We start from the raw sequence: 56,972 nt of genomic DNA, 5'->3' as shown, positions 1-56,972 counted from the left end.
ATCGCCCGCGTCTTCGCCCGTGTCACCTTCCTGTCCGACAACCGGGCCGACCTCGACGCGGTAGCGGTCCCGGCGCTGATCGCCCAGGACGCCCAGGACACGATCGCCCCGCGCGAGGTCGGCGAGTTCGTGCACGCGCGCATCCCGGGCAGCCGGCTGGTCACCCTGCCGGCCACCGGACACTGCCCCCAGCTCAGTGCCCCGGAGGCCACGGCCGCGGCGATCGCGGAGTTCGCGGCCGGAGTGGCCGGGTGATGTGCGGGGCCGGACCCGGTCGGCGACGACCGGAGAGCGAGCCGGAGGCCGGGCCCGAGATGGAGCCGGGGCCCGAGATGGAGCCGGAGGCCGAGAGCGCGCGCTTCTCCTCGCTGCTGGAGGAGAGCGCCGAAGACCTGTACGAGAACGCACCCTGCGGCTATCTCTCCACCCTGCTGGACGGACGGATCGCGAAGGTCAACCACACCCTGCTGAGCTGGCTCGGCTACCGCCGCGAGGACCTGGTCGGCCGCCGCCGGTTCGCCGACCTGCTCACCGTCGGCGGCAAGCTCTACCACGAGACCCACTTCGCCCCCCTGCTGCGCATGCAGGGCGAGATCAGCAGTATCGCGCTGGAGCTGACGGCGGCGGACGGCAGCCGGCTGCCGGTCCTGGTCACCGCCACGCTGCAAAGGAGCGACGACGGGGAGCCGCTGCTGATCCGCACCACGGTCTTCGACGCCCGCGACCGGCGTGCCTACGAGAACGAACTGCTGCGCGCCCGGCAGGAAGCCGACCGGGAACGTGAACGCCTCCAGCGCCTGGCCGCCACGCTCCAGAAGACGCTGATGCCCCCCGTACTGGAAGACGTCCCCGGGCTTGAGGTGTCCGCGCACTACCACATCGCCTCGGTCGATGAGGTGGGCGGAGACTTCTACGACCTCTTCCCGCTGGCCACCGGCGCCTGGGGGCTGTTCCTCGGCGACGTACGCGGCAAGGGCGCGGGCGCAGCCGCCATCACCTCGCTGGTCCGCTACACCCTGCGCGCGACCGCCGTCTACGAACCCGACCCGGCCGCCGTGCTCGGCCATCTCAACACCGTGCTGAACCGCGAGGCCGAGAACGTCGATCCGGACAGCGCCGACCCCCGGTTCTGCACCGTCCTCTTCGGCCGGCTCACCCCGGACGGCCGCGGCGGCTTCCGCGTCGCGCTGGCCTCCGGCGGCCACCCGCCGGCCGTCCTGCTGCGCGCGGACGGCAGCGCCGACTACCTGCCCACCCCCGGAGGGCAGATGGTGGGCGCCCTCCCGACCGCCGACATCGCCACCACCACCATCCGGCTGACCCCCGGCGACACCCTCCTGCTCTACACCGACGGCCTCACCGAGGCCCGCACCGCGCTGAACGGCGAACGCTATGGCGACGACGCCCTGTTGGCGCTGGCCCGCTCCCTCTCCCCCACGACCGCCCGGTCCCTGGTGACCGCGCTCAAGGACCTCCTGGAATCCCTCGGCGCCGGCGTCGATGACGACACCGCCCTCCTGGCCATCACCGTGCCCGTATCCGCGCGACCGGCCCGGAACTGCGCGGCGTAATTCCGCCAGCGCCACCCTCTTGAGGCGCAGAGACTGCGGGTATGACCGACTTCAGCATTCGTCCCATTCCAGCGGCCACGCTCAAGGAACTGCGGACGACGGACGATTCGGGGCACCCTCTTCAGCCCTTCACCGCGGGCGCCGGACAGGCCCCGCTCGACTGCGTGGGCAGTCCGCTGCGCTGCTGTCTGCGCAGCATCGAAGCGGACGAGGCTGTCGCGCTCGTCTCCTACGCTCCGCTGCGCCGCTGGGCAGCCGCCACCGGTGCGGAGCCGGGCGCCTACGACGAGGCGGGGCCGGTTTTCATCCACGCGGAGGACTGCGGCGGCCCGGCGGAGACCCCCGGCTATCCCTTCGCCCGCCCCGGGGCGCTGCGCACGCTGCGCCGCTACAGCGCCCAGGGTCACATCCTCGGCGGGCGCCTCCTCGAACTCCCCGAGGAGCCCACCGTCGGCTTCGACGCGGCCTTGGAGGAAGCCTTCGCCGACCCGGAGGTCGCGCTGGTGCACGTGCGGGCCGTCGAGTACGGCTGCTTCCATTTCGAGGTGCGTCCGGCGGCTCCGCCGACCACAGCGGACGGAGCCTGACCCGCCTTCGGACAGCCACCGGCCGCCGGGGGCCGGACCTGCCGGGCGCCGCCTTGGCGGCCGTCGGCGGCGGGCTCGGCGGTAGCACGGGCCGCGGCCCGGCACGGGTCCGCTCTCGCGGTACCGGCCGCTCAGACCGTCACCGGTTCAACCGGTGACGATGTCACGGCGGTGCCGACCGCCCGCCGGGCCGTCCCCCTCAAGACCGCACTCCGCCCCGCCCGGCGCGCGGATGTCCTCACGGGGTGGAACGCGCCGGGACCGGCTCTCCCCTTCGGCAGAGTGCGGTCTCCTCCCCAGGTCGCACCGGAGGCACCTCACCCCCGCGACAATTGACCGATGGCCTCCACTTCCCCCTCCGCCTCCCCCGCCTCACGCAGCCCCTTCGCGGGCCCTGGTGAACAGGGCCGGGGGCTGTGGCGCGCGGGCGCGGAGGTGGCCGGCGGCGCGCTGCTGATGCTCGTCTCCCACCTGGCCGTACAGAACCTGGGCGACACATATCCCGAGCCGCTGTTCCTGCTGTTCGGCGTCGGCGTCCTCTCCCTGCTCGCCGTCCGCCGCCGCCTGCCCGCCGTGAGCCTGCTGGGCGTGTCCGTTCTGCTGGGTCTGCTGCCGGCGGCCGGGCTGCCGGCCGCCGCGATCGCGTACACCTCGGCCAGGCAGCTCACGGGCCCCCGGCGGCGGAACGCGGTGCTGAGCGCCGCGACCGTGCTGGCGGTGCTGACCTGTGCCCTCTTCGCGCCGGGCGTGGGGCTCGGCGGTCATGGGTTCGGGCTGATGCTCGGCGCCGTACTGGCGGCCACCGCGCTGCTGGTGCCGGGACTCGTCGGCGCCTCCGGCGGGCAGCAGGACCGGCTGCTGCGGGCGCTGCGGGAGCGGGCCGCCGCGGCGGAGGTGGCCCGCAAGCTGGCCGACAGCGAGTCGCGCACGCATGAGCGCTCCCGGATCGCCGCCGAGATGCACGACCTGGTCGGCCACCGGCTCAGCCTGATCTCGCTGCACACGGGCGGCCTGGAGATGGCGCTCCAGAAGCAGTCGCCCGAGCTGCGCGACGAGGCGGCGCTGGTCCGCCGGGCCACCGGGGACGCGATGCGGGAGCTGCGCGAAGTGCTGGGCGTCCTGGGCCCGTTGGGCCAGGACACCGGTACCGGGGCGCTTACCGGCACCACGGGCACCCGGGCGGATGTCGAGGCGCTGGCGGAGGAGTCGCGCGGCGGGGGCATCCCCGTCGATCTCACCTGGGAGGGGCCCGATCTGGACGGCCGCCCGGCCCAGGTGCGGCGCGCGGTGCACCGGGTGGTGCGGGAGGCACTGACCAACGTGCACCGGTACGCCACCGGGGCGCATGTCGCCGTGTCGGTCACGCACACCGATGGCCAGGTGGAGGTGCTCGTACGCAACGGGCGTCCGCCCGCGCCGCCGCAGGCGTCCACCGGCCTGGGCTCGGGGCGCGGCCTCGTCGGGCTGCGGGAGCGCGTGGCGCTGCTCGGCGGCGCTCTGGAGGCGGAGCCGACACCGGCAGGCGGCTTCGCCGTGACAGCCCGCATCCCGACGCAGCCGGACCCGGCGGCGATCCTCGCGAACACGGAGGCACCGGCGCCCGGCTCACCGGCCGAGCCGCGCTCCGACCATGCGGCCGGCGGTTTCCAGCGCCGGGTCGTCAGCGCCCTCACCGGGCTGCTGGGGCTCGCGGGTGTCGGCGTGATGATGATGCTCGGGCTCCTCCTCGTCACCGAGGCGGCGCCGCAGCCCGAGCCGCCCACGCCGCCGGAGCCCCGGATCGGGATGGCCCGGGAGCAGGTGGAGGAAGCCGGGGCGTGGGACGACGTCGCGGCGCGCGCGGCGGCCACGGGGCACGAGCCGCCCCGTCCGAAGTCGGCGACGAGCTGCGTGTATCCGGCGGTGCCCTCGGACGATTTCGTGCCGCGGGAGGCGGGCGACGGCGCCCGGCCCACCGGGGTACCGCAGCGGCGGGGGACGAACTCCGGTTACTGGGATGACGGCCCCGGCACACTCTTGATCACCCGGTACTGTTTCCGTGCCGACAAGCTGACCGCGATCGACCGTTTCACCGTTCCGGTGGTCTCGCAGATGCCGCCGTGGGAGACCCCGTGACCGACCCGTCCGACCCGTCCGACCCGTCCGCCCCGCCCGCGCCGTCCGCGCCGTCCGCGCCGTCCGCCGGGGTGCCCGCATCCGACGACCGTCCGGTCCGGGTCCTCCTCGCCGACGACGAGGAGATGATCCGGCACGGCGTCCGGCTGATCCTGCGGCACGCGGAGGGCATCGAGGTGGTCGGGGAGGCCGCGAACGGCGAGGAGGCCGTACGGGTCGCCGCCGAGACCCGTCCCGACGTGGCGCTGATCGACGTCCGGATGCCCGTCCTGGACGGGCTCGCCGCCATCGGGCGGCTCCTCGCGCTCCAGCCCCGGCCGCAGGTCGTCATGCTCACCACGTTCGGCGACGAGGAGAACGTGACGCACGCGCTGCGCTCCGGCGCCACCGGCTTTCTCCTCAAGGACGAGGGCCCGCAGGAGCTGATCAGCGCGGTACGGGCCGCCGCCACGGGCGACGCGGTCCTCTCCCCCGGCGTCACCGGTACGGTCATCGCGCGCATGCTGGGCGGCGGCGCCGGGCCACAGGCCCCCGCACCGGACGCCGGCACGACGGCAGGCCGGCCGCTGGCGGCGCTCACCGGCCGGGAGCGGGACGTCCTCGTGCTGCTCGGCCGCGGCCTCGCGAACGTCGATATCGGCCGTCAACTGGGCATCGGCGTAGGCACGGTGAAGACCCACGTCAGCGCCATCCTGGAGAAGACGGGCACGGACAGCCGGGTCCAGGCGGCGGTACTGGCGTACCGGGCGGGACTGCTCTCCTGAGAACTCCCGGGACGGCAACCGCTGTCCCCTCCCCGGCCTCTGCCCAACGGCAGAGGCGTGGCGTCCGACCGGAGGACTACACAGGTACCTGGGACCGACCTTCGACAGGTGCCTGATCCACGTCCTGAGACCGACGCTTCACGGGCACGGCGCGGCAAGGATTGAGGGGCAGTTGCACGTTCTCCCCCCTCGTCTCCCCCCTTGATCCACGTCTCGATCCCGTACCTCTGGAGCACCCATGTCGATGCAGGCCGCCGCCCCCGCACCCGCCCACTCGCCGACGGCTTCCGCCGCCGCCCGGGCCACCGGCCTGAGCAAGGTCTACGGCGAGGGCGACACCCGCGTCGTCGCCCTGGATTCGGTCTCCGTGGAGTTCGGCCGCGGCCGGTTCACCGCGATCATGGGTCCTTCCGGTTCGGGCAAGTCCACCCTGATGCACTGCATGGCGGGCCTCGACTCGGTCTCCGCCGGCTCCGCGCGCATCGGTGAGACCGAGCTGACCGCCCTGAAGGACCGGCAGCTCACCCGGCTGCGCCGGGACAGCGTCGGCTTCGTCTTCCAGTCCTTCAACCTGCTGCCCACCCTGACGGCGCTGGAGAACATCACGCTGCCGACGGCCATCGCCGGCCGCAAGCCCGACCAGCAGTGGCTGGACACGATCGTGGCGACCGTCGGCCTCTCCGGGCGGCTGAACCACCGTCCCTCACAGCTGTCCGGCGGCCAGCAACAGCGCGTCGCCGTGGCCCGCGCCCTCGCGTCCCGCCCTGAGATCGTCTTCGCGGACGAGCCGACCGGCAACCTGGACTCCCGCTCCGGCGCCGAAGTCCTGGGCTTCCTGCGGGATTCCGTACGGGAGCTGGGCCAGACCGTCGTGATGGTCACCCACGACCCGGTGGCCGCCGCCTACGCCGACCGCGTCGTCTTCCTCGCCGACGGCCGGCTCACCGACGAGCTGCTCTCCCCCACCGCCGAGGGCGTACTGGACCGGATGCGGCGCTTCGACGCCGAGAACCGCACCAGCTGACCCGACCGCCCAGCTGACCCGGCTGCCCAGCTGATCGGCTGCCGCACGCGCACTCCGCCCGCCCGTACGTCCGTCACGCACCTCCGTCACGCACGTACGTCACACACCCTTCCCTGAACGGGACCACCATGCTCCGTACAGCCCTGCGCAACGTCTTCGCGCACAAAGCCCGCCTGATCATGACGGCTCTCGCGGTCATGCTCGGCGTCGCCTTCGTCTCCGGCACCCTCGTCTTCGGCGACAGCGTCGCCCAGGCCCTGCGCGGCGCCTCCGCCAAGAACCTCGACGATGTCGCCGTCTCCGTACAGGCCGACTCCGAGCAGACCGAGGGCACCGACGGTGCGGAGGACGGCGGCCGGTCCACCGCCCTCACCGCCGCCCTCGCCGCCAAGGTCCGCGCCCTGCCGGGCGTCACGTCCGTACACCCCACCGTCAACGGCAACGCCACCTTGGCCACCAAGGACGGCGAGCCGCTGAACGCCGACAACAGCTGGCAGAACCTGGCGCTCAACTACGCGCCGGACACGAAGAACGGCGACCGGGACAGCCGCTTCCCCCTCGCCGCCGGACGCGGCCCCGCCTCCGGCGGGGAGATGGCGCTGGATCGCCGTACGGCCGAGAAGGCCGGCTACCGCGTCGGCGACACGGTCCGCTTCGCCACCGAAGGACCGGCGCTCACCAAGAAGCTGGTCGGCACCGTCAACACCGACGACCCGCGGGTGACGGCCGGCGGCAGCCTGGCGCTCTTCGACACCCGCACCGCACAGCGGCTCTTCCTCCAGGCGGGCCAGTTCGACGAGCTGACCGTCGCCTCGGCACCCGGCACCGACGACGAGAAGCTCACCCGCGAGATCCGCGAGCTGCTGCCCACCAAGGGCCTCACGGTCACCAGCGGCGCCAAGCTCGCGGACGAACAGGCCAAGGAGATCGCCGACAGCACCAAGTGGCTCACCCGCATGCTCCTGGTCTTCGCGGGGATCGCCCTGTTCGTCGGCGTCTTCATCATCGCCAACACCTTCACCATGCTGATCGCCCAGCGCAGCCGGGAGACCGCGCTGCTGCGCGCGGTGGGGGCCTCCCGCCGCCAGGTCGTCCGGGCGGTCCTCGCCGAGGCGGGACTCCTCGGACTCCTCGCCTCCGCCGCCGGATTCGCCCTCGGCCTGGGCATCGCGACCGGCTTGCGCCCGCTGCTGAACGCCAGCGGCGCGGGCCTGCCCGACGGCCCCCTGGTGATCTCCCCCAGCACTCTGATCTGGTCCCTCCTCGTCGGCGTCGGCGTGACGGTCCTCGCCGCCTGGCTGCCGTCCCGCAAGGCCGCCAAGATCGCCCCCGTCGAGGCCCTGAGCAGCGTGGACCAGGCACCCCCGAAGCGCGGCATGGTGCTCCGCAACACCCTCGGCGGGCTCCTCGCCGGCCTGGGCATCCTCGTCATGCTGTACGTCTCCACACAGAAGGACGGCGCCGAGACCAACCTCATGATCGCCATGCTGGGCGCGGTACTCACCCTGACGGGCATGATCGTGCTGGCCCCGCTGCTGTCCCGGCCGCTGGTCTCCCTCGCGGGCGCGCTCACCACCCGGTTCTTCGGCATCAGCGGCAAGCTCGCCAAGGAGAACGCGCTGCGCAACCCGCGCCGCACCGCCGCCACCGCCTCGGCCCTGATGATCGGGCTCACCCTGATCACCGCCATGACCGTGGCCGGCAACTCCACGGAAACCGCCCTCAAGAACGAGGCGGTGCGCGGCCTGACCGCCGACTACAAGGTCTCCAACGCCGGTTGGGAGGGCCTCGACCCCACACTCGCGAAGAAGGTCGCCAAGGCCCCGGACGCGGCGGACACGACGCCCGTCGCCACCGCGTCGCTGACGGCGCGCGGCGCGTTCACCACGCTCACCGGCGCGGACCCGCGCCAGCTCGGCAAGGTCTCCGACCTGGAGTTCAGCAGCGGCTCGCTCGACGACCTCGGCCCCGGGAAGATCGCCCTCTCCTCCGAACTGGCCAAGAAGACCGGCCTGTCGGCGGGCGACACCTTCCAGGGCAAGCTCGGCCTGGACGACGTCAAGAAGAAGCTGAAGGTCGTCGCCGTCTACAAGCCCACCCGCGCCGTCGAGGATGCCATCGGCACCATGCCCGACACGCTGCCGTACGCCGAGGGCAAGAAGCTCGACAGCATCCTGGTCAAAGCCGCGCCCGGCGCGGACCTGAACACCCTCGAACACGACATCCGCCAGGCCCTCGGCAACAGCCCGCTCCTCCAGGTCCAGAACCAGGAGCAGTTGACCAAGGCGGAGTCCGGTGAGATCGACACGATGCTGAACATGATGTACGGCCTTCTCGGCATGGCCGTCGTCATCGCGGTCCTCGGGGTGATCAACACCCTGGCCATGTCGGTCTTCGAACGCACCCGCGAGATCGGCCTGCTGCGCGCGATCGGCCTCGACGACAAGGGCGTCAAGAAGATGGTGCGCCTGGAGTCCGTGGTGATCTCCCTGTTCGGCGCGGTCCTCGGCATAGGCACCGGCATCTTCCTCGCCTGGTCCTGCGGCAGCCTGACCGGCTCGTCCCTGGCCACCTACGAGACGGTGCTCCCCTGGGACCGCCTGGGCCTCTTCCTCCTGCTGGGCCTCGCCATCGGCATCCTGGCAGCGGTCTGGCCGGCCCGCCGCGCCGCCCGCCTCAACGTGCTGCGCTCGATCAGCGCGCAGTAGCGGGCGTCCGCCCGCCCGATGACGGACGACGGCCTCGCGAGCGGTGTGCGCCGCTCGCGAGGCCGTGGGCGTTTCGAGGTTCAGACCCCAACTGCCCGCCCCGCACGGCCCCGACGAAGGCCGACCTGCCGCCGACGGGGAATACGAGCGCGGGGCCGTGCGGGGTTTTGCTGTCACGGACGGGGACGACGGCGGCAAAACCGTCGGCGACCTCAAGACACGCGCCGCCGTCCTGATTGCTGTAGCTGCTCTTGCGCCAAGCTGCGGCACTCAGGTCGATGGATCGCATGTCACTTCCTCCAACATCCGCAGGATGAGTTCGCCCCCGGTACCCGTTCTCGGTATAGGCGACGGTCCTGCCATCGGGAAGGGGCAAGTACCACATGTCGGTGCTCATCAGACCGTGCACCCCCGCGCTTTGCAGGAGCACGTGGACCGCCACGTTCAGCCGCTCCATAGCGTCCAACAGGTATTGCAGCTGTTCCCGCCACTCCTCCTTGTCCCTCAACGGCGTCCGCAGCACCGCCTCGGAGATGATCGTCCGGAACAGCGGTGCATCGTCCCCCTCCAACAACTCCCGCCGTCCCATCCGGGCTTCGACCTGCTGGTCCAGCTCCTTCCCCCGGAGGCCGCCCGCAGCGAGCACCTCCCGGGCGTACGCGGGAGTCTGCAACAACCCCGGCAGCGGGCGGCGCGGTCCCGGACATCGGCGAGGCCGTGCACGACACCGCCCGTAACCGCTGCGGCCGGGTGACGGGGCACGAGGGCCCCTACCTCCGGCTCCGCCCGTTCGCCGGAGGCCGCGAATGGGACGCGGATCCGGCGCGGGTCCGCGTCCTGTCCCAGGACGAACTGCTGCGCGTCCTGGTCGCGGAGGCCAACGCCCGCAGCAGGGACCGCGTTTGACGAGGCCCGCACGACGGCACCCGCACACCGGCACAAGCAAAGCACCACGACACCGCGGAGGGCGCGGTGGCCGTCAAGCGTGGCTGCGCGACCCCCTCCGCACCTCACCGGCATAGTTCACCCAGCGACTAGATTCTCCCCACAGCATTCTCCCCACGACGTCGCAGAAGGAGCCACCATGTCCAAGCCGCCCCTGCCCCCCGAGGCCCAGGAAATGCTGCGCCGCGCCAACCCCTGCGTCATGGCCACCGTGCGCGCGGACGGCGCCCCCGTCTCCACTCCCACCTGGTACCTGTGGGAGGACGGCCGGGCACTGGTCAACCTGGACGAGGGCCGCGTACGCCTGAAGCACCTGCGCAACGACCCCCGGGTGACCCTCACCGTGCTCGACGAGAGCAACTGGTACACCCACGTCACCCTCATCGGCCGGGTGGCGGCCCTGCACGACGACGAGAACCTGACCGACATCGACCGCATCGCCACCCACTACATCAACAGCCCCTACCCCGACCGGGTCCGTCCCCGGGTGAGCGCCTGGATCGAGATCGAGCGCTGGCACGGCTGGGGTTCGATGAAGGACAACGACCAGGCATCGACGTAGGGGCAGGCCCGTCCGGCCGGTGCCCGGTCCTCTCATCGTCGAACGTCAGGAAACGGGTAACCAGGCCGACAGTCGCTAGGCAATGGCCGGTACATCGATGTTGTCCTGCGCGACTTCCTCGACGAGCGGACCGGCGACGGAGACGTGCGGCGGGGCGATGGCGCGCTGACGCCGTTGAACCGCAGGAAGACGCGTGTGGCGAGCCAGGCAGTGCGCTTGTTGCCGTCGATCAGCGCGCGATTGCGGGCAACGGAGTGCAGCAGGGCCGCCGCCTTCTCGTGCGGCGTGGGATACAGCTCGGCCCCGAACACGTTGGTCCGGGGCCGCTCGATCGCTGAGACCAGAAGTCCCATGTCACGCACGCTGTGCTCGGTGCCGTTGACCGCGCGGGCGATGGCCGGGGTCTCGTCGAGCTGGATGTAGCGGACTTCGGTCACTTCAGGTAGTCCAGGATCTCCGCGTCGCTGTCCATCAGCTCGGCCAGGACATCATCCACCTTCAGCTCGGCCCGGTCCTGAGCGTCACGGATGGCCTCGATGGCGAGTTCCTGCTTGCTGCGGCCCTCGCGACGGGCACGCTCGGTGAGCTTCACGTCAAGGTCGTCAGGGAGTCGCGGTGTCATCGCCATGCGGCGATGACACCGGGCTGGTATCCGGGCAGCGAGGCTTACCAATGGCTGGAAACCTCGTAGCAGCACACCGGCGACCCGGCGACCCCTTCCGTACCGCCCGGAGGCGAGCTGCCGGACGGCTGGGACGTCAAGTGCGCGTCACACCCTTCAGCAGCCTTCGGCCGTCGCCGGTGGGGCGAGCCGAGGGGTTGCCGGACCGGTCGAGGACCAGGGCGCCGTCACGCATCACGCGTCCCGCATCACGCGTCCCGCATCACGCATCACGCATCAGGACCCCGGCGCGGTTCTCGTGCGTGGCCCAGCCGCCGGTCGAGTGCGGCACCGGCGTCGGGGCAGTTTCTGCGGACGGTGTCGAGGAAGGCGTCCAGCGCCGGGGAGCGGTCCCGGTCGGCGAAGGACAGGACCAGGTCGGGCAGTGCCGTCTTCGGGGTCACCTCGCAGAACCGGATTCCCGGTCGCGGGGCCGACCGCATACGAGAGGGGCCGAGGCCCACGCCGACCCCGCAGGCCGCCAGGCCCATGATCGTGTGCACGTCCCTGGCCACGGTGGCGCCGTCCAGCGCGGCGGCGCCCTCGCCCAGCAGGACGCGCAGCCCGGTGGCGATGGCGGGCTCGTCCTCCCCGGCGGCCACGATCAGCGGCTGCCGTCGCAGTTGGTCCACGCTCACCGACGCCTGGCCCGCATAGGGGTGGGCGCTGCCGACCACGGCGATCAAGTGGTCGTGCCCGACCGGGACGGACACCAGATGCTCGGCCCCGGCGCCCCGAGGCGGTCCGAGGGTGACGGCCATGTCCAGTTCTCCCGCGAGGAGAGCGGCGGTGCTGCGGCGAGATGCCATCTCGTGCAGTTCCAGCCGTACGTCGGGCCGCTCGCGGCCGAATCGGCCCAGGACGTCGGGGAGGGGGTCGAGCAGCGCCGAGGCGATGAACCCCAGCCGCAGTCGCCCCGTCTCGCCACGTGCCGCCCGGTCGGCGTCCACCGAGGCCGCCGCCATCTCCTCCAGTGCCCGCCGCGCCCGGGCGAGGAACGCCTCGCCGGCGGCGGTCGGGAACACGCCCTGCCGCGTCCGGTCGAACAGCCGCGCCCCGGTCTCGCGCTCCAGGTCGGCGATCTGTTTGGACAGCGGGGGCTGCGCGATGCCCAGCGCGCGGGCTGCCCGGCCGAAGTGTCCGTGCTCGGCGAGGGCGAGCGCGTATCTCAGATGCCGTGCTTCCACCGTCGCTCCGTCCGTACCCGCGAAGTTCCGCCCATACATGCAAGGTATCGCCACCCACTGTTCCATATCTTGCTCTGGATCGTTCGGTCGTCACCGGCTGGGATGGGAGTCATGCAGCCCCCACTGAACAGTGCGAACACCGAACACACCGCGAGGAACGGATCCATCGCAAGCTCCGAAACCGCCGCGAGGACCGAACCCGTCGCGAGCACCGAAGACGCCGCGAGCACCGACAGCGCCGCGGGCATCGACGTCGCCGCCGACCGCGCGGACACCGAGCTGACCGGCACCGTCTTCGTCCTGGTCCACGGTGCCTGGCACGGCTCATGGCAGTGGGCGGCGACGCAGCGGGCGCTCGCCGGTCTCGGTGCCGCGAGCGTTGCCGTGGACCTGCCCGGGCACGGCTTCGGCGCTCCCCTGCCCAGCGGGTACCTGCTGCCCGACCGTTCCGGTCTGCTGACCGAGCGGTCGCAGCTCGCCGACGTGACGATGGACGACTGCGCCGATGCCGTCCTGGACACGCTGCGCCGGGTCCGCCGCTACGGCCGTGTCGTGCTCGTCGCGCACAGCGCGGGCGGCGGCCCCGCGTCGCTGGCCGCGGAGCGCGCGCCCGAACTGGTGGACCGCGTCGTCTACCTCTCCGCGTTCGTCCCCGCCGGCCGTCCCCGGTTCTTCGACTACCTGAGCGCGCCCGAGAATGCCACCGCACGAGGACAGGGCCTCAATCTCGGTGATCCCGGGGAGCTGGGCGCGGTACGGATCGACCCGCTCTCGCCGGACCCCGCCTACGTCGAGGAGCTGCGGCAGACCCACTACCACGACACGCGCGCCGACCGCTTCGACCGCTGGCGTATCGCGCTGAGCCCCGATCTGCCGCTGGCGATACCGGCGACCCCGGTGGACCTGACCCCGGCACGGTGGGGCCGCATCCCCCGGACCTTCGTACGCTGCGCGGATGACCGGGCGCTGCCGACGGCCGCGCAGGACCTGATGATCGCGGAGGCGGACCGGGCCATGCCGGGCGAGCCGTTCACCGTCCGTACCCTGCCGGGCAGCCACAGCCCGTTCGCCGCCCGCCCGCAGGAACTCGCCGAGGCCCTGGTCCGGTGAGCGGCCGCCGCTTCCTGCTGCCGGTGGTGCTGAGCGCGACCTTCGTGCAGCTGCTCAACGTCACGGTCGCGCAGATCGCCGCTCCGGCCCTCCAGGCGGGTCTGGGCGCGGGCCCCGGCGCGGTGCAGCTCGTACTGGCCGGGTACACCCTGGCGTACGCGTGCCTGCTCATCACCGCCGCCCGGCTCGGTGACCGCTACGGCTACCGGCGGCTTTTCGTGCTGGGCACCGCGCTCTTCACTGTCGGCTCGGTGGCCTGCGCCGCCGCGCCCGGCGCCGGATGGCTGATCGCGGCCCGGCTGGTGCAGGGTGCGGGCAGTGGCCTGGTCGCCCCGCAGGTGCTCTCCCTCATCCGTACCGGCGTTTGTGCGGAACGCCGCCCGCGAGCCCTCGCCCTGTACGGCGCCACGATGGGCGTGGCCTCACTGGCCGGGCCGCTCATCGGCGGGCTGCTCGTGGGCGCCGACCTCTTCGGCCTCGGCTGGCGCGCGATCTTCCTGGTCACGGTCCCGGTGGCACTCGTCTCGCTGGCCGGGGCGGCCCTGCTGCCTCCCTCGCACGGTACGGGCGGACAGCGGGTGGACGGGGTCGGGGCGGCGCTGGCCACCACCGGCTTCGCCACGCTGGTCCTGCCGTGCGCGCTGGGCCGGGAGGCGGGCTGGCCCTGGTGGACGTGGGTCTCCTTCGCCGTGGCCGCGGCGGCCCTCACCTGCTTCGTCCTCACCCTCCGGCACCGGCCGGACCCCCTGGTCCACCCGTCGGTCCTGCGGGACGGGACCGCGCGGTGGGGCGTACTGCTGGTGTTCGTCTTCAACGCCGGGGTCCCGTCGTTCACGTATCTGCTGTTCCTGCATCTGCAGTCCGCTCTCGGGTATTCGGCGCTGTCCGCCGCGCTGGTGTCGGCGCCGTTCGCCGCCGCGGCCGTGGTGGGCAGCCGTGCCGCCCCGGGCCTCTCCCGCCGGCTGGGCCCGACCGCGCTGACTGCACCCGCGCTCGTCCTCGCGGGCACGGCCGTGGCGCTCGCGACGCTCATCGGCACAGGGCCCGGGCGCCGGGCGGCCTTGCCGGTACTGGCGGCCGGAGGCGCCGCGTTCGGCCTCTTCACGGCCGCGGTGTTCACCCTGGTACTGGCGGGCGTGCGGGGCACCGCCGCGAGTTCGGTGTCCGGGCTGCTGCCTACGGCCCAGCAGCTCGGCGGCTCGATCGGGGTGACGCTGGCGGGGCTGGTCTACTTCGCGCCGGCCGACCGTGCGGACTCGGCGTTCGCCCACGCCATGGCTTACGAGGCCGCGGTCTTCCTGCTCACGGCGCTGATCGCCCTCCGGCTGCGGCGGACCGGTCCCGGGCCGGAGCGATCCGGGCCGGGCCCCACCTCCCGAACGCACGGGCAGACCGCTCGACACGGCACCCTGCGCCGCTGACAGTGCTGACAGCGAGCATGCTCATGAGCGTCTCCCGGCGCGATCCGCTCCGCTCACCCGGGCGATGGCTGCCGCCCCCGACCGCTCGGCAGAAGAGGACGGGGCGGCGCAGCCCGCACGGCCGCCACTCGATCGGAACTCGCGTACGGCAGCCCTCCGACGCAGGTGTGGCTCCCGAGGTGTGCGGGCCGAGGAGCGGCACGCGGGCTGCCCGTGTCCGGCAGGGGGCGGGTCCGGTCAGGCTCCCAGGAAGGCTTCCAGGCGGGTGAGTACCTGGTCCGGCTGCTCCTCCATCGGGAAGTGGCCGCACTCGCCGACAGCCTCCCCGGTCACGTCCTCGGCGTAGGTGCGCCAGATGTCCAGTACCGGAAGTGTCCCGGCGAGTCCGTCTGCTCCCCAGAGGACCAGAGTCGGCATGGTCAGCCGCCGGCCGGCCTCCGCGTCGGCGTCGTCGGCGGCCAGATCCGTGGTGAACGCGGCTCGGTAATCGTCGAATCCGGCACGCATGGCGCCTGCGCGACGGTAACTCTCGGCGTAGTGCTCGATGTCCGCGGGGCCAAGGGCGTGACGCTGGACGAGACCGCGGTCGAGCATGAACCGGACATACTCTGCCTCTTTGCCCTCCGTCAGGAACTCGGGCAGATCCGGTACGAGGTGGAAGAGCCAGTGCCAGTACGTGGCAGCCGTCCGGGCATCCATCCGGCGCCACATCTCGCGTGTCGGGATGATGCTGAGCAGCGCGAGCCGGCGGACCTCCGCAGGCCGGTCCAGGGCCCAACGATGGGCCACCCGGGCTCCCCGGTCGTGCCCGACCACGCTCGCCTGGTCGAAGCCCAGCCGGTTCATCAGGAGGCTCATGTCGCGTGCCATGGTGCGCTTGTCATAGCCGTCCCGGGGGCGGCCGGACTGTCCGTATCCCCGCAGGTCAGGGGCGACGACCGTGTACCGGCGGGCCAGCGCGGGCAGCACATGCCGCCAGCAGTGCCCCGTCTCCGGCCAGCCGTGCAGCAGCAGGACCAACGGCCCCTCGCCGGCGCGGCGCAGATGGATCCGGACACCGTCCACCAGCACGGAGTCCTCGTGGACGGGAACAGGGGTGGGGATGGGCACAGTGGGGCTCCTTCGTACCACTCAGCGCGCGAGGACCAGTACGGCGTTCTGACCGCCGAAGCCGAACGAGTTGCTCACCGCAAGCTCCATCGGGTGCGGCAGCGGTCGCCCGGCCACGACATTTGCCCTGATCGCCGGATCGGGGGTGGTCAGATTCGCCGTGGCGGGGATCTTCTGTTCGCGTAGCGTCCGCAGGGTGAGGATGGCCTCCATCGCCCCGGCGGCGCCCAGGAGATGGCCCATCACCCCCTTGGCGGAGGTGACCGGAGGATCTCCGGGCAGCACGCGCCGGAGCATCTCTGTCTCCAACCGGTCGTTCTGCGGCGTGGACGTGCCGTGCGCGTTGACGTGATCCACGTCCCCGGGCGCGGCGTCCGCGTCGGCCAGCGCCTGGCGCAGGGCGCCCTCCATGCCCTGGCCCTGGGGGTCGGGGGCTGTCACGTGATGGGCGTCGGCGGTGCTGCCGCAGCCCACGATCCGGCCGTGGACCCGGGCCCCGCGCGCCGCGGCGTCGGAGAGCCGTTCGAGGACGAGAACCCCGGCGCCTTCCCCTGCCACGAACCCGTCCCGGTGCAGGTCGAAGGGGCGGGAGGCGGTCGCCGGGTCGGTGTGCCGGGACAGCGCGCCCATCTGCGCGAACGCGGCCATGGTGACGGAGGTGAGAAGGGCGTCGCTGCCGCCGGTCACGACAACGTCGCACCGCCCGAGTTGCAGGAGATCGCAGGCCGTCTGGATGGCGGTCGCCGCGGAGGCGCACGCGGTGGACACCGTGAGGTTCGGGCCCCGGGCACCGAGGTCGATTCCGAGCTGGCCGGCGACCATGTTGGGCAGGTGCATCGGCAGGGTCAACGGCGAGACCCGGTGCGGCCCCTCATCGAGCAGCGTCCGGTGCTGCGCCTCGAACGTGCCTGCTCCACCGCCTGCCGTGCCGAACGCCACACCCGTGCGGGCACCGTCCCAGGTGCCGGGGTCAAGGCCCGCGTCGGCCACTGCCTCCCGGGCGGCGAGCAGGGCGAACTGCGAACTCCGGTCGAGCCGGTGGGCCTGCCGTGCCCCGAGGGCGCGGTCGGCGTCGAAGGCGGGCACCCGGCAGGAGATCCGTACCGGAAGGCCCGCCAGCGCCTCGTCCTGCGCGGCCGTTGCCGTGCCGGCCAGCGCCGCCTGCCAGTTCGCCTCCACACCGATGCCCCCGGGCCCCACCAGACCCATGCCGGTCACCGCGATCGCGGAGCGCGTCACCGGCCGGCCCCGGTGCGCTGCTCGACGAGGGTGACCAGTCCGGCAATGTTCTCCGAGGCCAGTATCTCCTCGTCCCTGAACGTCTCGCCGTAGATCTGCTCCAGTTCCATGGAGAGTTCGACGGCGCTCAGCGAGTCGAGTTCGATCTGGTTCAAGGTGGCCTTCTCCGTGATGACATCGGCCGGGATCTTGATCCGGTCGATGAGGATGCCCCTGATCGTCTCGTAGGTGTTCATGAGGTCGCTCCTTGAGGTGTTGATGGCCAGATGAGGGTGGTGGCGCCCCAGGTGAGACCGCCGCCGAAGGCGGCCACCAGCACTTTGTGGCCTGCGGTGAGGGTTCCGTCAGCGACGGCGTCGGCCAGCAGCAGGGGAATGGAGGACGCCCCGGTGTTGCCGCAGTGGCCGATGTTCGTGAGCATGCGCTCGTCCGGCAGTTCCAGCTCGTAGGACATGGCTTTGAGAATGCGGTCGTTGGCCTGGTGGGCAGCGACCCGGTCGAGATCCGACAGCGTCCAGCCCGCGGAAGCGGTTGCCGACCGGGCGGCGTCGGCCATCCGCCGCACCGCGTGCCGAAACGTCTCGCGGCCCCGCATGCGGAAGTGGGCTTCGGGAGCGGGGACCTGGATGAGATCGCTCAGGCTGCCATCGCTGCCGAGCACCACCGGGCCGAGCGCGCCCGCCTCGTCCGGTTCACCCGCCCGCAGCACGCAGGCTCCGGCGCCATCGCCGAAGATCACGGCTGTGTCGCGGTCGTACGGGTCGATGATCGAGGAGTACCGTTCAGCGGCGATCACCAGGACACGGCGGGCGCTGCGAGCGGCTATCAGTCCTGCCGCGGTGGCCAGGGCGTAGACAAAGCCGCTGCAGACAGCCGCCACGTCGAAGGCGGCCACTTCCCCGAGACCAAGGCGGTGCGCCACCTCGGGGGCGGCGGCCGGCAAGGGCCGGTCCGCGGTGCTCGTCGCCAGTACGACCGCGTCCACCGAGTCGTGGCGCGCACCCTCCAGCGCCCGTCGGCCGGCCTGTACCGCCAGCTCCGTCGTCCCTGTGCCCGCGGGGGCGTGGCGGCGGCTGCCGATGCCCGTCCGGGTACGGATCCACCCCTCGTCGATGCCCAGGCGAGCGGCGAGTTCGCCGTTGGTCACCGTGACTTCGGGGTGTACCGCCGCGATGTTCTCCAGGACGGCGGAGCGGCCGGCGGTCACCGGACCACCGCGGATCCGGGTGATATCCCGGGGGTGCTGTCGTGCGCCGGGAGGCTGCCCCAGGCGTAGGTGTCCGCGGCCAGGTCGAGGGTGCGTGCCTCATAGTCGGGGTGGGCGATCGGCACGTCGAGCAGCGGCTCGGGCACGTCGAGGGCTGCGAGCAGCAGCTCGGGATCCGCCCCGAGGCGACCGCACAGGTCGGCCCGTTCCCGCATCAAGCCGGCTACGGCGGCCTGGTCGAGCAGCCCGTGCGCGAGGGCAGGGCCGACGAGTTGCAGCACGCTGTCGATGCCGTAGAGGTCGCGCAACTGCGCCTCGACGCCATGCGCGTCCGATGGCCGCCAGCGTGCGAGTACGGCCGCCGCGGTGGCGGCCTGCACGTGGGGGACGCACAGGGCGTACCGGCCGGTGTCGCGCCATTCGTCGAGCAGGCCGTGGGCGAGCGCGGCAAGGAGCACGCCCGTTCGCTCGGCCGGACACAGGGCTGATTCCGCCGGAGGACCCGGGGGTGCGCTGCGGGGCTCGCGGGCGGTGACGCGAACGCTCTCGTAGCACAGGATGGTGTTGTCGCCCGCGAAGGTGGTGTTGATCTCGAAGTCGTTGCGCATGCTCACGATTTCGTTGAAGGCGTGGAAGCCATGGCCTCCGCACAGCTCGCGCAGCTGGCCCAAAGCGGTGTTCGCCTGCCAGGTGGCCGCGGCTTTGAACCCGGAGGTGCGGCCGTAGAGGCGGCTTCGCCCCTCGACCGTGCCGTAGTCGGCGCTCGCGTCCTGGATGAGGAGTTCCATCGCCTCGCGCAGGGCGAGGGCGCGGGCCACGATCGGTGTCAGACGTTCTTGGTAGTGGGCATGCCCGATGAGGGGGCGGCGGTATGCGGTGCGGCTGGTGCTGTAGCGCACCGCGATGGCGGCGGCCCTGCGCACGGCCTGGGCTGCCGCCGCCACGGGAAAGATCCGCTCCTGGATGAACGTCTCCATACAGCGGCTGAACCGTTCATGGGGTCCGATGTCCGACTGGTAGCGGCCCTCCGGGGAGATGCGCGCCCAGGAACTCATCAGGGCGTCGGCCGGAATGCGGTAGTCCTCGAATCGGATCATGCCTGTCTGGTTGGCGACGATGCCGCCCTTCGGGTCCGCTCGCTGGATGCGGATCCCGTCGTACGGCAGGGCGCCCTCCTTCTCCCGCAGGGGGACGCGGATCCAGTGGTGTCCCTCATCGACGCCGTCCACGATCAGCCGGGCCAAGGTCATGGCCACCTCGGCGGAGAAGAGGCTGTTGCCGATCCAGCACTTGGTGGCCGCGTCATCGGGGGTGCGCAGCGTCAGAGTGCGATCGGTGTGGCTGTAGTGCGCCTCGGTGCCCAGGCGGCGCAGATCGCTGCCCCGGCCGAGTTCGGTGGCGGCGAAGGCGTAGACGGTGTCGAAGCGGTCTATCTCTTCCCGGTGCGCCGCTACTTGAGCAGGTGAGCCATGTGAGAGCAGCGCGTTCCCGGCGATCTGGTGGTCCACGATGACGGAGAGCAGCGCGAAGTCATACGCTCCGATCCACCCGAGATCCCGTACGAACTCCGCGAAGCGGTCTGCTTCCGGGCCTCCGCACCACATGCTGTTGGCCACCAGGCCACGCCGGTGCAGCAGTCGCGCACGTCGCACGGCCAATGCCATGGCCTCATCCAGCCCGAGCTCGTACCGGAGTCTGGGCTGGAAGATGTCCTCCTGCACAATCCTGGAAAAGCGCGGTTCGCTCCTCACGGATCTCTCCTTTGCTGAGCGTGGCTGGTCAGGGAAGGGTGTGCGGGTGCTGTGGATTGATGAGAACCACCTGGTGCGAACCGTGACCGGTGGTGAGCTGACTCATGACGGTGTTGACGGAGTCGTCCAGCGGGACAACCGTGGTGATGATGTCCGCCACGGGGATGCTGCGGGCCGCCAGCAAAGACAGCGCCCGTTCGAACGCGGGGCGGTTTTGTGCATAGCTGCCGATGACCGTGACTTCCTTGGTGACCAGCGGCACGGACTCCAGGCGCAGCGGATGCTCGCTCACCCCCATGGCCAGCACACGGCCGCCCGGCCGTACCAGGCGGACAGCTTCGGCCAGCGCGGTCGGCGATCCGACGCATTCGATGGCCACCGTCGGCTCGCTTCCCAACTCGGCGGTCAACTGCGCCGGATCCTCGGGCACATCGACTGCCGTGATCCCCGTACGTCGCAGCCGCTCCCGCCGCAGGGCGAGCGGTTCGGTGACAATGTGCCGGGAGTTGCCAAGGCTTTTCAAAGCATGCGCCGTCAGGTATCCGATAACGCCGCCACCGACCACCACGACTGTGTCGTCCGGACCGATGTCCGCCCGTTCGATGGCATGCAGGCAACAGGAGAGCGGCTCGGTGAGACACGCCTCCCGCAACGGAAGCGTGTCCGGCACCGGGTACACCGCATGGGCGGGCGCCAGCACTTCCTCCGCGTAGGCGCCGGGACGGGTACCGAGCCCCATGGAGGTTTCATTCCACGGTTCCACCTGGCACATCTGGTTGTCGCCGGCCTGACAGACCGCGCATTCCCCGCAGCCGTCCTTGGGCCACACCACGACCCGGTCGCCCGGTTCCCATTTCCCCTCGAGATCCGAACCTACTTCCCGGATCACACCGGAAATCTCGTGCCCCAGGACAGCGCCTTCTCCCGCGACTCCCGGCATTTCACGAAGGTGCAGATCGGAACCGCAGATCGCGCAGTACGCGACTGCGACGCGCAACCAGCCGGGTGGGAGCTCCTGCTGCGGCGATTCCGCGATATGCAAACGGCGATTCTCGTCAATTTTAAGCGCGCGCACGGCACTTTCCTCCCGCGAGAAGGACTGAGCATCGGATAACAGTTGACACACACAGGCAACTCAAGCCGTTAACCACGTTGAGCCGTACATACCTGCCCCTACATGTTCAGGGTCTGGGTTTTCCGCAAGAACGTCCCGCCACAGATGGCGCAAGTTGCGGCTGTGAGCGAAATCCTCTCGATTCGTGGACATGGCGCGTTTCCACAAAGGGATCGTGCCAGTTGAGCAGGGTTCACCCAGCGTTCCGTTCACTCGTGGTGAGGGGAATACTGGGCACCACAAGGCACACAGTTCGGGCGGACCGGTGGAAGAAATCGACGCCGAGAGGCGCGAAAGCTTCTGAGGCAGCAGTCATGATCGCTGTCCGGAAAAAATAGCAGGGCTGCGAACCAGCCACAAGAGTGTGTGATCACCAAGCAGTTGTTCGGCAGGCGCCGCAACTCTTCGCCACAGCACGCCAGCACTCGGCCGACCCGGCAAGGGCGGGGCAATTGGCGTTCGAGATTTCGTGGGAGGCGGTCTCCGTGACAGCCCGCGTTCACAGGCCGTTTGGGACGGTTGCCGCCGGGCGGAATCAACACCCTGTTGAAACCCGGTTGTGATCACCTCTGAAACGAGGTTTTCGTCGCATTGCGGGCGCCCGTTCGGCTTCTGAGCCAGTTGGCGGCTTTCCGTCACAACGTGCCGTATCCGTCCGACGGCGGCGAAGAAAGAGCCGACCAGTCCTGCCGCCTCCAGGACTTCAGGCGGCACCTCGGCCGCCCTGAAGCACGAACCGCGCCGCACCCTCACCCAGGGAAGCGGCGCCGTCGTCAACTGTTCCAGCCCCGGCATCCTCGCCGACAACCCCGGCCGCGCCGCCTGCCCTCGTTTGACGACAGGAGCGGCTCGGTGGACGGCGACCGGCTCAGGTCGAGCGCAGACAGAAAGGGTGTCCGGCCGGGCTTGCGTAGACGCGACTGCCGGTGCGGGATTCCGCGGTGACCTTGCCGGTGGGACGCAGTCGGGTGGCGCCGGCTTCGGTGGCCGTGCGGTCGGCGGTTGTGAGGTCGTCGACGCCGAAGTCGAGGTGTGTCTGCTGGGAGACCGGTCTTCGACGACGCACGCACCCGTATGGCCAACGCCCTCTCCTTGCTGCTCGACGCCGGCAGCGCGGCAGGCACCGTCCGCCACGACGTCACCGGCTCCACCCTGTTGCGCGCCCTGGGCGGCGTCTGCGGAATGCGTGCCACGGAGGGCTGGCTGGTCGAGGCCCGGCAGATCACCGCCCTCCTCTTCGACGGCCTGCGACACGGCGCCCCGCAGTCACCCTGAGCCGGGGGGCCGCGCATCGCGCGCCGCCGGCCAGGTCCTGCGATCTCCCACGCGGGCTCGTACGCCGTCTTCGGCCGCTCGGTGCACCGCTTCGCCACCGACGGGTCCTCGATGCCGAGTTGCCCGGCCAGGTGCTCGACCACTGGCCACGGCGTCTCCAGCGGGCCGTCCAGGAGGAACCGGCCGATGTAGCGCGCCGTGTGCACCTGGAGCGCGAAGCCGAGTTGGTGGTGAGAGGAGCGTCGCAGTGCGATCAGATCGCGATCGACGCCGTCCAGGAAGAATAACCGCTCCCGCTCGGGGCGGGTCGGCTCCTCGGCGAACTCCCCGTACGCCTTGACCCGCTCATCAGTCGAAAACTCCCCCGGCACGCGCGGACCGTGGCCGGCCCCGGCACCCACGCGGCGATCTTCCCGCGAACCCCGGCGGAGCCTTGAGTCGGTGCGCTGACCGACCATGATCAATCTCAGCGCCAACGGCTGTACCGATGTTCCTACCGACGCCAATTGCATCGGATGCGCATACGGCGACTTCCACCCCGGCAGCGGCGTATGACGAGCGAACAGTGGCCTGACCTGGGCCCGATACACCCCAGGCGACCACACACGGTGACACCAGGATCGGCCTCACCGAGAAATACGCGACACCTCGACTCGCGAGCCCACCAGTCCCGAGGCCGTACCACGGAGGTGCGGTAGAGACTTCCGGAACGAGCGTCACCCGAGCGTCAGGAACCTCCGAAAGAGCCTCCGAAGGCGTCGCCGACGCTGGCACCTCGCTTACGAACCCGCAGGTCAGCAAGCTACGCCGATCGATCCGCCGCGCGTACCGCTGCATGGAGGGAAACGAGTCAAGCCACCCACCCGAATAACAAAACCGCAGTTCAGGAGCCCTTCGCGACCGGTTCGAGGATCGCCACACACTCCAGATGCTGCGTCATCGGGAACAGGTCGAAAGCCCGCAGGAAGCGGGGCCGGTAGCCCGCGGCGGCGAAGTACGTGAGGTCGCGGGCGAGGGCCGCCGGGTCGCAGGCGACGTAGGCGACGCGGCGGGGGCCCAGTGCCGCGATGGACTCCACGATGCGCTTGCCCGCGCCGGTCCTGGGCGGGTCGAGGACGACGAGGTCGGCCTCGGTGATGCCGGTGCGGGGCAGCACCTGCTCGACCTTGCCGTGTTCGATCCGTACCCGGGGGAAGTCCTCCAGGTTCTTGCGGGCGTCGGCCGCCGCCCGCTTGCCGGACTCGATGCCCAGCACCGCGCCCTTCTCCCCGATCCGGTCGGCCAGCGCACCCGCGAACAGGCCGACGCCGCAGTACAGGTCGAGGGCCATCTCGCCCTTGCGCGGGGTGAGTCCGCGCATCACGGCATCCACCAGGACCTCCGCGGCACGCGGGTGGACCTGCCAGAAGCCGCCCTCGCCGACGCGCCAGGTGCGGTCGTCGGCCCGTTCGCGCACGAAGTCGCGGCCGTGCACGCGGTGTACGGCCCCGTCCTTCTCCCCGACGCGCAGCACGGACACCTCGCGGTCCAGCTCCACGATGGGCAGCCGGCCGCCGGGGCGGGGGGTGAGGATGACCTGGCGGTCGGCCGACCCGGTGGCGGCGATCGCGTCCACGGCGGCGATCTGCGGCCACTCCCGGGCCTCGATGCCCAGTTCCTCGACGCCCGGCGCGGCGATCAGGCAGCGGTCCACCGGCTCCACCTCGTGGGAGCGGTGCCGGCGCAGTCCGACCCGTCCCTCGGGATCGACAGCGAAGCCGACCCGGGTGCGCCAGGCGGGCACCTCTCCGGGGGCGACCTTGTCGCCGGGTGCGGGCTCGACGGTGCCGTCCCAGGCGACGTCCTCGGGGGTGAGCCCGGCCAGCCGGCTCAGCTGTTCGCGGAGTACGTCGCCCTTCAGCCTGCGCTGCGCTCCCGGCTTGACGTGCTGCCAGTCGCAGCCGCCGCAGCGCCCGGGGCCGGAGAAGGGGCAGGGGGCCTCGATGCGGTCCTTGGCCGGGTCCAGCACCTGTACGGCGTCGGCCCGCAGGAAGCGGGAGTCGGCGCGGCCCTCGGTCACCCGGGCGACCACCCGCTCGCCGGGCAGCGTGTGCCGGACGAACAGCACCCGGCCCTCGTCCGTACGCGCGACACAGTGGCCGCCGTGCGCGACGGGGCCGATCTCGACCTCGTACTCCTCCCCCACGAGGGAGGGGGCGAGCTGTCCTGACGCGCTGGCTTCGGGCATGACGGAGTGACTCCAGGAACGGGGGCGGCGCGGGCCCGTGCGGGCCCGGAGCGGAGGTGCGGGGTGAACCGCGGCGGGAGCCGCCGCGAACCGCAGCCGCCGAGTCTACTTCCCGCACCGGCCCTCCCCCGCCCGGCCGCCCAGCCCGGTGCGGCCGGGGCGGTCGCCGTCCGGGCCAGACCCTAGTTCTTCCGTCCCCGCGTCAGGTCCTCCGACGAGTCGCCCGCTCCCGGGGAGCGGCCGGGGGACGGGGAGCCCGGCCCCGCGCCGGTGCCCGGCTCCGTCCCCTTGCCGCTCTTGCCGTCCTTGCGGGGCGCGAGCACCGGTCCGCGGCGTACCGAGCCGGGGGCGTTCCACTGCTCGCGGCGGCGGGCCCGCTTCCTCGCCAGTTCCGAGGACTCCAGCTGGTAGGGCACGGAGGAGACCATGACGCCCGGGGTGTAGAGCAGGCGGCCCTTGAGCCGCAGCGCGCTCTGGTTGTGCAGCAGGTGCTCGTACCAGTGACCGACCACGTACTCGGGGATGAAGACGCTGACCAGGTCGCGCGGCTGTTCCTTGCGCAGCCGCTTGACGTAGTCGATGACGGGGCGGGAGATCTCGCGGTAGGGCGAGTCGAGGATGGTGAGCGGGATGTCTATGCCGCTCTCCTCCCACTCCCTGCGCAGCTGGTCGGTCTCGGCCTGGTCCACGTTGACGGTGACGGCCTCCAGGGTGTCGGAGCGCATCAGGCGGGCGTAGCGCAGGGCCCGCAGCGTGGGCTTGTGCATCTTGGAGACGAGGACGAAGGAGTGCACCCGCGAGGGGCGCACCTTGGTCCCGCCCGGGTCGTCGGAGGCCAGTTCCTCGGTGACACCGTCGTAGTGCCGGCGGATCGAGGTCATCACGGCGTAGAAGAGGGCCATGCCCACGAGGGAGACCCACGCGCCGTGAGTGAACTTCGTCACCAGGACCACCACGAGCACCAGCCCGGTGAAGAAGGCGCCGAAGGTGTTGATGGCCCGGGAGCGGATCATGTGCCGGCGGCGTGCGGGGTCGCTCTCGTCGGTCAGCAGCCGGTTCCAGTGCCGCACCATGCCGGTCTGGCTGAGCGTGAAGGACACGAAGACGCCCACGATGTACAGCTGGATCAGGCGCGTGGAGTCGGCCCCGTAGACCACCACGAGTATCGCGGCGGCCCCGGCCAGCAGCACGATGCCGTTGGAGAAGGCCAGCCGGTCGCCGCGGGTGTGCAGCTGGCGGGGCAGGTAGCGGTCCTGGGCCAGGATCGAGCCGAGCAGCGGGAAGCCGTTGTAGGCGGTGTTGGCCGCCAGGAACAGCACGAGCGCCGTCGCCGCCGCGAGGAAGACGAACGGGAAGGTGCCGTCGCCGAACACCGCTGCCGCCACCTGGGAGATGACCGGGTTCTGGGTGTAGCCGGAGCCGACCGGCTTGCCGTCCACCAGCAGGTCTCTGGCCGGGTTCTCGGCCATCTTCACGTCGGTGACGAGGGCGAGCGCGATGATGCCGCAGAACATGGTGACGGCGAGCACGCCCATCATCGCCAACGTGGTCGCCGCGTTGCGGGACTTGGGCTTGCGGAAGGCGGGCACGCCGTTGCTGATCGCCTCGACGCCGGTGAGCGCCGCGCAGCCCGAGGAGAAGGCCCGCAGCAGCAGGAAGGACAGGGCGAAGCCGGTCAGCCCGGACTGCTCGGTGTGGATGTGGTAGTCGGCGGTGGGCGCGCGCATGTGGTCGCCCAGGAGGACCCCGCGCACCACTCCCCATACGAGTAGCGCGAAGACCCCCGCGACGAAGCAGTAGGTGGGAATGGCGAAGAGCTTGCCCGACTCGCGGACCCCGCGCAGGTTCATCAGCGTCAGCAGCACGATGACGGCCACAGCGCACAGCGTCTTGTGCTCGACGACGAAGGGAATGGCCGAGCCGAGGTTCTCCACACCCGAGGAGATGGAGACGGCGACGGTCAGCACGTAGTCGACGAGCAGTGCGCTGGCGACCGTGAGGCCCGCCTTGCGGCCGAGGTTGGTGGAGGCGACCTCGTAGTCGCCCCCGCCGCTGGGGTAGGCGCGGACGTTCTGCCGGTAGGAGGCGACCACCGTGAACATCAGCACCACCACGGCCACCGCGATCCACGGGCTGAAGTGATAGGCGGAGACTCCCGCGATGGACAGGACCAGCAGCACCTCACCTGGCGCGTACGCCACGGAGGAGAGCGGGTCGGAGGCGAAGACGGGCAGCGCGACACGCTTGGGGAGAAGGGTCTCCCCGAGCTTGTCGCTCCGCAGCGCCCTCCCGAGGAGGAGTCGTTTCGGTACGTCGGTCATCCTGGACACGCAGAGGATCGTATGCGGTCAGTCATGCGATGCTGAGACGGCCCGCTTGTACGGGACGAAGGGACGGGCGTTGCACATTGTGATCATGGGCTGCGGACGAGTGGGAGCAGAGCTCGCGCAGACCTTGGAGCGACAAGGCCATACGGTCGCGGTCATCGACCAGGACCCCACCGCCTTCCGGCGTCTCGGCTCCGGTTTCGGCGGCCGTCGCGTCACGGGCGTCGGCTTCGACCAGGACACCCTGCGCGAGGCCGGGATAGAGGAGGCGGGTGCCTTCGCGGCGGTCAGCAGCGGTGACAACTCCAACATCATCGCGGCCCGGGTGGCACGGGAGATGTTCGGCACGGCACATGTGGCCGCCCGCATCTACGACCCCAAGCGGGCCGAGGTCTACCAGCGGCTCGGTATCCCCACCGTGGCGACCGTGCGCTGGACGGCCGACCAGATGCTGCGCAGGCTGCTGCCCTCCGGCTCCGAGCCGCTGTGGCGGGACCCGAGCGGCACGGTGCAGCTCGCCGAGGTGCACACCTCGCCCGCCTGGGTCGGCGAGCGCGTCAGCCGCCTCCAGGAGGATGCGGGGGTGCGCATCGCCTTCCTCACCCGGCTGGGCGAGGCGGTCCTGCCCACCTCGCGGACGGTCCTGCAAGAGGGCGATCTGGTGCATGTGATGATGCGCTGCGACGAGGTCGCGCGTGTGGAGGAAGTGTTCGCGGTGGGGCCCGAGGAGGCACGCTCGTGAGGGTTGCTATCGCCGGGGCGGGTGCCGTGGGCCGCTCCATCGCGGGCGAACTGCTGGAGAACGGCCACGAGGTCCTGCTCATCGACAAGGCGCCGACGGCCATTTCGGTCGAACGCGTGCCGCAGGCGGAGTGGCTGCTGGCCGACGCCTGCGAGATCACCTCGCTCGACGAGGCGGCGCTGGAGCGCTGCAACGTGGTGATCGCGGCCACGGGTGACGACAAGGTCAACCTCGTCGTCTCGCTGCTGGCCAAGACCGAGTACGGGGTGCCGCGCGTGGTGGCGCGGGTCAACAACCCCAAGAACGAATGGCTGTTCAACGAGTCCTGGGGCGTCGATGTGGCCGTCTCGACCCCGCGCCTGATGTCGGCGCTGGTCGAGGAGGCCGTCAGCGTGGGCGATCTGGTCCGGCTGATGCGGTTCTCGCAGGGTGACGCGAATCTCGTCGAGCTGACGCTGCCGCCGGAATCCACGCTGGCCGGCGTCCGGGTGGGCGATGTGAGCTGGCCGGAGGACACTTCGCTGGTCACCATCATCCGGGGCAACCGCGTGCTGACGCCGGACCCGGACGATGTGCTGGAGGCCGGGGACGAGTTGCTGTTCGTGGCGGCTCCGGCCCGCGAGGAACAGTTGGAGGAGTTGCTCTCGGCCCGCTCGTGAGGCGCCACGGTGCGGGCACCCCGCCCTCAGTCCTTCGGTACCAGCGCGGTCCACACCTGGCCGCGTGCGAAGGGCAGCCGGTTTCCGTCGCTGTCGGTGAAGGTGGTGCCCGCGTCCGCGGCAGGGCGTGACCAGCGCGCCCGGTACTCCTTGCCGTCCCGCAGCACCAGGGCTCTCCCCTGGCCGACGGTCTCGGTGTACGGAGTGACGCTGCCCGCGCTGTCCCGGAAGCGGGAGGCGCGGGCCGTCACGTACTGGATGACGACCGTGGCCGGGGCGAGCCGCCCGTCGCCGCGGGTGTGCGCGGGCGCGCCGTCCATCGAGACCAGCCAGCGGCGGCGCCCCGCCGACCAGTTGAAGGTGAAACGGGCCGCCGGATAGCGGACGGTGTGCTCGCCGACGCGGCGCCCGCCCTCCGGGGCCGGGCCGAAGCGGAACCCGATGTCGCGCGGCGCTGCGGCGTCCTTGGCCGCGTCCATGGCGGTGCGGGCCCGCAGGTAGAGGTTGTGCGGGGCCGGACGGGCGGGGTCGCGCTCATAGCCCTCGGGAAGCTTGCCGGGCGGGATCAGCCGCAGCGAGGCGGCCTCCAGCGTGGGCATCAGCTTCGATTGGACGCCGGAGAAGGCCAGCGCGGGTCTGCCGAATTGGCGCAGCAGCTCAAGGTCGGACTCGCGTGCGCTGCGCACCGGGCCGAGAGTGGCCGGTACCCGGGAGGCGAAGACGGCCAGGATGCGGCTGAGGCCCGCCTCGACCTCCTCCGTGTACACGAGATCGGCTTGGTCGAGGCCGGTCTGGGGGCGGGCCGGACCGACGTTGTCGATCTTCACGGCGAGTACGTGATCGCCCTTCTCGCCGCCTCCGGTGAACGGGGAGCGGTCCTGGTCCGCCGTGCTTCCGCCGCCCGCGGAGGGGGCGCAGCCGGTGACCGCGCCTGCCGTGGCGAGGGTGACGGCGGCCAGCGCGGTGCCCAGTACTGTCCTGCGGGAGGCGTACGGCGCCCCCGGAGGCCCGTCGGGGTCGGCTCCGGCCTGTCCTGCTCCGCGCCGTCCGGACTGCCCGGACTGTCCGGGCTCCGCCCTCTGTGCCATCTCGCACCCCACGCCGCCTCGTCTCCGGTCACCACCCGTCTTGTCTTCCCCGTACCCTGCCCGGGAAGCGCGGATACGGCGCGTGGTACGGGGCCGACCGGTCCGTGGGACGAGACGTCGGTTTACGGAGCCCGGAACGGAAGGGGCTCCGCTCAGCGGCGGTGGCGGCCCGCGGTGCCGGCTTCGGCGGTGGCGGCCTTCGCCGCCTCCTTCTCGGCCTTGGCGGCGTCCGCCTCGGCCTCGATCTCCGCGATGACGTTGATCGGCGCCGGGGCCTTCGCCAGGAAGATCCAGGTGAGGTAGACCGCGAGCAGGAACGGCGGGATCTTCAACGCGACCGTCACCCAGCCGAATTGCGCGGTGTTGCCCCAGAGGTAGAGCGGGAAGAGGATGGCGCACTTGGCCAGCAGGATGAAGCCCCAGGCGTAACTCGCCTTTGTGTACGCCTTCTTGCGGCCCGGGTTCCGCTTGCGCCAGGACAAGTTCTCCTTGAACACCGGCCCCAGCACCACGCCCAGCAGCGGTACGCCCGCCATCGACGTGATGAGGTAGGCCAGCGCCAGACCCAGCGTGTAGAGCATGCCCGGCAGGTAGAAGTCCTTCGCGTTGCCGGTCATCATCGCGAAGAGCACGCCGAAGCCGACCCCGAAGATCCCGCTGAAGGCGTGCTTGACGGTGTCCTTGCGCAGCAGACGGAAGACGACCATCACACCGGAGATCACCAGCGCGGTGATCGCGGCCATGCGAATGTCCTTGTTCACCGTGTACATCGCGATGAACACCAGGCCCGGCACAGTCGTCTCGACCAGGCCACGGATACCGCCGAAGGCTTCGAACAGCGCGGCCTCGGTCACGGCCCGGGACCCGGACTCCTCCGGCGTTGCTCCTTCCGCATCGGAGCCGTCGGCTCCTTCGGTCCGCTCGGCCTCATGGGCCGGGGGCACCGGCTCGTCCGGTTGCGTCCGCTTGTCGGGGAGGGTCACCCGCTACTCCTGTCCGAGGGGTCGCAGCTCGTACTTGGGGTTGAACATCACGGGACGGCCGTGGCTGGCGGTGATCCGTCCCCACACGATCAGCTTGCGGCCCGGTTCGATACCCGCGATGGAGCGGCGGCCCAGCCAGACGACGTCCAACGGGGCCGAGCCGTCGAACAGCTCGGCCTCCAGAGTGGGCACTCCGGCGCGTGGCCGCAGCGTCACGGTGCGCAGCGTACCGGTCACGCGCACCATGTCGCGGTCGCTGCACTCGGAGATCCGGGTGCAGCCCGTACCCTCGGCCTCCTCCCGCAGCTCCGCGGAGCGCAGGTCCTCCTCCGAGGAGGACAGCCGTTCAAGGAACCGCCGGAACCGCCCGTTGTTGGGGCCCCGCTGCTCTCGGGTGGCGCCAGTCATGGGGCCCAGCGTACCGCCGCCACGGCCCTCCGCCTCACCTCGCGCCGGCGACCGTCCGTTCCGCCCCGGCAACCGGCCCGCCCGGCCGCCCACCCCTGGAAACCGTCACCCCTGAACCGGTTACTTCTCGAACCGGTAACCCATTCCGGCCTCCGTCACGAAGTGGCGGGGGTGGGAGGGGTCGGATTCCAGTTTGCGGCGGAGCTGGGCCATGTAGACGCGCAGGTAGTTGGTCTCGGTGCCGTAGGAGGGGCCCCAGACCTCCTTCAGGAGCTGCTTCTGGCTCACCAGGCGGCCCGGGTTGCGCACCAGCACCTCCAGCAGGTGCCACTCGGTGGGGGTCAGGCGGACGTCCTTGCCGTGGCGATGCACCTTCTTCGCCGCGAGGTCCACGATGAAGTCGTCGGTCTCGATGACTCCCGCGTCCTCGGGCATGCCTGCGGGCGGCTCGGCCCGCCGCACGGCGGCCCGCAGCCGGGCCAGCAGTTCGTCCATGCCGAACGGCTTGGTGACGTAGTCGTCCGCCCCCGCGTCCAGCGCCTCGACCTTCTCGTCGGAGGTCTGGCGCGCGGACAGGACGAGGATCGGGACCCTGGTCCAGCCGCGGATGCCGCGGATGACGTCCACGCCGTCCATGTCGGGCAGGCCGAGGTCGAGGACGACGACGTCAGGGTGGCGGTCGGCCGCCAGCCGCAGCGCGGTGGCGCCGTCGTGTGCGGCGTCCACCTCGTACTTGCGCGCCTTGAGATTGATCACAAGGGCGCGGACGATCTGCGGCTCGTCATCGACCACGAGCACCCGGTGCATGCTGTCTTCCTCTCGATTCCGTTGTGGGCCCGCTCAGGTGCCCGCGCGCTGCCGTCGGGGCGGCGCGCCGGCCGGGCGGGCAAGGGGCTCGGCCGGTACGGGACGGCGCCCGTGGGCCGCGCGCAGGGTGAGGACCATGGTCATGCCGCCGCCGGGGGTGTCCTCGGCCTCCAGGCTGCCGCCCATGGCCTCGGCGAAGCCCCGGGCGACGGCCAGGCCGAGGCCGACTCCGGCGCCGCCCGGTGCGTCGCCGTAGCGCTGGAAGGGCTCGAAGATGCGGCCCTTGTCGCTGTCGGGCACGCCGGGTCCACGGTCGATGACCCGCACCTCGACTCGTTCGGCGAGCGCACTCGCCTTGACCAGCACCTTCTTGTCGTCGGGACTGTATTTGACCGCGTTTTCGACGAGATTGGCGACGGTGCGCTCCAGCAGGCCGGGATCCACGGCGACCAGCGGCAGCACCTCGGCGACAGCCAGCCGCACGCTGCCCTCGGGGACGCCGCCGAGCGCCTTGGGGACGACCTCCTCCAGGCTGATGTCGCGAATGAGCGGGGCGACGGTGCCGGTCTGGAGGCGGGACATGTCCAGCAGGTTGCCGACGAGGTTGTCGAGCTTGTCGGCGCCCTCCTCGATGGCGCTCAGCAGTTCGGCCTCGTCCTCGGCCGACCACTGCACATCGTCCGAGCGCAGCGAGGAGACCGACGCCTTGATGGCGGCGAGCGGGGTGCGCAGATCGTGGGAGACGGCGGCCAGGAGCGCGGTGCGGATGTGGTTGCCCTCGGCCAGCTCGCGCGCCTGTTCGGCCTCGCCGAGCAGGCGCTGCCGGTCGAGCACGCCGACGGCCTGTGCGGCGAAGGCGGCCAGCACCCTGCGGTCCTCGGCGGGCAGCACCCGGCCGCACAGCACCAGCATCATGTTGTCGCCGATGGGCATGTCCACATCGCCGTCCTCGGGCGTCAGCGGGCGCTTGCCGCCCTCGGCGGCGCCGACGCTCCCCGCGCAGGTCCACGGGGCCCGCTCGTCCGCGCGCTCCAGCAGGGCGACGGACTCCATGCCGAAGGTCTCGCGGACGCGGTCCAGCAGCGCGTCGAGGCTGTCCTCGCCGCGCAGCACGCTGCCCGCGAGCATGGACAAGATCTCCGACTCGGCACGCAGCCTGGCCGCCTGGTGCGTGCGGCGGGCCGCCAGATCGACCACCGAGGCGACCGCGACGGCGACGCCGAAGAAGACGGCGAGGGAGACCACGTTGCGCAGGCTGCTGATGGTCCAGGTGTGGATGGGCGCGGTGAAGTAGTAGTTCAGCAGCCCCGAGCCCACGGCGGCCGAGGCCAGCGCGGGCAGCAGCCCGCCCACGAGCCCGGCGGCGACGGTCAGCACCAGGAAGAGCAGCACATCGTTGGCGAAGCCCACATCCGGGTCGAACGCCAGCATCGCGAAGGTGAGCAGGGCCGGGGCGCCGAAGGCGGTCAGCCAGCCGGCGATGATCCGGGAGCGGCCCAGCCGCCCGGAGCGGGCGACGGGCAGTCCGCGGCCCTTGGCGACCTCGTCGTGGGTGACGATGTGGACGTCCAGGTCGGGCCCCGAATCACGGGCGACGGTGGTGCCGACACCGGGGCCGAAGATGTACTGCCAGGACTTGCGGCGGGAGGAGCCCAGCACGATCTGGGTGGCGTTGACACCCCGCGCGAAGTCCAGCAGGGCCTCGGGGATGTCGTCGCCTATGACGTGGTGGTAGGTGCCGCCCAGGTCTTCGACGAGGGTGCGCTGGACGGCCAGTTCCTTGGGGGAGGCCGAGGTGAGGCCGTCGGCGCGGGCGATGTAGACGGCGAGGATCTCGCTTCCCGAGCCCTTGGCGGCCATGCGGGCCGCGCGGCGGATGAGGGTGCCGCCCTCAGGGCCGCCGGTGAGGCCGACGACGATGCGCTCGCGGGCCTGCCAGGTGGAGCGTATGCGGTGCTCGGAGCGGTATTGCTGGAGGTATTCGTCCACCCGGTCGGCGGTCCACAGCAGCGCCAGCTCGCGCAGCGCGGTCAGGTTGCCGGGCCGGAAGTAGTTGGACAAGGCAGCGTCCACCCGGTCGGGCGCGTAGATGTTGCCGTGCGCCATGCGGCGGCGCAGCGCTTGTGGCGACATGTCGACCAGCTCGATCTGGTCCGCCCTGCGCACCACCTCGTCGGGCACGGTCTCTCGCTGCCGGACGCCGGTGATCGACTCCACGACGTCGCCCAGCGACTCCAGGTGCTGGATGTTGACGGTCGATACGACATCGATGCCCGCCTCCAGCAGTTCCTCGATGTCCTGCCAGCGCTTGGCGTTGCGCGAGCCGGGCGCGTTGGTGTGCGCCAGCTCGTCCACGACGGCCACGGCGGGGCGGCGCGCGAGCACCGCGTCGGTGTCCATCTCGGTGAAGACCGCGCCCCGGTGGGCCACCTCGCGGCGGGGCAGCTGCTCCAGCCCGTGGAGGAGCACCTCCGTGCGCGCGCGGTCGTGGTGCTCCACGAAGCCGACGACGACGTCCGTGCCCCGCTCGATACGGCGGTGCGCCTCGGACAGGACGGCATAGGTCTTGCCGACACCGGGTGCCGCTCCGAGATAGATGCGCAGCTTTCCGCGCCGCGACTGCGCTCCTGCTGAGGCCATGGGTCCATTGTCACCGCTGCGCGCGGGGATCCTCCGCCGGAGCGGAGGTCGGGCCGTCAGAGTTGCGTAAGTATGAGCCGCGGGAGCGTTCCGCAGAGCGCGCCGTCGCGCAGCTCGGCCACGCGCCAGCAGGCGCGGCCCCGCGGCCCGTGGAACGTGTGGCGGCGAGAGGGAGGGCCGCACACCGGGGTTTCCGCGGCCCCGCGTTGCCCTGCATGATGCTTGTGCGTCAGGTGAGAGAACAGCGTTCATCATTCGGAACAGTCATCCTCGGAGGCGCCCCCATGAACCGACGCCAGCTGTTCCTGCGCGCCGCGGCGGTGAGCGCCGCGGCCACCGCCGCTCCGGCCGTACTCCCCCCGCTCCTCGCACCCGCCCACGCGGCCTCCGGCAGCCTCCGCCGTCCCCTCCGGCCGCCGGCCCGGGACGAGGTCGCCGAGGCGGTCACCAGGGCCGCCGACCACTGGATTTCCGCCCACAGCGACCCCGGCGACAACCAGTGGGCCCGCGCCACCTTCTTCAGCGGCCTGATGGCCCTGCACCGCGTCACCGGTCGGGCCCGTCACCTCGCCTACGCCCGCTCCTGGGCGGAGAAACACGACTACGCGCTGCACGGGGGTGTCACCACCCGGCACGCCGACGATCACAATGCGGGACAGGCGTACCTCGACCTGTACGAGGCCGAAGGCTCCCGCGACGAGGCGAAGATCGCCGCCATCGAGGACTCGGTGCACCGGATGACCTTCACCGACCGTCCCGGCAAGGACGACGACTGGTGGTGGGACGACGCGCTCCACATGGCGATGCCCCCGTTCGCCCGGCTGGCGGTGCTGCGCGGGGAGCCCGCGTACGCGGACAAGCTGCACCGGCTCTACGCCCACACCAAGAGCGTCCAGGGCGGCCCCGGTCTGCTCGATCCCGCCACCGGCCTGTGGTACCGCGACGAGCGCTTCCTACCCGGCGGCATCGCCTCGCCCGGCGGCGATCCGGTGCTGTGGTCGCGGGGCAACGGGTGGGTGGCGGCCGGTCACGTCAAGACCCTCACCGCCCTGGCGGGCGGCGCCGCGCACACGAGGGAGTACCGCAGGACGCTGGTGCGGCTGCTCGCCGCTCTCCGCGCCGTCCAGCGCGAGGACGGCTTCTGGAACGTCAACCTGGCCGACCCCGGACACCTGCCAGGGCCCGAGACCAGCGGCACGGCGTTCTTCGCCTACGCCACGGCGTACGCGCTGCGCGCGGGGCTGGTGCCGAGGAAAAGCTACGAACCCGTGCTCGCGCGCGCCTGGCACGGCCTGGTGACCACCGCGCTGCACGCGGACGGCTTCCTCGGCCACGTCCAAGGCGTCGGCGACCGCCCCGAATCCAGTCAGCCCGTCACCTACGAGACGACCGCCGACTTCGCCGTGGGCGCCTTCCTCCTGGCGGGGGCGCAACTCCTTACGCGCTGAACCGGACGGGCCGGCGCCGGGCCGCTGCCGGACGGGCGGGCGGTCCGGACCGGCGCCGGCCAAGCCCGCGCCCGTCCGGTCACCGCCGCACCGGACAGCGTCCTCAGCGGACGGCGGCCTCAGCGGACGGCGTCCTCAGCGGGAAGCGGCCTCGCGCACGGCCACATTCAGCTCCAGGACGTTCACATGGGGAGCCCCCAGGAACCCCGCGGCGCGCCCGTCCGTATGGGCGGCCACCAACTCCCGCACCGCGCCGGGCGCGAGCCCGTTCTCCCGCGCGACCCGCGCCACCTGGATGCGCGCGTAGCCTGCCGAGATGTGCGGGTCGATCGCGGAGGACGAGCCGGTCACGGCGTCCTTGGGAACCTGGGACTCGGGCACTCCGTTGAAGCGGGCGACCTGGTGCCGCGCCTCGCGCACCGCCTTCACCAGCCGGGGGTCATCGGCGCCGAGCTGACTGGAGCCGGTGGCCCGGGGGTCGTAGCCGGAGTGGGAGGGGCGGCCCTGGAAGTACCGGGGATCGGGCTTGTGCGATCCGGGCCGGTTCCAGCTCTGGCCGATGAGCGAGGAGCCCACCTCCTTGCCGCCGGCCCGTACGGGCGAGCCGTTGGCCTGGTCGTGGAAGGCGGCCTGGGCGACCCCGGTGACGGCCAGCGGGTAGAGCACGCCGCAGATGACGGTGAGGACGAGCAGCGCCCGCAGTGCGGCCCAGAGCACCCGCCCGCTGTTGCGGACGGAGGTGTGCCGGGCCGGGGCCCGGCGGGGAGAGCTGTCCGGCGCGGGGATGTCCGGCGCGGAGGCGTCGGGCTGGTACGGGGGGCGTCCCCCGGAAGAATGCGGCATGGCTCAGCCCACTCCCGGAATCGCAGTGATGAGCAGATCGATCAGCTTGATGCCCACGAACGGGACGACGAGGCCGCCCAGCCCGTAGATGCCGAGGTTGCGCCGCAGCATCCGGTCCGCGCTCATCGGGCGGTAGCGCACCCCGCGCAGCGCGAGCGGCACCAGGGCGATGATGATCAGCGCGTTGAAGATCACCGCCGAGAGGATCGCGGACTGGGGCGAGGACAGACCCATGATGTTGAGCTTGTCCAGACCCGGGTAGGCGACGGCGAACATCGCCGGGATGATGGCGAAGTACTTCGCGACATCGTTGGCGATCGAGAAGGTGGTCAGCGCTCCGCGCGTGATCAGCAGTTGTTTGCCGATTTCCACGATCTCGATGAGCTTGGTCGGGTTGGAGTCCAGGTCCACCATGTTCCCGGCCTCCTTGGCGGCCGAGGTCCCGGTGTTCATGGCCACGCCGACATCGGCCTGGGCCAGCGCGGGGGCGTCGTTGGTGCCGTCCCCGGTCATGGCCACCAGCCGGCCGCCGGCCTGTTCCCGCCGGATGAGGGCCATCTTGTCCTCGGGGGTGGCCTCGGCGAGGAAGTCGTCCACGCCCGCCTCGTCCGCGATGGCCTTGGCCGTCAGCGGGTTGTCGCCCGTGATCATGACGGTTCTGATGCCCATCCGGCGCAGTTCGGCGAAGCGTTCGCCCATCCCGTCCTTGATGACGTCCTTGAGGTGGATGACGCCCAGCGCCCGCGCCCCCTCGCCGTCCTCGATCCCGACGACGAGCGGAGTGCCGCCCGCCTCGGATATCTCCGCCACCGTGCGGTGGACCTCGGCGCCGACCGTGCCGCCCTGCTGCTCCACCCATGCGCAGACCGAACCGGCCGCGCCCTTGCGGACCTTGACGCGGGCGGTATCCACCCCGGACATCCGGGTCTGCGCCGTGAACGGTACGAACACCGCGTCCGTCAGCTCCTCCGCACGCCCCTCGGACCGGTCAGGGCCCTCAGCCCCTTTCTGTCCCTCGGGCCTCTCGGGCCTCTTGTGTCCCGCGGGCGCGCCCAGACCGTGGCGCTCCGCGGCAAGGGTGACGACAGAGCGCCCCTCGGGTGTCTCGTCCGCGAGCGAGCCGAGCCGTGCGGCCTCCGCGAGGGCCGCCTCGGCGACGCCCGGCGCGGGAACGAACGCCGCGGCCTGGCGGTCGCCGAGGGTGATGGTGCCGGTCTTGTCCAGCAGCAGCGTGGACACATCTCCCGCGGCCTCGACCGCGCGCCCGGAGGTGGCCAGCACATTGCGCTGGACCAGCCGGTCCATGCCCGCGATGCCGATGGCCGAAAGCAGCGCCCCGATCGTCGTCGGGATGAGGCAGACCAGCAGCGCGGTGAGCACCGTCAGGGACTGTTCGGCACCGGCGTAGACGGCGAACGGCTGGAGGGTGACGACCGCCAGCAGGAAGACGACGGTGAGTGACGCCAGCAGGATGCCGAGCGCGATCTCGTTCGGCGTCTTCTGCCGCGCGGCACCCTCGACCAGGGCGATCATACGGTCGATGAAGGTTTCGCCCGGCTTGGTGGTGATCCGTACGACGACGCGGTCGGAGAGCACCTTGGTGCCCCCGGTGACCGCGCTGCGGTCACCGCCCGACTCCCGGATGACCGGGGCCGATTCACCGGTGATGGCGGACTCGTCCACGGAGGCGACACCCTCGATGACGTCACCGTCACCGGGGATCAGGTCGCCCGCCTCGCACACGACCAGGTCACCGACGCGCAGGTCGGTGCCGGGCACGGTCTCGGTTCCGGGCTCCCCCGCGCCGGGCCGGCCTTCCCCGGGGCCCCCGGGGCCGGTCAGACGGCGCGCCACGCTGTCCGTCTTGGCCTTGCGCAAGGTGGCGGCCTGCGCCTTGCCCCGGCCCTCGGCAACAGCCTCGGCGAGGTTGGCGAACACCACGGTCAGCCACAGCCACGCCGTGATGACCCAGCCGAACCAGTCGCCGGGATGGGCCACGGCCAGCGCGGTGGTGAGCACCGAGCCGACCTCGACGACGAACATCACCGGCGATGTGACCATCACCCGCGGATCGAGCTTGCGCAGCGCCTCCGGCAGTGACCTCACCAGCTGCGCGGGGTCGAAGAGACCGCCGCCCACCGGTCCGCCCGCGGCGGGGGAGGCGTCCGGCGCGGACCGCGCGGCGGACGCGCCGTCCCCGTGTCCGTGGCCATGTCCGTGTTCCTGCCCGGGTCCGTGTCCGTGGCCGTCGCCAGGACCGTCTCCGGACCCGGTACGTAGGGGTGTTGCAGTGCTCATCAGGAGAGTCCCTCCGCGAGCGGCCCCAGAGCGAGGGCCGGGAAGAAGGTGAGACCGGTGATGATCAGAACCGAGCCGACCAGCATTCCGGAGAAGAGGGGTTGTTCGGTGCGCAGCGTCCCGGCCGTCGCGGGCACGGGCGTCTGTCTGCCCAGGGACCCCGCGAGGGCGAGCACGAACACCATGGGCAAGAAGCGGCCCAGGATCATGCACAGCCCGAGGGTGGTGTTGAAGTAGGGCGTATCGGCGCCGAATCCGGCGAACGCGCTGCCGTTGTTGTTGGACGCCGAGGTGTAGGCGTACAGGACCTCGGTGAAGCCGTGGGCCCCCACATTGGTCATGGCCTTCTCACCGTCGGGCAGGGCCATGGCCAGCGCGGTGCCGCTCAGCACGAGCGCGGGCGTGACGAGGATGTAGGCAGCCGCGAACTTGATCTCCCGGGCCCCGATCTTCTTGCCCAGGTACTCGGGGGTGCGCCCCACCATGAGCCCGGCGATGAAGACGGCGACGACGGCCATGATGAGCATGCCGTAGAGCCCGGATCCCACGCCTCCGGGAGTGATCTCCCCGAGCATCATGCCGAGGAGGGTCATCCCGCCGCCGAACGCGGTGAAGGAGTCGTGGAAGGAGTTGACCGCGCCGGTGGAGGTCATGGTGGTCGCCGCCGCGAACAGCGAGGAACTGCCCTCGCCGAACCGCTGTTCCTTGCCCTCCATCGCACCGCCCGCCAGCTGGGCCGCCGCACCTGGGTGGGCGTACTCGGAAGCGGTGATCACGAGGGTGGCGCCCAGCCAGATGATCCCCATCGCGGCGAGGATCGCGTAGCCCTGGCGCACGTTGCCGACCAGCTTGCCGAAGGTGCGGGTCAGCGAGAACGGGATGACGAGGATCAGGAAGACTTCCAGCAGATTGCTGAAGCCGTCGGGATTCTCGAACGGGTGCGAGGAGTTGGCGTTGAAGAAGCCGCCGCCGTTGGTGCCCAGCTCCTTGATGACCTCCTGGGAGGCCACGGGCCCGCCCGGAATGTGCTGGGTGCCGCCGGAGAGGGTGCTCACCTCGTGCATGCCGGAGAAGTTCTGGATCGCTCCCGTCGCCACCAGCACGATCGCGCTGAGGAAGGCGATCGGCAGCAGGATCCGGATGGTGCCACGCACCATGTCCGACCAGAAGTTGCCCAGCTCGCCGGTACGCGACCTGGCGAAGCCGCGCACCAGCGCGATGGCGACGGCCATGCCGACGGCGGCCGAGACGAAGTTCTGCACCGCCAGGCCGGCCATCTGCGTGAGGTGGCCCATGGCCGACTCACCCGCGTACGACTGCCAGTTGGTGTTGGCCACGAACGAGGCCGCGGTGTTGAACGCCTGATCAGGAGCGATGGCTTTGAAGCCCAGCGACATCGGCAGCTTGTCCTGGAAGCGCTGCATCGCGTACAGGAACAGCACGCCCACGGCCGAGAAGGCCAGGACGGCGCGGAGGTAGGCGGGCCAGCGCATCTCGGCACGCGGGTCGGCGCCGACGCAGCGGTAGATCAGCCGCTCGACGCGCAGGTGTTTCCCGGAGCTGTAGACGGCGGCCATGTAGTCGCCGAGCGGGCGGTACACCAGCGCGAGCGCGCCCACGAGCGCGACGAGCTGGAGCATGTCTGCGAGGATCGGACTCATACCGGCGCTCAGAACCTCTCCGGGAAGAAGAGGGCGAGGGCGAGGTAGCCCAGCAGGGCGACGGCGATGATGAGGCCGACAACGGTCTCTACGGTGTCGGCGCTCACAGCCTGTCAACCCCCTTGGCGATGAGCGCCACCAGCGCGAAGATCGCGAGCGTGGTGACGACGAAGGCCAGATCGGCCATCGTGCGCTCCTAGGTGAGGTGCGGGTTTCTGACAGCTCCAGAAAACCCCTGTTCCCAGCGCACGCGGCATCCGTTGACGCCCCTCATACGCGCCCCCGGGCGCCTTTGACGGGCCTCATACGCCCTTGACGCGCTCCATACGCCCCCGCCGAAGGCCGCGCGGCCTCGGACCTCTTCTCCGCACAAGCCCCGCAGATTCCCCGCACAGGCCCCGCAGGATCTCCGCGCGAGTACCGCAGGACCCCCGCCAATCACCCCGCAGGTCTCCGCCTCCCGCACCTTCCGCGCGCCATCACGCACAAAGCCGTCGGCCGGCCCCCCTCCTGGGGGTCCGGCCGACGGCTGTGGGTCCTGCGCGCGGCAGGCGGGTCAGCGAACCTCGCTGATCTCCGGCCCACGCTGGAGCTTGTCCAGGCCGCCGGCGAACCGGGAGCCCTCCTCGACGGTCTCCTGCTGCACACCGTCGGGCACCATCTGCGCGTCCTCGGGAAGCTTGAGGACGATCGGATCGCGGGGCGCCATCGGCGCGTCACCGCGCACCACCACCGCGTCCCGGAAGATCTGCTCCAACAGCCCGGCGGCCTCCGGCTGCACCGCGCCCTGGCCGGAGATGACACCCCGCAGGAACCAGCGCACCCCATCGACGCCGACGAACCGTACGACCTGCACACCACCCGTGCCGTCGGGCAGCTGCACCGGCACCTGGGCCCGCAGCTCCCAGCCCAGCGGGCCCTCTACCTCGTCGATCACCCCGCCCTGCTGGGTGATACCGGAGGCGATCTCCTCGCGCACCTCGTCCCAGATGCCCTCGCGCTTGGGCGCGGCGAACGCCTGGAGCTGGATGGCGCTGTCCTGGAGTACGACGGTGGCCGCGACGATGGCATCGCCGGCGACCTCGACCCGCAGCTCCATGCCCTCGACACCGGGGACGAAGAGGCCGCCGAGATCGACCCTGCCGGAGCTGGGGTCGCTGACCTCGGAGAGGTCCCAGGGACCGTCGGGGCGTGGGGCCGGGGGAAGCTTGACCCTGGTCTCCGCGTCCTTCTTGTCCTTGGCCCGGTCGGCGGCATCGGCGGACCGCGGCTCGTCCTGGCCGCCTTGTTCCGTCTCGAACTCGTCCGAGGCGCCCGTCTCAGGCTGTTCGCTCTTCTTGCGACGACGTCCGAACACGTCACTGTCCTCTCAGGTCGGAAGCTCTATCGGCACCGACCGCAACGTAATCCTTCTGCTGTGCGGCTGTCTGCGGGGCGGCGGCTGTCTGCCGGGTGCCTCCGGCGTGGCCGCCAGTGGAGCCGAATCCCCCCGTGGCCCGCTCCGAGCCGGGCAGTTCGTCCACCTCGCGGAAGCGCACCTTCTCCACCTGCTGGACAACGAGTTGGGCGATGCGGTCGAACCGTTCGAACCGCACGCTCTCGCGCGGGTCCAGATTGGCCACGATCACCTTGATCTCCCCACGGTACCCGGCATCAACCGTTCCCGGCGCATTCACAAGGCAGACGCCGCACCGCGCTGCGAGGCCCGAGCGGGGGTGCACGAAGGCCGCGTAGCCCTCCGGGAGGGCGAGCGAGACACCGGTCGGCAACACGGCCCGCTCCCCCGGTGCCAGCACGGTGCCTTCGGTGGTCACCAGGTCGCAGCCCGCGTCACCGGGGTGCGCGTAGGAGGGCAGCGGCACCTCGGGGTCCACACGCCGCAGCAGCACCTCGACGGGCGCCCGTCCGGGGGCTGCCGCCTGCGGCCCGGCGGCCGGACCTGCCTCGTTGTCCATGGGTTCACCTCACAGGCGCGGGCGCGCCTGACCTGGTCGGGGTCTGGCCAGGTCGGGATCTGGGGGAAGCCGGGGAATCGGCTGCGCTCACGGGTGCAGACCTTACCGCCGTACGGCGCCCCCTGGCGCGCGTGCCAAGCTTGGACCATGGTTCCTCCGGCCCAGTCCTACGACGAACGTCTGACCGCGCCCCGCTCCTGGTGGCTGATCGCCGCCGGCATCGGTGTGGGCTGCGGGCTGATGCTGCTGCCCTTCGGGCTGTTGCCGATGCTGTGCGGCCTGGTGGCCGGCGCCGCGCTGGCCTGCGTGGGCGTCAGCTCCTACGGCAGTGTGCGGGTGCGCGTCGTGGCGGACTCGCTGGTGGCGGGCGACGCGCGGATCCCGCTCCCGGCCCTGGGGGAGGTGGCGGAGCTGGACGCGGAGGATGCCCGCGCCTGGCGTACGCACAGGGCGGACGCGCGGGCACACATGATGCTGCGCAGCTACATCCCGACCGCCGTCCGCATCGAGGTGACCGATCCGCAGGATCCGACCCCCTATGTCTACATCTCGACCCGGCATCCCGGTCAGCTGGCGGCGGCGCTGCGCTCGGCGCGCGAGACGCCCGCGGCGTAATCGCGAAGGGTCCTGGGGCGGGCCCGGAGCGGGAGGGAACCTCAGTCCTGGCCGCGGCGGAGGTCCGCGCGGACGCGGGCCGCCAGCTTGGCGGTGTCCCTGCTGTTCATGAAGGCACCGACGGCGGCGCCGATCAGGAACGGGGTGAGGTTGGGAAGGTTGCGCAGCGTGCGCTTCATGATCTGCTGCCGCAGCCGGCGGCGGAACTGCCCGCCCATCGCGGCGTTCAGCGAGGTGGGTCTGGCGATGTCGATGCCCCGCTCGGAGGTCCAGGCGCTGAGATAGGCCGTGGCGCGCTCCCGCGCGGTGCCCGCTGCTCTCCGGCCGTAGACCTCGTGCAGCTCGGCGATCAGCTTCAGTTCGACCCCGGCGACTCCGACGATCTCCGCCGCCAGTTCGGCGGGCATCGCGGGCGGCACCGGCAGCATCGCCGCCGCGCCGACACCGGCCCCCACGGTGGCAGCGCTCCTGGTGGCCCCCGCCACCAGCTTGTCGGCCAGCTCTTCGGTACCGAGGCCGGGAAACTGTGTGCGAAGGGTGTTCAGATCCCGCACCGGTACGCGCGGTGCGGTCTCGATGACGCGCTCGGCGACGACGCCGAGAAACGCTCTGGCCCGTCGTCTGCGGAGCCGGAAGCGCCGCACGTCCTGGGACGTGACGTCCTGGGGCGTGCGCTTCGCCGGCGCCGCGCCGTCCTCGGCGTACGGCACGAGCGAGGCCGACCGGTCACGTCTGCCTCGCTCGTCATCACGTGCGTCAAGGAACGCCACGGGCCGCGCGCCGCTCAGGCCGCGCAGTCGCGGCAGATCGGCTGGCCGTTCTTCTCGGCGGCGAGCTGGGAGCGGTGGTGCACGAGGAAGCAGTTCATGCACGTGAACTCATCCGCCTGACGCGGCAGGACGCGGACCGACAGCTCCTCGTTGGAGAGGTCCGCGCCGGGCAGCTCAAGCCCTTCGGCCTGCTCGAACTCGTCCACATCGACATTCGTGGCGGACTTGTCGTTCCGCCGGGCCTTCAGTTCCTCAAGGCTGTCCTCGTTGACATCGTCATCGGTCTTGCGTGGGGTGTCGTAATCCGTTGCCATGTCGCTCTCCCCCTCTGGGTGTCTGTGGTGTCTCCAGCGCACGTAACGCGTGAGAGGCCGGACTTGTGCCCGGCCCGAGGCGGAGATTTTGCCTCACATCAAGGTCTGTTACTCAATCGACACCCAACTGCACCCCTGAAGAGGTGATCACGTCGGCTGCCGAGGAGGACCATAAACGGTCCCCGGTCGCGCTGCGCACACGCCATCCCGGGTACTGCCCACGATCTCCACCTGCGGAAACCTGGATTTTCCGGGATTTCTTCCCGCCTACTGGGCACGCTCCGCACACTGTGGAATATTCGCGTGTGTGATCGATCACAACAGTACCCGAAAGGTCCGGAAGGTCGCATTTACACGTATAGCGAATTCTTTTATAGGTACTCCAAGCCACCATTGCGCACTTTCTGTCACCCCCGATCCCCGCCGATCTCTTTTCCGCCAACTTCGCCGCTCGTACGCCCCGTCACACGCCGTCGTCCCCGGCGCCTCACCACGGCGGCTCGGGAAGTGCCCCCGCGAACGGGGCGCGCGCCGCGGTCACACCGGCAGCGCGACCCGCATCACCAGACCGCCGTTCTCACGGGGCTGCGCGGACACCGTGCCGCCGTGCGCACGCGCCACGGACCGCACGATCGACAGTCCGAGCCCGACACCCTTGTCGCTGCCCGTCCGCTCGGTGCGAAGACGCCGGAACGGCTCGAAGAGGTTGTCCACCTCATAAGCGGGCACGACGGGCCCGGTGTTCTCGACGACCAGAACAGCCTGCCCCGGCTGGGCCTCCGTACTGACCGAGACCCATCCCCCCTCCCGCAGGTTGTAGCGCACGGCATTCTGCACCAGATTCAAGGCGACTCGCTCCAACAGGACCCCGTTCCCCTGCACGTACGTGGGATGGCGCACCCCCCGCAGCTCGATGCCCTTGCCCTCCGCCTCGCCCCGCGTCTGCTCGACCGCCTGCGCGGCGACCTCCGCCAGATCGACCGGCTTGCGGTCCACCAGTTCGTTCTCGCTTCTGGCGAGCAGCAGCAGGCCCTCCACCAGCTGCTCGCTGCGCTCGTTGGTGGCCAGCAGCGTTTTACCCAACTGCTGTAGCTCGGGGGAAGCCTGGGGGTCGGCCAGCTGGACCTCCAGCAGGGTGCGGTTGATCGCCAGCGGAGTGCGCAGTTCGTGCGAGGCGTTGGCCACGAAGCGCTGCTGCGCCGTGAAGGCCCGATCCAGCCGGTCGAGCATGTCGTCGAAGGTGTCGGACAGCTCTTTCAGCTCGTCGTCCGGGCCCTCCAGCTCGATCCGCTTGTGCAGGTCGGAGCCGGCCACCTGACGCGCGGTGCGGGTGATCCGGCCGAGCGGCGACAGGACGCGGCCCGCCATCACATACCCGAAGGCGAAGGCGGCCACGGCCAGACCGAGCAGCGCCAGCAGCGAGCGGCGCAACAGCCCGTCCAGCGCCATCCGGCGCTGCGCGTCGGCGCAGGCCGACAGGCGCTGCATGAAGACGTCGCTGGGCAGCGTCCCGGTCAGTCCGGGGCAGCGGTCGGAGGTCGGCTGTGCGTTGCCGTTCAGAATGCGGAAGGGCAGCTGGCTGCCCTCGTCCAGCGCCTGCGCGGCGAGCAGATAGATGATCGTCAGCAGGACCATGCCCGCGATCAGGAACATGCCGCCGTACAGCAGCGTGAGCCTTATCCGGATGGTCGGGCGCAGCCAGGGATAGGAGCGCGGTGTCTCGCGCGGATCCCAGCTGGGTTTGGGCGGCGCCGGCTGCGGCTGCCTGTTGCCCGCACCGGTGCCCGTGGGGGAGGTGGAGGAGGCCATCGCGGTCAGATCCGGTATCCGGCGCCGGGGACGGTGACGATCACCGGGGGCTCACCGAGCTTGCGGCGCAGCGTCATGACCGTGACGCGCACCACGTTGGTGAACGGGTCGGTGTTCTCGTCCCACGCCTTCTCCAGGAGCTGTTCCGCCGAGACGACGGTGCCCTCGCCCCGCATCAGGACCTCCAGCACCGCGAACTCCTTGGGCGCGAGCTGGATGTCCTTTCCGTCCCTGGAGACTTCGCGGCGGTTGGGGTCCAGCCGGATACCGGAGCGCTCCAGGACGGGCGGCAGCGCCGTGGTGGTGCGGCGGCCCAGGGCGCGGACCCTGGCGGTCAGCTCGGAGAAGGCGAAGGGCTTGGGCAGGTAGTCGTCGGCGCCCAGCTCCAGGCCCTCCACCCGGTCGCTCACATCACCGGAGGCGGTGAGCATCAGCACCCGGGTGGGCAGGCCCAGCTCCACGATGCGGCGGCAGACGTCGTCGCCGTGGACGACCGGCAGGTCGCGGTCGAGCACGACGACGTCGTAGTCGTTGATGTCGATCCGCTCCTGGGCTGCCGCACCGTCGTAGACCACATCGACGGCCATGGCCTCCCGGCGGAGGCCGGTAGCCACGGCATCGGCGAGCAACTGCTCGTCCTCGACGACGAGTACGCGCACGGCGCTGTTCCTTCCCTCGTGGGCAGTGGGTGGGGGGATTGTGTGTGCTGGGTGACGACAGACGTGTCCTGTGTGACGGCTCCGCACTCCTCCGTGGACTCCATCCTGCCCGCAACACCGATAAATCGGCCGTAAGAGGCGAGGTGAGCGGCCCGGAGAGCGGGGAGTCATGGATTTTTCACGGGGATTGAGGTTTCTCTGAGGATCGCGTTGGGGAGGACGAGGACACACCACCCGCGATCACGCCCTGTGCGCAGCGTGCCACGACGAGCCGCTGACGCAGTCCCGGGGACCACGCCGTGATCCGCATGCACCACCAACCCTCGGCACACCCCCGTGCCATCGACCCACGACGAGGGGGCACACCATGGACGCGTTCACCGCCGGCATCCTGCAGCGCATAAAGAGCACCGAATCCGACCTGAACCACGCACGTGAGTCGGGCGACGACTTCCTCGTGGACGTCGAGCTGGCCGAGCTGGAAGACCTGCGGCGCATCGCCGCCGAGCACGGCGTGGAGGTCGGCGCCGCCTCCGGCTGCGCCTGACACTCCGGCAGCCCCACACGAGGGGGACGGCCCCGGAAGCTGGGCTTCCGGGGCCGTCTCCTGTGTGCGGGAACTGCCGCCCGGCCCGTGCGACCCGGGCCCTGGGCCCAAACGCTTCCCCGGCAAATCTCCCGGGCAGTCCCCAAGCGCCTCTCCGCTGCCAGGGCTCCCCCGAGCGGCCTTCGAGTGCTCGCGACGAAGCCGTGTGCGCGGCTCTCCCGCCCGGATGCTGCGGGGCACGGGGATTCAGTCGTGCCAGGCTCCCAGGCGCTCCAACAGCGGCTGAAGCGCCTCGAAGACCCCGGGAGAGGCCGCGAGGGTCAGCTCCCAGTCGGCGGGCAGTCCGGGCCGGCCGCCGGTGAGCGCGCCGGCCTCCCGCGCGATCAGGTCGCCGGCTGCCAGGTCCCAGGGGTGGAGCCCCCGCTCGTAGAACCCGTCGAGCCGTCCGCAGGCCACCTCGCACAGGTCGATCGCCGCCGAGCCGGTGCGGCGGATGTCCCGTACCCGGGGCAGCAGTTCCTCCGCGACGGCCGCCTGGGCCACCCTGCGCTCCCTCACATACCCGAACCCGGTGCCGATCAGGGCCTGGTCCAGCGGCGGGGAGGGACGGCACACCAGGGGCCGCCCGTCCCGGTACGCGCCCTGGCCGAGCACCGCGTGCCAGGTCTCGCCGCGTGCGGGCGCCGCCACGACACCGACGACGCGCTCGCCGTGGTACTCGGCGGCGATGGAGACGGCCCAGTCGGGGCGGTCGTAGAGGTAGTTGACGGTGCCGTCCACCGGGTCGATCACCCAGCGGACTCCCGAACTGCCCTCGCTGGAGGCGCCTTCCTCTCCGAGGAAGCCGTCATCGGGGCGGTGGCCGGTCAGGAAACCGGTGATCAGTTTCTCCGAGGCCAGGTCCATCTCGGTGACCACGTCGATCGGGCTGGACTTGGTCGCGGCGACCCCTAGGTCGGCGGGGCGTCCGTCGCGCAGGAGGGTGCCTGCGCGGGCCGCGGCCTCCTGTGCGAGGGCGAGCAGTTCGGCCTTCAGGTCGTCGTCGGCTCCGGCGCGCTCGGCCGCGCCCTGGTTCTGCGTCACGTGCGCTGCTCCTCGGTCCTCACTGGTGGGGGTCATCGGCGCCGGCCGCCGCCGGCTTCGGGGTCCGCGCGGGGCAGCAGCCGATGGGGCACACATCGTGGCTGGGGCCCAGCTCGCCCAGGGCACAGCGCGCCGGGCGCCCGCCGCGCTCGGCGGCGGCCCGCTCCAGCACCAAGTCCCGCACGGCGGCGGCGAAGCGCGGGTCGGAGCCGACTGTCGGCGAGCGGCGCACCGGCAGGCCCAGCTCGGATGCCTTGGCGGTGGCTTCGGTGTCCAGGTCGTAGAGGACTTCCATGTGGTCGGAGACGAAGCCGATGGGCACCATCACGGCGCCCGGCACTCCCCGCCCGTGCAGGTCCTCCAGGTGGTCGCAGATGTCGGGCTCCAGCCACGGCACCTGGGGCGGGCCGCTGCGCGACTGGTAGACGAGGCTCCAGGGGCGGGCCGTGCCGGTGCGCTCGCGTACCGCTTCGGCGATCAGCGCGGCCACGTCCAGGTGCTGGGCGACGTAGGCTCCCCCGTCGCCGTGCGCCTCGACGGGGCCCGAGGTGTCGGCCGCCGCCACGGGGATGGAGTGGGTGGTGAAGACCAGGTGGGCGCCCTCGCGGGCCTCCTGGGGGAGATCGGCCAGCGAGGTGAGTACGCCCTCGGTCATGGGCTCGACGAAGCCCGGATGGTTGAAGTAGTGCCGCAGCTTGTCCACGCGCGGCGGGTACAGCCCCTCGCCCTCCAGCGTGGCCAGCGCTTCGGCCAGGTTCTCGCGGTATTGCCGGCATCCGGAGTAGGAGGCGTAGGCGCTGGTGGCCAGCACGAGGACGCGGCGGCGGCCGTCGTGCGTCATCTCGCGCAGGGTGTCGGTGAGGTAGGGCGCCCAGTTGCGGTTGCCCCAGTAGACGGGCAGGTCGAGGCCGTGTCCGGCGAAGTCCTTGCGGAGGGCGTCCAGTAGTGCGCGGTTTTGCGCGTTGATGGGGCTGACCCCGTCGAAGAGGTAGTAGTGCTGACCCACCTCTTCCAGCCGTTCTCGCGGGATCCCCCTCCCCCTGGTCACGTTCTCCAGGAACGGAACGACGTCGTCCGGTCCTTCGGGGCCCCCGAAGGACAGCAGCAGGAGCGCGTCGTAGGGCATCTGGGCGGAATCCGGCACGTGGCCGGAGCGATCAGCGGGGAGTGCGTCGGGCATACGTCGATCCTGCCATCCGGTGCGCGGAGAAACCGGGCGCCCTCCCGCCCGTAAGCTGTACAGGTCGCACCATCCCTTACCGGCGCCTCGTCCGTCTCCGGGGAAAGGATGCGGCTGCCCCCTTCGTCCCGCCCACCCCATCCGCTCCTCCCGCCCCCTGATCCGCCCCCGCCTCCGATCGGCAAGAGTCCCCGTTGGCCAGCCCATACCGCGCGATCTTCTCCGCGCCCGGAACCAGAACCTTCTCCACCGCCGGGTTCTTCGGCCGACTGCCGCTGTCCATGATGGGCATCAGCATCGTGACGATGATCTCCCAGCTCACCGGGCGCTACGGGCTGGCAGGCGCGCTCTCGGCGACCGCCGCGCTCTCGTCGGCGGCCTTCAGCCCGCAGATATCGCGGCTGGTGGACCGCCATGGGCAGCGGCGGGTGATACGCCCCGCCGCGCTCGTCACAGTGACCGCGGTGGCCGGATTGGTGGCGGCGGCGCAGCACGGTGCGCCCGATCCGCTGCTGTTCCTGTTCGCGGCGGGTGCGGGCAGCATGCCGAGCATCGGTTCGATGGTCAGGGCACGCTGGGCGCACCTGTACCGGGAGGACCCCCCGCTGCTGCACTCCGCCTTCGCCTTCGAGTCGGTCATCGACGAGTCCTGCTTCGTTTTCGGGCCGATCCTCGCCATCGGGCTGTCCACCGCCTGGTTCCCGGCGGCCGGCCCGCTGCTGGCGGCCGGGTTCCTGCTGGTGGGTGTGGTCTGGCTGAGCGCGCAGCGCGCGACAGAGCCCCCGGCGCATCCGCGCGAGCAGCACGGCCGCGGCTCGGCGCTGCGCACCCCGGGGCTCCAGGTCCTGGTGGCGGCGTTCGCCTTCACCGGCGCGATCTTCGGCTCGATCGACGTGGCGACCGTGGCCTTCGCCGAGGAACAGGGGCACAAGGCGCTGGCCAGTGTGACGCTCGCGATCTACGCGCTGGGCTCGGTCCTGGCTGGCGCCGTCTTCGGACTGCTGCGCCCTGCCGGGCCGCCCGCGCGCAGATGGCTGGTGGGTGTCTGCGCGATGGCCGTGAGTATGATCCCTCTCCAACTGGTGGGGAACCTGCCGTCCCTGGCCCTGGCGCTCTTCATCGCGGGCATGACCATCGCTCCGACGATGGTCACCACCATGGCCCTCGTCGAACAGCTCGTCCCGCGCGCCAAGCTGACCGAGGGGATGACATGGACCAGCACGGGGCTGGCGGTCGGGGTGGCGCTGGGATCCTCGGCCGCCGGCTGGGCGGTTGATGCTCTCGGGGCGGGCCGCGCCTACGGTGTGCCCGCCGCGGCGGGGGCGCTGGCGGCCCTGGTGGCGTTCCTCGGCTACCGCCGGCTGAGCCATCGGCCGGCGTCGCGGCGAGAGGGGACGGTCGAGGATGAGCGTGCAGCCGACGAACAGCCGGGCAGCAACGTGGCGTAACTGGGCGGGCAATGTGACAGCCTCCCCGGCCCGTACGGTCCTCCCCTCCACCACGGAGGGCCTCGCCGAGGCGGTGCGCCGCGCGGCGGCGGACGGGCAGCGGGTCAAGGCCGCGGGGACGGGCCATTCGTTCACCGCGGCGGCCGTCACGGACGGGTGCTCATACGCCCCGACCGGCTGACGGGCATCCGTTCCATCGACCGCGCGGCGGGCACCGTCACCGTCGCGGCCGGCACCCCGATGAAGGACCTCAACGTCGCGCTGGCCGCGCGGGGCCTGTCGCTGACGAACATGGGCGACATCATGGAACAGACCGTCTCCGGCGCGATCAGCACCGGCACCCACGGCACGGGCCGGGATTCCGCCTCCATAGCGGCCCAGGTCAAGGGCCTGGAGCTGGTGCTGGCCGACGGCTCGGTGCTGCGCTGCTCGGCCGAGGGGACCGACGAGGAGCGCGCCGTCTTCACCGCCGCCCGGCTGGGCCTGGGCGCGCTGGGCGTCGTCACGGAACTGACCTTCGGCGTGGAGCCCGAGTTCCTGCTCACCGCACGCGAGGAGCCGATGCCCTTCGACCAGGTCATCGGCGAATTCGATCAACTGGTGACCGAGAACGAGCACTTCGAGTTCTACTGGTTTCCGCACACCGACGGCTGCAACACCAAGCGCAACAACCGCAGCGCCGGCCCGGCCCGCCCACTGCCGCGCGTACGCGGCTGGATCGACGACGAACTGCTGTCCAACGGCGTCTTCCGGGCCGCCTGCTCGCTGGGCCGGGCCGTGCCCGCGACGGTGCCCGGCGTCGCGCGCGTCGCCGGCCGCGCTCTGTCGGCCCGTACGTACACCGACATCCCTTTCCGGGTCTTCACCAGCCCCCGCCGGGTGCGCTTCGTGGAGATGGAATACGCCGTTCCGCGCACGGCACTGGTGGCGGCGCTGCGAGAGCTGAAGGCCATGGTGGAGCGCTCACACTTCCGGGTGAGCTTCCCGGTGGAGGTCCGCACCGCACCCCCCGACGACATCCCGCTGTCCACGGCGAGCGGGCGCGAGACGGCGTATGTGGCGGTGCACATGTACCGGGGCACGCCCCACGAGGGGTACTTCAGCGCCGTGGAGCAGATCATGACGGCACACGAGGGCCGCCCGCACTGGGGCAAGCTGCACAGCCGGGACGCTGAGTACCTCTCCGGCGTCTATCCGCGCTTCGCGGAGTTCACGGCGCTGCGCGACCGGCTCGACCCGGACCGGGTCTTCGGGAACGCCTACTTGCGGCGGGTACTGGGCGACTGAACCGCACCGCGGGCGGGCCCGGGCGATCCAGAACGGTCCCGGACGGCGTGGCGGCGAAGGAGCGTGCTTCCAGACGGGGCCGGACATACACGGAGGGGCCGGACAGCTGGTGCTGTCCGGCCCCTCCACCCGTACGGGCCACCGCGGCCATCAGTCCTGCGGGTCGGCCCCCTGCTGTTGGCGCTGCGGGAGGTTGCCGCTGCCGGAGCCGTCGCCGTTGCCGGAGCCGGTGTTGTCACCTTCGTCCTGCTGGCTGCCTGACCCGCTCGGATCCGAGGTGCTGCCGCTCTCCCCGTCGCCCTCGCCCGTGCCGGGGTGCCGGGTGCTGCCGGGGTCGGGGCTGGAGGTGGTCTTGTCGTCCGTGTCACCGGAGCCGGGCTCGCCCCTACGGTCGCCGCTGCCGGAGTGGCCCGGGTCGGCGGAAGGGCTGCCGGAGCCCTTCTGCCCGTCGCCCGCACCGCCGTTGCCGTCCTCGGACTGGCCCGGGTCGGGCGTGGCCGGCGTCGTGCCCGGGCCCGTGTTCCCCGAGGAGCCGTTGCCGGTGCGGAACACATCGCTGATGGACGTGCCCTTGCCGCCGGAGACGTTGTGCCCGGAGAGCAGTTCGTACACCGTGACGCCACCGATCGAGAGCCCGAAGACCACGAGCGCGGGCAGCAGCGCCCGCCGCCAGCCGCGCCAGCGAGTGCCATGCGTGGTGCCCGGCGTGAACTCCCCGTCCCCCGGCAGCCGCGCCGCATCCGCTTGCGCCGGTGCCGGCGCCCCGGCGCGCTTGAGGGTGCCGAGGACGCGGGTGGCGTCGTCCCGCTCGGCACCTGGCCCGCCTTGCGTGCCCGTCGCGCCGGGCAGCATCCGTGTGACCGCCGAGGTGTCGAGCATCTGCACCTGGTCGGGAGAGCGTTCGCGCCCCGGCGCCGCCCCCGCGACGCCCGCGGAAGCGGACTCCGGGTCCGCGACCCGGAGCAACCGGGTGGCCCGGGTGTGCCGGGCGTGCTGAGCAGCCTGGCCGCTCCCGGCGGTCCGGCCCGGGGCGTCGGGGGCAGAGGGCGAGGCAGCGTGCCCGCCGTGCTCGTCGTACCCGCCGTACTCGTCGGCGAATGCGGTGTGCTCGTTCGCCTGTGCGCTGCGGTGGGCCTGGGAGGCGTCCAGGCCGCCGTCGTCCTTCCAGCCGCCGGCCGGGTCCCCGTGCGGGACCTGCCGGGCCTTGGGCGGGACGGCGACCTCCTTGAGCTGCTCACCGGTCCTGCTGAAGAAGTGCTGGAAGATCGGCCCGCCGCTGGTGGCGACGAGGCTGACCACACCGGCACCCAGGAAAGTGCCGTACACCCCGAGCTGGCCGGCCGCGAAGGCCGCGACCACCGCGGCGACTGCGCTGCCCAACACCTGGGGCAGGCTCAGGTCAAGACTCCTGCGCTTCTTGCTCCCTTCCTCGTCGTGCTCCTGGTGCTCGGCTATGTCTTTCTTGTCCATTTACCGCCCTTGATCGCACACTCCCACCACTGTGCACAAATAAGAGACTTTTCAGTGAAGACCAAGGTTCCACTTCGGGTGGTTCTGTGACGATTACCACCCCCATAACCAGGCCAAATGGACTCTTGGGGCGTCAACTCCCTTACCCCGGAGCAACTTCGGTGGCGCGGCGGTCCACCCGGGTGGCACTAATGGAGTAGTGTGACGAGCCCTGGTCTCGGTTCTGACCCGGCGCAGGCTGCTCACGGTGACCACCCTGGTCACGGTGCGTTGTGAGGAGGTAACCGTGCCATAGCGGCGGTTCTCGGCAGTGAGGAACACTGTTCGGGCCCCGAGGAAGTCGGCAAGGTTGTGGCAGGCTGCACCCGGGCAGGCCACACTCGTCTAGCGGGAGCAGCGACGCACGTGACGTCGGCAGGCACCACCCGGGAGGTCCCCATGCCCGAACTGCGTGTCGTGGCCGTCAGCAACGACGGCACACGACTGGTGCTCAAAGCTGCCGACAGCACGGAATACACGCTTCCGATCGATGAGCGCCTGCGCGCCGCGGTCCGGAACGACCGCGCACGGCTGGGCCAGATCGAGATCGAGGTGGAAAGCCACCTGCGGCCCCGGGACATCCAGGCCCGTATAAGAGCCGGTGCCTCCGCCGAGGAGGTCGCCTCTCTCGCGGGCATCCCCGTCGATCGTGTGCGCCGCTTCGAGGGCCCCGTGCTCGCCGAGCGCGCCTTCATGGCCGAGCGCGCCCGCAAGACCCCCGTACGCCGCCCCGGCGAGAACGCCGGGCCACAGCTCGGTGAGGCCGTCAGCGAGCGGCTGCTGCTGCGTGGCGCCGACAAGGAGTCGGTGCACTGGGACTCGTGGCGCCGCGACGACGGCACCTGGGAGGTGCTGCTCGCCTACCGCGTCGCCGCCCAGCCGCACTCGGCGACCTGGACCTACGACCCGCCCCGCCGTCTGGTGCAGGCAGTCGATGACGAGGCCAGGGCGCTGATCGGCGAGACCGACGACACTCCGGAGCCCAGCTTCCCGTTCGTCCCCCGCATCGCGCGCCTGCCGCGCGACCGGGGCGAGCGCGAGCGCACCGGGCGGCCCGAGCTGGAGCCCGCCTCGTTCTCGCCCGCTCCCGGCGACGAGGACGACCGGATGCGCGGCGACGGCAGCGGCGAACCGGATTCCCTCACCAGCTTGCTGGAGGCCGTGCCGAGCTTCCGGGGCGACATGGTCGTCCCGGACTCCAAGCCCCAGCCCGCACCGGCCGCCGAGGCGGAGACGGCGGCGGTACCCGCCGAGCAGGAGGAGACCGAAGCGGCGAACGGCGAGCCGGAAGAGGAACCGGAGGCCGTCGAGCCCCCGGCCCCGGCTGCCAGCGCGGGCTCCGCGTACGCCGATGTGCTCATGCCCCGCTCGGTCGGCGCGCACCGCGACCGGCTCAAGGGCAACACCGACCGCCAGGCGGAGGCCGACGGCGTCCGCCCGGGCCGGCGTGCCGCGGTACCGAGCTGGGACGAGATCGTCTTCGGCACCCGGCGAAAAAAGGACTGAAGCGTCAGCTCACGACCGGCGCCGGACCGCTCCGCCAGAAGGAACGGTCCGGCGTGGCCGTGTGCGGCGCGCGGGCGGCGGTGGGCCGCCCGCGCCACCGCCTCAGCCGCGTTCGGCCCCGGTGGCCACCGGCCGGGAACCATCGGCCGTCCACTCGCTCCAGGACCCGACGTAGAGCGCGGCATCGATACCGGCGATGGCCAGCGCCAGCACCTCGTGCGCCGCGGAGACCCCCGAACCGCAGTAGACCCCCACCTCCGTCTCGGGGCCCGCGCCCAGCGCCTCGAAGCGGCCTGCCAGCGCGTCGGGGGAGCGGAAGGTTCCGGCATCGGTGACGTTCTCCGTCGTCGGGGCCGAGACGGCGCCCGGGATGTGCCCGGCGACCGGGTCGAGCGGCTCCACCTCGCCCCGGTAGCGCTCGGCGGCGCGGGCATCCAGCAGGACCCCTCGCCGGGCCAGGGCAGCCGCCTCGTCGGCGTCCAGCATCGGCAGCCCGCCGGGCGAGGGCCGGAAGTCGCCCTCGGCCGGCTCGGGGGTCTCGGTGCTCAGCGGCAGTGCGCCGCCCCCGCTCTCCCCCGTCCCCGGCCCCGCACCCTGCGCTGTCGCGGCCTGCCACGCCTCCAGCCCGCCGTCCAGGACCCGTACGTCCGGATGCCCGGCCCAGCGCAGCATCCACCAGCAGCGTGCGGCGGCCCAGCCGCCGCCCATGCCCCCGGCGTCGTAGACGACCACGGGGCGGCCGGCCGAGACTCCGGCACGGCGCATGGCCGCGCCGAACACCTCGATCGGCGGCAGCGGGTGCCGGCCGGTGCCGTGTGCCCGCGGGCCCGCCAGTTCGCTCTCCAGGTCGATGTAAACGGCTCCCGGCAGATGGCCCTTGCGGTAGGCGGGCAGTCCGGGCGGGTCACCAGGCTTGTATCGCACGTCGAGCAGGACGGGCGCGGAGCCCGCCGTGATGTCGCCCGCGAGTTCGGGTACGGAGATGATGGCAGTCATGGCGCCATCTTCGCGCAGCCGTGTCAGGGCCGGGGCCGTACCGCCCCAGGGCGGCTCGCGAAGCGGCGGCACACGGATCGGGGATTCTCGGGTCCGAAGCCGGGAGAAAACGGCGCGGCCGGGGAGCGCCGCACGACAGGTGGTGCAAGCATGCGCACTGGCGAGAAGTCACGGAGCCGCGGCAAGGACGCCGGGGCACTTCCACCGCACGACCGCATCGATGATGGTCTCAAGGAGCGAAGCAGATGACCGAGCAAGCGACTCGGCTACGTCACACACCTGGCGCGCCCGCCTGGGCGAGCCTCATGGCGCATGGACTGGACGCCGGCAAGGAGTTCTATCAGGAGCTGTTCGGCTGGGAGTTCCACGACGGCCCCCAGCAGCTGGGCCCGTATGTGCGGGCCGTGGCACACGGACACGAGGTCGCGGGGCTGGGCAGGAAGGCGGACGGCAGGCAACTCCCCGTCGCCTGGCTGCCGTACATGGCCACCGCGGACGCCGACGAGACGGCCGCCCGGGTGCGTGAGTACGGCGGGACGGTGGCCGTCGGGCCGCTGGACGCGGAGACGGCGGGGCGGATGGCGATCGCGTCGGACCCGCACGGCGCGGTCTTCGGAGTGTGGCAGGACGCCCACTATCCGGGCCTGGGGACCGCACCGGTGGGGACGTTGGGCGCCCCGGTCTGGTTCGAACTGGTCACCAGGGAGACGACGACGGTGGTGAAGTTCTACCAGTCGGTCTTCGGCTACGAGGCACGCGCCGTCGAAGGTCCTGGCTTCGACTACCTGACGCTGTACACGGACGGGGTGCCC

48 protein-coding genes and 7 pseudogenes (2 of these 55 cut by a window edge) are annotated in these 56,972 nt (G+C 71.4%); 21 read left to right on the top strand and 34 right to left on the bottom strand.

All coding sequences use genetic code 11. The features are described 5' to 3' along the window. The 7 genes from ABD339_RS22610 to ABD339_RS22580 form a co-directional block, all read left to right on the top strand. A protein-coding gene (locus ABD339_RS22610; RefSeq protein ID WP_344568238.1) for an alpha/beta fold hydrolase crosses the window boundary here: on the top strand, positions 1-255 show its 3' portion. Its footprint begins 567 nt before the window's first position; the window shows 255 of its 822 coding nt (coding positions 568-822); its start codon lies beyond the left edge, outside the window; the stop codon is at positions 253-255. A gap of 77 nt (positions 256-332) precedes the next feature. Then, positions 333-1,571 (top strand): PP2C family protein-serine/threonine phosphatase, encoded by a 1,239-nt coding sequence (locus tag ABD339_RS22605; RefSeq protein WP_344568237.1) that lies wholly within the window; start codon positions 333-335, stop codon positions 1,569-1,571. 41 nt (positions 1,572-1,612) lie between these two features. After that, positions 1,613-2,158 carry a DUF1203 domain-containing protein gene (locus ABD339_RS22600; RefSeq protein WP_344568236.1) on the top strand — a complete coding sequence of 182 codons (546 nt, stop codon included), beginning with the start codon at positions 1,613-1,615 and terminating at the stop codon, positions 2,156-2,158. Between the two features lie 339 nt (positions 2,159-2,497). Next, the gene (locus ABD339_RS22595; RefSeq protein WP_344568235.1) at positions 2,498-4,273 is read left to right on the top strand and encodes a sensor histidine kinase; all 1,776 of its coding nucleotides are present in this window, start codon (positions 2,498-2,500) and stop codon (positions 4,271-4,273) included. Positions 4,274-4,344: 71 nt separating this feature from the next. After that, on the top strand, positions 4,345-5,037 hold the full coding sequence (locus ABD339_RS22590) for a response regulator (RefSeq protein ID WP_344568280.1): 693 nt from the start codon (positions 4,345-4,347) through the stop codon (positions 5,035-5,037). A gap of 238 nt (positions 5,038-5,275) precedes the next feature. Then, positions 5,276-6,061, top strand: coding sequence for an ABC transporter ATP-binding protein (locus tag ABD339_RS22585; protein WP_344568234.1), 786 nt, complete (start codon positions 5,276-5,278; stop codon positions 6,059-6,061). Positions 6,062-6,189: 128 nt separating this feature from the next. Beyond that, a complete protein-coding gene (locus tag ABD339_RS22580) occupies positions 6,190-8,769 on the top strand; it encodes an ABC transporter permease (protein ID WP_344568233.1) in 2,580 nt (859 codons plus the stop codon). 85 nt (positions 8,770-8,854) lie between these two features. Here ABD339_RS22580 and ABD339_RS22575 read toward each other — a convergent pair. Both ABD339_RS22575 and ABD339_RS22570 read right to left on the bottom strand, forming a co-directional pair. After that, positions 8,855-9,058, bottom strand: a pseudogene (locus ABD339_RS22575) (DUF397 domain-containing protein); the annotation flags it as partial. Beyond that, positions 9,040-9,454, bottom strand: a pseudogene (locus ABD339_RS22570) (DUF5753 domain-containing protein); the annotation flags it as partial. The pseudogenes ABD339_RS22570 and ABD339_RS22575, both read right to left, overlap by 19 nt. A gap of 32 nt (positions 9,455-9,486) precedes the next feature. Here ABD339_RS22570 and ABD339_RS22565 point away from each other — a divergent pair. Beyond that, positions 9,487-9,675, top strand: coding sequence for a hypothetical protein (locus tag ABD339_RS22565; RefSeq protein WP_344568232.1), 189 nt, complete (start codon positions 9,487-9,489; stop codon positions 9,673-9,675). 178 nt (positions 9,676-9,853) lie between these two features. Next, on the top strand, positions 9,854-10,276 hold the full coding sequence (locus ABD339_RS22560; protein WP_344568231.1) for a PPOX class F420-dependent oxidoreductase: 423 nt from the start codon (positions 9,854-9,856) through the stop codon (positions 10,274-10,276). Positions 10,277-10,351: 75 nt separating this feature from the next. Here ABD339_RS22560 and ABD339_RS22555 read toward each other — a convergent pair. The 3 genes and pseudogenes from ABD339_RS22555 to ABD339_RS22545 all read right to left on the bottom strand — a co-directional run bounded on the left by ABD339_RS22555 (position 10,352) and on the right by ABD339_RS22545 (position 12,124). Then, positions 10,352-10,713, bottom strand: a pseudogene (locus tag ABD339_RS22555) (type II toxin-antitoxin system death-on-curing family toxin). Next, entirely contained in the window at positions 10,710-10,904 is a 195-nt protein-coding gene (locus ABD339_RS22550; RefSeq protein ID WP_344568230.1) for a hypothetical protein, read from the bottom strand. Before ABD339_RS22550 ends, ABD339_RS22555 begins: the two are co-directional and overlap by 4 nt. Positions 10,905-11,167: 263 nt before the next feature. Further along, positions 11,168-12,124 carry a LysR family transcriptional regulator gene (locus ABD339_RS22545; RefSeq protein WP_344568229.1) on the bottom strand — a complete coding sequence of 319 codons (957 nt, stop codon included), beginning with the start codon at positions 12,122-12,124 and terminating at the stop codon, positions 11,168-11,170. A gap of 111 nt (positions 12,125-12,235) precedes the next feature. On the opposite strand from ABD339_RS22545, the gene ABD339_RS22540 reads away from it, so the two are divergent. Beyond that, positions 12,236-13,234 carry an alpha/beta fold hydrolase gene (locus tag ABD339_RS22540; RefSeq protein ID WP_344568228.1) on the top strand — a complete coding sequence of 333 codons (999 nt, stop codon included), beginning with the start codon at positions 12,236-12,238 and terminating at the stop codon, positions 13,232-13,234. Further along, the gene (locus ABD339_RS22535; RefSeq protein WP_344568227.1) at positions 13,231-14,655 is read left to right on the top strand and encodes an MFS transporter; all 1,425 of its coding nucleotides are present in this window, start codon (positions 13,231-13,233) and stop codon (positions 14,653-14,655) included. The genes ABD339_RS22540 and ABD339_RS22535 overlap by 4 nt, the downstream gene beginning before the upstream one ends. 237 nt (positions 14,656-14,892) lie before the next feature. Here ABD339_RS22535 and ABD339_RS22530 read toward each other — a convergent pair whose 3' ends face one another. From ABD339_RS22530 to ABD339_RS22500, 7 genes and pseudogenes are all read right to left on the bottom strand, one after another. Continuing rightward, on the bottom strand, positions 14,893-15,765 hold the full coding sequence (locus tag ABD339_RS22530) for an alpha/beta fold hydrolase (protein WP_344568226.1): 873 nt from the start codon (positions 15,763-15,765) through the stop codon (positions 14,893-14,895). A gap of 21 nt (positions 15,766-15,786) precedes the next feature. Further along, on the bottom strand, positions 15,787-17,004 hold the full coding sequence (locus ABD339_RS22525) for a beta-ketoacyl-[acyl-carrier-protein] synthase family protein (protein ID WP_344568225.1): 1,218 nt from the start codon (positions 17,002-17,004) through the stop codon (positions 15,787-15,789). Beyond that, positions 17,001-17,240 (bottom strand): acyl carrier protein, encoded by a 240-nt coding sequence (locus ABD339_RS22520; RefSeq protein ID WP_344568224.1) that lies wholly within the window; start codon positions 17,238-17,240, stop codon positions 17,001-17,003. The genes ABD339_RS22525 and ABD339_RS22520 overlap by 4 nt, the downstream gene beginning before the upstream one ends. Next, positions 17,237-18,211, bottom strand: a complete 975-nt coding sequence (locus ABD339_RS22515; protein WP_344568223.1) for a beta-ketoacyl-ACP synthase III — start codon at positions 18,209-18,211, stop codon at positions 17,237-17,239. The genes ABD339_RS22520 and ABD339_RS22515 overlap by 4 nt, the downstream gene beginning before the upstream one ends. Then, the gene (locus tag ABD339_RS22510; protein WP_344568222.1) at positions 18,208-19,962 is read right to left on the bottom strand and encodes an acyl-CoA dehydrogenase family protein; all 1,755 of its coding nucleotides are present in this window, start codon (positions 19,960-19,962) and stop codon (positions 18,208-18,210) included. The genes ABD339_RS22515 and ABD339_RS22510 overlap by 4 nt, the downstream gene beginning before the upstream one ends. A gap of 28 nt (positions 19,963-19,990) precedes the next feature. Further along, positions 19,991-21,037: a zinc-dependent alcohol dehydrogenase gene (locus tag ABD339_RS22505; RefSeq protein ID WP_344568221.1), complete on the bottom strand. Its 1,047-nt coding sequence runs from the start codon at positions 21,035-21,037 to the stop codon at positions 19,991-19,993. A gap of 907 nt (positions 21,038-21,944) precedes the next feature. Continuing rightward, positions 21,945-22,124 (bottom strand): annotated as a pseudogene (locus tag ABD339_RS22500) (VOC family protein); the annotation flags it as partial. On the opposite strand from ABD339_RS22500, the pseudogene ABD339_RS22495 reads away from it, so the two are divergent. Continuing rightward, positions 22,124-22,351, top strand: a pseudogene (locus ABD339_RS22495) (SbtR family transcriptional regulator); the annotation flags it as partial. The pseudogenes ABD339_RS22500 and ABD339_RS22495 sit on opposite strands and share 1 nt — an antisense overlap. A 41-nt stretch (positions 22,352-22,392) precedes the next feature. On the opposite strand, the pseudogene ABD339_RS22490 reads toward ABD339_RS22495, so the two are convergent. The 3 genes and pseudogenes from ABD339_RS22490 to ABD339_RS22480 all read right to left on the bottom strand — a co-directional run. After that, positions 22,393-22,722: pseudogene (locus tag ABD339_RS22490) on the bottom strand (DUF4158 domain-containing protein); the annotation flags it as partial. 512 nt (positions 22,723-23,234) lie between these two features. After that, positions 23,235-24,578, bottom strand: a complete 1,344-nt coding sequence (locus ABD339_RS22485) for a class I SAM-dependent RNA methyltransferase (RefSeq protein WP_344568220.1) — start codon at positions 24,576-24,578, stop codon at positions 23,235-23,237. Between the two features lie 182 nt (positions 24,579-24,760). Next, positions 24,761-26,908 carry an APC family permease gene (locus ABD339_RS22480; protein ID WP_344568219.1) on the bottom strand — a complete coding sequence of 716 codons (2,148 nt, stop codon included), beginning with the start codon at positions 26,906-26,908 and terminating at the stop codon, positions 24,761-24,763. 70 nt (positions 26,909-26,978) lie between these two features. Here ABD339_RS22480 and ABD339_RS22475 point away from each other — a divergent pair, with 70 nt between their 5' ends. Continuing rightward, complete coding sequence (locus ABD339_RS22475) at positions 26,979-27,647, top strand: potassium channel family protein (protein WP_344568218.1); 669 nt, start codon at positions 26,979-26,981, stop codon at positions 27,645-27,647. Then, positions 27,644-28,306, top strand: a complete 663-nt coding sequence (locus tag ABD339_RS22470) for a potassium channel family protein (protein WP_344568217.1) — start codon at positions 27,644-27,646, stop codon at positions 28,304-28,306. Before ABD339_RS22475 ends, ABD339_RS22470 begins: the two co-directional genes overlap by 4 nt. A gap of 26 nt (positions 28,307-28,332) precedes the next feature. Here the strand turns inward: ABD339_RS22470 and ABD339_RS22465 are convergent, their stop codons facing one another. The 5 genes from ABD339_RS22465 to ABD339_RS22445 form a co-directional block, all read right to left on the bottom strand. Beyond that, positions 28,333-29,394 carry a DUF3048 domain-containing protein gene (locus ABD339_RS22465; RefSeq protein ID WP_344568216.1) on the bottom strand — a complete coding sequence of 354 codons (1,062 nt, stop codon included), beginning with the start codon at positions 29,392-29,394 and terminating at the stop codon, positions 28,333-28,335. Between the two features lie 152 nt (positions 29,395-29,546). After that, entirely contained in the window at positions 29,547-30,377 is an 831-nt protein-coding gene (locus ABD339_RS22460) for a DUF3159 domain-containing protein (RefSeq protein WP_425576061.1), read from the bottom strand. A 3-nt stretch (positions 30,378-30,380) separates the two neighbouring features. Next, complete coding sequence (locus ABD339_RS22455; protein WP_344568215.1) at positions 30,381-30,785, bottom strand: OB-fold nucleic acid binding domain-containing protein; 405 nt, start codon at positions 30,783-30,785, stop codon at positions 30,381-30,383. A gap of 120 nt (positions 30,786-30,905) precedes the next feature. Next, a complete protein-coding gene (locus ABD339_RS22450) occupies positions 30,906-31,592 on the bottom strand; it encodes a response regulator (RefSeq protein WP_344568214.1) in 687 nt (228 codons plus the stop codon). Positions 31,593-31,625: 33 nt separating this feature from the next. Next, on the bottom strand, positions 31,626-34,232 hold the full coding sequence (locus tag ABD339_RS22445) for an ATP-binding protein (protein WP_344568213.1): 2,607 nt from the start codon (positions 34,230-34,232) through the stop codon (positions 31,626-31,628). Between the two features lie 284 nt (positions 34,233-34,516). Between ABD339_RS22445 and ABD339_RS22440 the strand changes: the two genes are divergently transcribed. After that, on the top strand, positions 34,517-35,680 hold the full coding sequence (locus tag ABD339_RS22440; protein WP_344568212.1) for a glycoside hydrolase family 88 protein: 1,164 nt from the start codon (positions 34,517-34,519) through the stop codon (positions 35,678-35,680). A gap of 135 nt (positions 35,681-35,815) precedes the next feature. Here the strand turns inward: ABD339_RS22440 and kdpC are convergent, their stop codons facing one another. The 6 genes from kdpC to dut all read right to left on the bottom strand — a co-directional run bounded on the left by kdpC (position 35,816) and on the right by dut (position 42,437). Then, positions 35,816-36,523, bottom strand: a complete 708-nt coding sequence (gene kdpC, locus ABD339_RS22435) for a potassium-transporting ATPase subunit KdpC (RefSeq protein ID WP_344568211.1) — start codon at positions 36,521-36,523, stop codon at positions 35,816-35,818. 3 nt (positions 36,524-36,526) lie between these two features. Beyond that, entirely contained in the window at positions 36,527-38,821 is a 2,295-nt protein-coding gene (gene kdpB / locus ABD339_RS22430) for a potassium-transporting ATPase subunit KdpB (protein WP_344568210.1), read from the bottom strand. Next, on the bottom strand, positions 38,821-40,482 hold the full coding sequence (gene kdpA / locus ABD339_RS22425) for a potassium-transporting ATPase subunit KdpA (protein ID WP_344568209.1): 1,662 nt from the start codon (positions 40,480-40,482) through the stop codon (positions 38,821-38,823). The genes kdpB and kdpA overlap by 1 nt, the downstream gene beginning before the upstream one ends. Before the next feature lie 8 nt (positions 40,483-40,490). After that, positions 40,491-40,589: a K(+)-transporting ATPase subunit F gene (gene kdpF, locus ABD339_RS22420; RefSeq protein WP_344568208.1), complete on the bottom strand. Its 99-nt coding sequence runs from the start codon at positions 40,587-40,589 to the stop codon at positions 40,491-40,493. Positions 40,590-41,038: 449 nt separating this feature from the next. Then, positions 41,039-41,839, bottom strand: coding sequence for a DUF3710 domain-containing protein (locus ABD339_RS22415; RefSeq protein WP_344568207.1), 801 nt, complete (start codon positions 41,837-41,839; stop codon positions 41,039-41,041). A gap of 1 nt (position 41,840) precedes the next feature. Then, the gene (dut, locus tag ABD339_RS22410; RefSeq protein ID WP_344568206.1) at positions 41,841-42,437 is read right to left on the bottom strand and encodes a dUTP diphosphatase; all 597 of its coding nucleotides are present in this window, start codon (positions 42,435-42,437) and stop codon (positions 41,841-41,843) included. Positions 42,438-42,584: 147 nt separating this feature from the next. Here dut and ABD339_RS22405 point away from each other — a divergent pair, with 147 nt between their 5' ends. Then, positions 42,585-43,052 (top strand): DUF3093 domain-containing protein, encoded by a 468-nt coding sequence (locus ABD339_RS22405; RefSeq protein WP_344568205.1) that lies wholly within the window; start codon positions 42,585-42,587, stop codon positions 43,050-43,052. Between the two features lie 41 nt (positions 43,053-43,093). Here the strand turns inward: ABD339_RS22405 and ABD339_RS22400 are convergent, their stop codons facing one another. The 4 genes from ABD339_RS22400 to ABD339_RS22385 form a co-directional block, all read right to left on the bottom strand. Further along, positions 43,094-43,822, bottom strand: a complete 729-nt coding sequence (locus tag ABD339_RS22400) for a hypothetical protein (protein ID WP_344568204.1) — start codon at positions 43,820-43,822, stop codon at positions 43,094-43,096. A 14-nt stretch (positions 43,823-43,836) separates the two neighbouring features. Then, positions 43,837-44,136 (bottom strand): DUF4193 domain-containing protein, encoded by a 300-nt coding sequence (locus tag ABD339_RS22395; protein ID WP_344568203.1) that lies wholly within the window; start codon positions 44,134-44,136, stop codon positions 43,837-43,839. A gap of 537 nt (positions 44,137-44,673) precedes the next feature. Further along, complete coding sequence (locus tag ABD339_RS22390) at positions 44,674-45,945, bottom strand: sensor histidine kinase (protein ID WP_344568202.1); 1,272 nt, start codon at positions 45,943-45,945, stop codon at positions 44,674-44,676. Positions 45,946-45,950: 5 nt separating this feature from the next. Next, positions 45,951-46,604, bottom strand: coding sequence for a response regulator transcription factor (locus tag ABD339_RS22385; protein ID WP_344568201.1), 654 nt, complete (start codon positions 46,602-46,604; stop codon positions 45,951-45,953). Positions 46,605-46,971: 367 nt separating this feature from the next. Between ABD339_RS22385 and ABD339_RS22380 the strand changes: the two genes are divergently transcribed. Then, a complete protein-coding gene (locus ABD339_RS22380) occupies positions 46,972-47,151 on the top strand; it encodes a hypothetical protein (RefSeq protein ID WP_344568200.1) in 180 nt (59 codons plus the stop codon). Between the two features lie 246 nt (positions 47,152-47,397). On the opposite strand, the gene ABD339_RS22375 is transcribed toward ABD339_RS22380, so the two are convergent. Together ABD339_RS22375 and ABD339_RS22370 are read right to left on the bottom strand one after the other, a co-directional pair. Next, on the bottom strand, positions 47,398-48,234 hold the full coding sequence (locus tag ABD339_RS22375; protein WP_344568199.1) for an inositol monophosphatase family protein: 837 nt from the start codon (positions 48,232-48,234) through the stop codon (positions 47,398-47,400). Positions 48,235-48,253: 19 nt separating this feature from the next. Next, positions 48,254-49,414 (bottom strand): ferrochelatase, encoded by a 1,161-nt coding sequence (locus tag ABD339_RS22370; protein ID WP_425576059.1) that lies wholly within the window; start codon positions 49,412-49,414, stop codon positions 48,254-48,256. 194 nt (positions 49,415-49,608) lie between these two features. Between ABD339_RS22370 and ABD339_RS22365 the strand changes: the two genes are divergently transcribed. Then, positions 49,609-50,862: an MFS transporter gene (locus ABD339_RS22365; protein ID WP_344568198.1), complete on the top strand. Its 1,254-nt coding sequence runs from the start codon at positions 49,609-49,611 to the stop codon at positions 50,860-50,862. Continuing rightward, positions 50,819-52,149, top strand: a pseudogene (locus ABD339_RS22360) (D-arabinono-1,4-lactone oxidase). The gene ABD339_RS22365 and the pseudogene ABD339_RS22360 overlap by 44 nt, the downstream one beginning before the upstream one ends. Before the next feature lie 150 nt (positions 52,150-52,299). Here the strand turns inward: ABD339_RS22360 and ABD339_RS22355 are convergent. After that, positions 52,300-53,619 (bottom strand): dermokine domain-containing protein, encoded by a 1,320-nt coding sequence (locus ABD339_RS22355; RefSeq protein ID WP_344568197.1) that lies wholly within the window; start codon positions 53,617-53,619, stop codon positions 52,300-52,302. Positions 53,620-54,057: 438 nt separating this feature from the next. Between ABD339_RS22355 and sepH the strand changes: the two genes are divergently transcribed. Beyond that, entirely contained in the window at positions 54,058-55,164 is a 1,107-nt protein-coding gene (sepH, locus tag ABD339_RS22350; RefSeq protein WP_344568196.1) for a septation protein SepH, read from the top strand. A gap of 102 nt (positions 55,165-55,266) precedes the next feature. Here the strand turns inward: sepH and ABD339_RS22345 are convergent, their stop codons facing one another. Further along, positions 55,267-56,160 (bottom strand): sulfurtransferase, encoded by an 894-nt coding sequence (locus ABD339_RS22345; protein WP_344568195.1) that lies wholly within the window; start codon positions 56,158-56,160, stop codon positions 55,267-55,269. A 245-nt stretch (positions 56,161-56,405) separates the two neighbouring features. On the opposite strand from ABD339_RS22345, the gene ABD339_RS22340 reads away from it, so the two are divergent. After that, positions 56,406-56,972 carry the 5' portion of a VOC family protein gene (locus tag ABD339_RS22340; protein ID WP_344568194.1) on the top strand. It continues 228 nt past the right edge of the window, so 567 of the gene's 795 nt are visible here — the first part of the coding sequence; it begins with the start codon at positions 56,406-56,408; the stop codon falls past the right edge of the window.

This window comes from Streptomyces axinellae, assembly GCF_039532135.1.
GTDB classification, from domain to species: Bacteria; Actinomycetota; Actinomycetes; order Streptomycetales; family Streptomycetaceae; genus Streptomyces; species Streptomyces axinellae.
This window is presented reverse-complemented; position numbering and strand designations above follow the sequence as displayed.

Coding starts and splice junctions, on each gene's coding strand:
- ABD339_RS22605 (WP_344568237.1), top strand. CDS start 333: ATGGAGCCGGAGGCCGAGAGCGCGCGCTTCTCCTCGCTGCTGGAGGAG.
- ABD339_RS22600 (WP_344568236.1), top strand. CDS start 1,613: ATGACCGACTTCAGCATTCGTCCCATTCCAGCGGCCACGCTCAAGGAA.
- ABD339_RS22595 (WP_344568235.1), top strand. CDS start 2,498: ATGGCCTCCACTTCCCCCTCCGCCTCCCCCGCCTCACGCAGCCCCTTC.
- ABD339_RS22585 (WP_344568234.1), top strand. CDS start 5,276: ATGTCGATGCAGGCCGCCGCCCCCGCACCCGCCCACTCGCCGACGGCT.
- ABD339_RS22580 (WP_344568233.1), top strand. CDS start 6,190: ATGCTCCGTACAGCCCTGCGCAACGTCTTCGCGCACAAAGCCCGCCTG.
- ABD339_RS22560 (WP_344568231.1), top strand. CDS start 9,854: ATGTCCAAGCCGCCCCTGCCCCCCGAGGCCCAGGAAATGCTGCGCCGC.
- ABD339_RS22550 (WP_344568230.1), bottom strand. CDS start 10,904: ATGGCGATGACACCGCGACTCCCTGACGACCTTGACGTGAAGCTCACC.
- ABD339_RS22540 (WP_344568228.1), top strand. CDS start 12,236: ATGCAGCCCCCACTGAACAGTGCGAACACCGAACACACCGCGAGGAAC.
- ABD339_RS22520 (WP_344568224.1), bottom strand. CDS start 17,240: ATGAACACCTACGAGACGATCAGGGGCATCCTCATCGACCGGATCAAG.
- ABD339_RS22485 (WP_344568220.1), bottom strand. CDS start 24,578: ATGCCCGAAGCCAGCGCGTCAGGACAGCTCGCCCCCTCCCTCGTGGGG.
- ABD339_RS22465 (WP_344568216.1), bottom strand. CDS start 29,394: ATGGCACAGAGGGCGGAGCCCGGACAGTCCGGGCAGTCCGGACGGCGC.
- ABD339_RS22455 (WP_344568215.1), bottom strand. CDS start 30,785: ATGACTGGCGCCACCCGAGAGCAGCGGGGCCCCAACAACGGGCGGTTC.
- ABD339_RS22450 (WP_344568214.1), bottom strand. CDS start 31,592: ATGCACCGGGTGCTCGTGGTCGATGACGAGCCGCAGATCGTCCGCGCC.
- ABD339_RS22445 (WP_344568213.1), bottom strand. CDS start 34,232: ATGGCCTCAGCAGGAGCGCAGTCGCGGCGCGGAAAGCTGCGCATCTAT.
- ABD339_RS22440 (WP_344568212.1), top strand. CDS start 34,517: ATGAACCGACGCCAGCTGTTCCTGCGCGCCGCGGCGGTGAGCGCCGCG.
- kdpC (WP_344568211.1), bottom strand. CDS start 36,523: ATGCCGCATTCTTCCGGGGGACGCCCCCCGTACCAGCCCGACGCCTCC.
- kdpB (WP_344568210.1), bottom strand. CDS start 38,821: ATGAGCACTGCAACACCCCTACGTACCGGGTCCGGAGACGGTCCTGGC.
- kdpA (WP_344568209.1), bottom strand. CDS start 40,482: ATGAGTCCGATCCTCGCAGACATGCTCCAGCTCGTCGCGCTCGTGGGC.
- dut (WP_344568206.1), bottom strand. CDS start 42,437: ATGGACAACGAGGCAGGTCCGGCCGCCGGGCCGCAGGCGGCAGCCCCC.
- ABD339_RS22405 (WP_344568205.1), top strand. CDS start 42,585: ATGGTTCCTCCGGCCCAGTCCTACGACGAACGTCTGACCGCGCCCCGC.
- ABD339_RS22395 (WP_344568203.1), bottom strand. CDS start 44,136: ATGGCAACGGATTACGACACCCCACGCAAGACCGATGACGATGTCAAC.
- ABD339_RS22390 (WP_344568202.1), bottom strand. CDS start 45,945: ATGGCCTCCTCCACCTCCCCCACGGGCACCGGTGCGGGCAACAGGCAG.
- ABD339_RS22380 (WP_344568200.1), top strand. CDS start 46,972: ATGGACGCGTTCACCGCCGGCATCCTGCAGCGCATAAAGAGCACCGAA.
- ABD339_RS22370 (WP_425576059.1), bottom strand. CDS start 49,414: ATGCCCGACGCACTCCCCGCTGATCGCTCCGGCCACGTGCCGGATTCC.
- ABD339_RS22355 (WP_344568197.1), bottom strand. CDS start 53,619: ATGGACAAGAAAGACATAGCCGAGCACCAGGAGCACGACGAGGAAGGG.
- sepH (WP_344568196.1), top strand. CDS start 54,058: ATGCCCGAACTGCGTGTCGTGGCCGTCAGCAACGACGGCACACGACTG.
- ABD339_RS22345 (WP_344568195.1), bottom strand. CDS start 56,160: ATGACTGCCATCATCTCCGTACCCGAACTCGCGGGCGACATCACGGCG.